The organism is Pseudochelatococcus sp., from assembly GCF_050946405.1.
GTDB lineage: Bacteria > Pseudomonadota > Alphaproteobacteria > Rhizobiales > Beijerinckiaceae > Pseudochelatococcus.
In genome coordinates, this window is sequence record NZ_JBMNUS010000016.1 from 1 (window position 1) to 47,029 (window position 47,029).

The 47,029-nt window shown below is 63.2% G+C and carries 42 protein-coding genes and 5 pseudogenes; 20 read left to right on the forward strand and 27 right to left on the reverse strand.

All coding sequences use genetic code 11. The features are described from left to right. Nucleotides 1-615 precede the first annotated feature (615 nt). Entirely contained in the window at nucleotides 616-1,497 is an 882-nt protein-coding gene (locus ACOYJQ_RS17680; RefSeq protein ID WP_433460344.1) for a LysR family transcriptional regulator, read from the forward strand. A gap of 129 nt (nucleotides 1,498-1,626) precedes the next feature. Here the strand turns inward: ACOYJQ_RS17680 and ACOYJQ_RS17685 are convergent, their stop codons facing one another. Next, nucleotides 1,627-1,986, reverse strand: coding sequence for an FCD domain-containing protein (locus ACOYJQ_RS17685; protein ID WP_433460345.1), 360 nt, complete (start codon nucleotides 1,984-1,986; stop codon nucleotides 1,627-1,629). Between the two features lie 9 nt (nucleotides 1,987-1,995). Between ACOYJQ_RS17685 and ACOYJQ_RS17690 the strand changes: the two are divergent. The 4 genes and pseudogenes from ACOYJQ_RS17690 to ACOYJQ_RS17705 form a co-directional block, all read left to right on the forward strand. Further along, nucleotides 1,996-2,166 (forward strand): annotated as a pseudogene (locus ACOYJQ_RS17690) (NAD(P)-dependent oxidoreductase); the annotation flags it as partial. Next, nucleotides 2,166-2,948, forward strand: a complete 783-nt coding sequence (otnI, locus tag ACOYJQ_RS17695) for a 2-oxo-tetronate isomerase (protein WP_433460346.1) — start codon at nucleotides 2,166-2,168, stop codon at nucleotides 2,946-2,948. The pseudogene ACOYJQ_RS17690 and the gene otnI, both read left to right, overlap by 1 nt. Further along, nucleotides 2,945-3,184 (forward strand): annotated as a pseudogene (locus ACOYJQ_RS17700) (four-carbon acid sugar kinase family protein); the annotation flags it as partial. The gene otnI and the pseudogene ACOYJQ_RS17700, both read left to right, overlap by 4 nt. A gap of 385 nt (nucleotides 3,185-3,569) precedes the next feature. Next, nucleotides 3,570-4,721, forward strand: coding sequence for a M24 family metallopeptidase (locus ACOYJQ_RS17705; protein WP_433460347.1), 1,152 nt, complete (start codon nucleotides 3,570-3,572; stop codon nucleotides 4,719-4,721). 49 nt (nucleotides 4,722-4,770) lie between these two features. Here ACOYJQ_RS17705 and ACOYJQ_RS17710 read toward each other — a convergent pair whose 3' ends face one another. The 21 genes from ACOYJQ_RS17710 to ACOYJQ_RS17810 all read right to left on the reverse strand — a co-directional run bounded on the left by ACOYJQ_RS17710 (nucleotide 4,771) and on the right by ACOYJQ_RS17810 (nucleotide 26,504). Next, nucleotides 4,771-5,631, reverse strand: coding sequence for a dipeptide ABC transporter ATP-binding protein (locus ACOYJQ_RS17710; RefSeq protein WP_433460348.1), 861 nt, complete (start codon nucleotides 5,629-5,631; stop codon nucleotides 4,771-4,773). Then, nucleotides 5,628-6,473: an ABC transporter ATP-binding protein gene (locus ACOYJQ_RS17715; protein WP_433460349.1), complete on the reverse strand. Its 846-nt coding sequence runs from the start codon at nucleotides 6,471-6,473 to the stop codon at nucleotides 5,628-5,630. Before ACOYJQ_RS17715 ends, ACOYJQ_RS17710 begins: the two co-directional genes overlap by 4 nt. A gap of 2 nt (nucleotides 6,474-6,475) precedes the next feature. Continuing rightward, entirely contained in the window at nucleotides 6,476-7,396 is a 921-nt protein-coding gene (locus ACOYJQ_RS17720) for an ABC transporter permease subunit (RefSeq protein ID WP_433460350.1), read from the reverse strand. A gap of 7 nt (nucleotides 7,397-7,403) precedes the next feature. Beyond that, nucleotides 7,404-8,411, reverse strand: coding sequence for an ABC transporter permease subunit (locus ACOYJQ_RS17725; RefSeq protein ID WP_433460351.1), 1,008 nt, complete (start codon nucleotides 8,409-8,411; stop codon nucleotides 7,404-7,406). Between the two features lie 179 nt (nucleotides 8,412-8,590). Continuing rightward, complete coding sequence (locus tag ACOYJQ_RS17730; RefSeq protein ID WP_433460352.1) at nucleotides 8,591-10,186, reverse strand: ABC transporter substrate-binding protein; 1,596 nt, start codon at nucleotides 10,184-10,186, stop codon at nucleotides 8,591-8,593. A 212-nt stretch (nucleotides 10,187-10,398) separates the two neighbouring features. After that, on the reverse strand, nucleotides 10,399-11,427 hold the full coding sequence (locus ACOYJQ_RS17735; RefSeq protein ID WP_433460353.1) for a trans-3-hydroxy-L-proline dehydratase: 1,029 nt from the start codon (nucleotides 11,425-11,427) through the stop codon (nucleotides 10,399-10,401). 24 nt (nucleotides 11,428-11,451) lie between these two features. After that, nucleotides 11,452-13,170, reverse strand: a complete 1,719-nt coding sequence (gene lhpI / locus ACOYJQ_RS17740; RefSeq protein WP_433460354.1) for a cis-3-hydroxy-L-proline dehydratase — start codon at nucleotides 13,168-13,170, stop codon at nucleotides 11,452-11,454. Nucleotides 13,171-13,199: 29 nt separating this feature from the next. Further along, a complete protein-coding gene (locus ACOYJQ_RS17745; protein WP_433460355.1) occupies nucleotides 13,200-14,201 on the reverse strand; it encodes a TRAP transporter substrate-binding protein in 1,002 nt (333 codons plus the stop codon). A 35-nt stretch (nucleotides 14,202-14,236) separates the two neighbouring features. Further along, nucleotides 14,237-15,505 (reverse strand): TRAP transporter large permease, encoded by a 1,269-nt coding sequence (locus tag ACOYJQ_RS17750; protein ID WP_433460356.1) that lies wholly within the window; start codon nucleotides 15,503-15,505, stop codon nucleotides 14,237-14,239. Then, on the reverse strand, nucleotides 15,505-16,125 hold the full coding sequence (locus ACOYJQ_RS17755; RefSeq protein ID WP_433460357.1) for a TRAP transporter small permease: 621 nt from the start codon (nucleotides 16,123-16,125) through the stop codon (nucleotides 15,505-15,507). The genes ACOYJQ_RS17750 and ACOYJQ_RS17755 overlap by 1 nt, the downstream gene beginning before the upstream one ends. 168 nt (nucleotides 16,126-16,293) lie before the next feature. Continuing rightward, nucleotides 16,294-17,295, reverse strand: a complete 1,002-nt coding sequence (locus tag ACOYJQ_RS17760; protein WP_433460358.1) for a 4-hydroxyproline epimerase — start codon at nucleotides 17,293-17,295, stop codon at nucleotides 16,294-16,296. Nucleotides 17,296-17,298: 3 nt separating this feature from the next. After that, nucleotides 17,299-18,540 (reverse strand): NAD(P)/FAD-dependent oxidoreductase, encoded by a 1,242-nt coding sequence (locus tag ACOYJQ_RS17765; protein WP_433460359.1) that lies wholly within the window; start codon nucleotides 18,538-18,540, stop codon nucleotides 17,299-17,301. Beyond that, nucleotides 18,540-19,262: an amino acid ABC transporter ATP-binding protein gene (locus ACOYJQ_RS17770; protein WP_433460360.1), complete on the reverse strand. Its 723-nt coding sequence runs from the start codon at nucleotides 19,260-19,262 to the stop codon at nucleotides 18,540-18,542. The genes ACOYJQ_RS17765 and ACOYJQ_RS17770 overlap by 1 nt, the downstream gene beginning before the upstream one ends. Next, entirely contained in the window at nucleotides 19,255-19,908 is a 654-nt protein-coding gene (locus ACOYJQ_RS17775) for an amino acid ABC transporter permease (RefSeq protein ID WP_433460361.1), read from the reverse strand. The genes ACOYJQ_RS17770 and ACOYJQ_RS17775 overlap by 8 nt, the downstream gene beginning before the upstream one ends. Before the next feature lie 12 nt (nucleotides 19,909-19,920). After that, nucleotides 19,921-20,586 carry an amino acid ABC transporter permease gene (locus ACOYJQ_RS17780; protein ID WP_433460363.1) on the reverse strand — a complete coding sequence of 222 codons (666 nt, stop codon included), beginning with the start codon at nucleotides 20,584-20,586 and terminating at the stop codon, nucleotides 19,921-19,923. Nucleotides 20,587-20,653: 67 nt separating this feature from the next. Then, nucleotides 20,654-21,463, reverse strand: a complete 810-nt coding sequence (locus tag ACOYJQ_RS17785) for a transporter substrate-binding domain-containing protein (protein WP_433460364.1) — start codon at nucleotides 21,461-21,463, stop codon at nucleotides 20,654-20,656. Nucleotides 21,464-21,800: 337 nt separating this feature from the next. After that, nucleotides 21,801-22,289, reverse strand: a complete 489-nt coding sequence (locus ACOYJQ_RS17790; protein ID WP_433460365.1) for a winged helix-turn-helix transcriptional regulator — start codon at nucleotides 22,287-22,289, stop codon at nucleotides 21,801-21,803. A 22-nt stretch (nucleotides 22,290-22,311) separates the two neighbouring features. Then, nucleotides 22,312-23,034, reverse strand: a complete 723-nt coding sequence (locus ACOYJQ_RS17795; RefSeq protein ID WP_433460366.1) for a haloacid dehalogenase type II — start codon at nucleotides 23,032-23,034, stop codon at nucleotides 22,312-22,314. Beyond that, nucleotides 23,031-24,398 (reverse strand): aminotransferase class III-fold pyridoxal phosphate-dependent enzyme, encoded by a 1,368-nt coding sequence (locus tag ACOYJQ_RS17800; RefSeq protein WP_433460368.1) that lies wholly within the window; start codon nucleotides 24,396-24,398, stop codon nucleotides 23,031-23,033. Before ACOYJQ_RS17800 ends, ACOYJQ_RS17795 begins: the two co-directional genes overlap by 4 nt. A 70-nt stretch (nucleotides 24,399-24,468) precedes the next feature. Then, nucleotides 24,469-24,963, reverse strand: a complete 495-nt coding sequence (locus tag ACOYJQ_RS17805) for a RidA family protein (protein WP_433460369.1) — start codon at nucleotides 24,961-24,963, stop codon at nucleotides 24,469-24,471. Nucleotides 24,964-25,505: 542 nt separating this feature from the next. Continuing rightward, nucleotides 25,506-26,504, reverse strand: a complete 999-nt coding sequence (locus tag ACOYJQ_RS17810) for a LysR family transcriptional regulator (RefSeq protein ID WP_433460371.1) — start codon at nucleotides 26,502-26,504, stop codon at nucleotides 25,506-25,508. A gap of 250 nt (nucleotides 26,505-26,754) precedes the next feature. On the opposite strand from ACOYJQ_RS17810, the gene ACOYJQ_RS17815 reads away from it, so the two are divergent. Continuing rightward, nucleotides 26,755-28,134: an aspartate aminotransferase family protein gene (locus tag ACOYJQ_RS17815; protein WP_433460372.1), complete on the forward strand. Its 1,380-nt coding sequence runs from the start codon at nucleotides 26,755-26,757 to the stop codon at nucleotides 28,132-28,134. A 141-nt stretch (nucleotides 28,135-28,275) separates the two neighbouring features. Here the strand turns inward: ACOYJQ_RS17815 and capA are convergent, their stop codons facing one another. Beyond that, a complete protein-coding gene (gene capA, locus ACOYJQ_RS17820; protein WP_433460373.1) occupies nucleotides 28,276-30,381 on the reverse strand; it encodes a caprolactamase subunit alpha in 2,106 nt (701 codons plus the stop codon). A gap of 121 nt (nucleotides 30,382-30,502) precedes the next feature. Continuing rightward, a complete protein-coding gene (gene capB / locus ACOYJQ_RS17825; protein ID WP_433460375.1) occupies nucleotides 30,503-32,254 on the reverse strand; it encodes a caprolactamase subunit beta in 1,752 nt (583 codons plus the stop codon). Nucleotides 32,255-32,517: 263 nt separating this feature from the next. Here capB and ACOYJQ_RS17830 point away from each other — a divergent pair, with 263 nt between their 5' ends. From ACOYJQ_RS17830 to ACOYJQ_RS17870, 9 genes are all read left to right on the forward strand, one after another. Further along, entirely contained in the window at nucleotides 32,518-33,492 is a 975-nt protein-coding gene (locus tag ACOYJQ_RS17830; RefSeq protein ID WP_433460377.1) for a helix-turn-helix domain-containing protein, read from the forward strand. 261 nt (nucleotides 33,493-33,753) lie between these two features. Beyond that, nucleotides 33,754-34,788, forward strand: coding sequence for an ABC transporter substrate-binding protein (locus ACOYJQ_RS17835; RefSeq protein WP_433460378.1), 1,035 nt, complete (start codon nucleotides 33,754-33,756; stop codon nucleotides 34,786-34,788). Between the two features lie 114 nt (nucleotides 34,789-34,902). Further along, a complete protein-coding gene (locus tag ACOYJQ_RS17840) occupies nucleotides 34,903-36,069 on the forward strand; it encodes an ABC transporter permease (RefSeq protein ID WP_433460379.1) in 1,167 nt (388 codons plus the stop codon). A gap of 2 nt (nucleotides 36,070-36,071) precedes the next feature. Further along, nucleotides 36,072-36,848, forward strand: a complete 777-nt coding sequence (locus ACOYJQ_RS17845; RefSeq protein WP_433460380.1) for an ABC transporter permease — start codon at nucleotides 36,072-36,074, stop codon at nucleotides 36,846-36,848. Between the two features lie 60 nt (nucleotides 36,849-36,908). Further along, nucleotides 36,909-37,973, forward strand: a complete 1,065-nt coding sequence (locus tag ACOYJQ_RS17850) for an ABC transporter ATP-binding protein (RefSeq protein ID WP_433460381.1) — start codon at nucleotides 36,909-36,911, stop codon at nucleotides 37,971-37,973. Between the two features lie 82 nt (nucleotides 37,974-38,055). Continuing rightward, entirely contained in the window at nucleotides 38,056-39,363 is a 1,308-nt protein-coding gene (locus ACOYJQ_RS17855) for an NAD(P)/FAD-dependent oxidoreductase (protein WP_433460382.1), read from the forward strand. Nucleotides 39,364-39,541: 178 nt separating this feature from the next. Beyond that, nucleotides 39,542-40,111 (forward strand): cupin domain-containing protein, encoded by a 570-nt coding sequence (locus ACOYJQ_RS17860; protein ID WP_433460383.1) that lies wholly within the window; start codon nucleotides 39,542-39,544, stop codon nucleotides 40,109-40,111. A gap of 96 nt (nucleotides 40,112-40,207) precedes the next feature. Then, nucleotides 40,208-41,512, forward strand: a complete 1,305-nt coding sequence (gene gabT / locus ACOYJQ_RS17865) for a 4-aminobutyrate--2-oxoglutarate transaminase (RefSeq protein WP_433460385.1) — start codon at nucleotides 40,208-40,210, stop codon at nucleotides 41,510-41,512. 101 nt (nucleotides 41,513-41,613) lie between these two features. After that, nucleotides 41,614-43,047, forward strand: a complete 1,434-nt coding sequence (locus ACOYJQ_RS17870; protein ID WP_433460386.1) for an aldehyde dehydrogenase family protein — start codon at nucleotides 41,614-41,616, stop codon at nucleotides 43,045-43,047. A gap of 90 nt (nucleotides 43,048-43,137) precedes the next feature. Here ACOYJQ_RS17870 and ACOYJQ_RS17875 read toward each other — a convergent pair. Then, nucleotides 43,138-43,634 (reverse strand): annotated as a pseudogene (locus ACOYJQ_RS17875) (IS5 family transposase); the annotation flags it as partial. 54 nt (nucleotides 43,635-43,688) lie between these two features. Between ACOYJQ_RS17875 and ACOYJQ_RS17880 the strand changes: the two are divergent. From ACOYJQ_RS17880 to tnpB, 5 genes and pseudogenes are all read left to right on the forward strand, one after another. After that, the gene (locus tag ACOYJQ_RS17880; RefSeq protein WP_433460394.1) at nucleotides 43,689-44,459 is read left to right on the forward strand and encodes a DNA cytosine methyltransferase; all 771 of its coding nucleotides are present in this window, start codon (nucleotides 43,689-43,691) and stop codon (nucleotides 44,457-44,459) included. Then, nucleotides 44,414-44,743, forward strand: a pseudogene (locus tag ACOYJQ_RS17885) (LysR substrate-binding domain-containing protein); the annotation flags it as partial. The gene ACOYJQ_RS17880 and the pseudogene ACOYJQ_RS17885, both read left to right, overlap by 46 nt. 125 nt (nucleotides 44,744-44,868) lie before the next feature. Then, nucleotides 44,869-45,135 carry a type II toxin-antitoxin system Phd/YefM family antitoxin gene (locus ACOYJQ_RS17890; protein WP_433460388.1) on the forward strand — a complete coding sequence of 89 codons (267 nt, stop codon included), beginning with the start codon at nucleotides 44,869-44,871 and terminating at the stop codon, nucleotides 45,133-45,135. Next, entirely contained in the window at nucleotides 45,135-45,557 is a 423-nt protein-coding gene (locus ACOYJQ_RS17895) for a type II toxin-antitoxin system VapC family toxin (RefSeq protein WP_433460390.1), read from the forward strand. Before ACOYJQ_RS17890 ends, ACOYJQ_RS17895 begins: the two co-directional genes overlap by 1 nt. Before the next feature lie 198 nt (nucleotides 45,558-45,755). Next, on the forward strand, nucleotides 45,756-46,004 hold the full coding sequence (tnpB, locus tag ACOYJQ_RS17900) for an IS66 family insertion sequence element accessory protein TnpB (RefSeq protein ID WP_433460391.1): 249 nt from the start codon (nucleotides 45,756-45,758) through the stop codon (nucleotides 46,002-46,004). Nucleotides 46,005-46,069: 65 nt separating this feature from the next. Here the strand turns inward: tnpB and ACOYJQ_RS17905 are convergent, their stop codons facing one another. Both ACOYJQ_RS17905 and ACOYJQ_RS17910 read right to left on the reverse strand, forming a co-directional pair. Continuing rightward, the gene (locus ACOYJQ_RS17905; RefSeq protein ID WP_433460392.1) at nucleotides 46,070-46,576 is read right to left on the reverse strand and encodes a DUF1254 domain-containing protein; all 507 of its coding nucleotides are present in this window, start codon (nucleotides 46,574-46,576) and stop codon (nucleotides 46,070-46,072) included. Between the two features lie 348 nt (nucleotides 46,577-46,924). Continuing rightward, nucleotides 46,925-47,029: pseudogene (locus tag ACOYJQ_RS17910) on the reverse strand (IS5/IS1182 family transposase); the annotation flags it as partial.

Below are 47,029 nucleotides of genomic sequence, written 5' to 3' on the forward strand. Positions count from 1 at the left end.
CGGAACGTGTCGACGCCGGCGAGGAACAGCTCCCTCAGCATCTCCGGCGAGGCGCTGGCCGGCCCCACGGTGGCGACGATCTTGGCGCGGCGTTGACGGTGCATGATGCGGGCGACCCCTGCTGGACCGGTTCAGAAGATGAAGCGGGTGGAGATGAAGTTCGACTGGTGGCCCTGCACGATGGCGTCGAGAAGTTTCTCGCTCGCCGGAGTATGCCCGCGTTGACCGCGCGCGCGCCCTTCGCCGCCGCATCCGCGACATAGGCCGCCATTTCCCGCACCTTGTCGGCGTATCGCGGGAGCAGATCGCCGACCGCACCTCCCGCACCGGCCCCTCCCCGGGGCTCCAGAACGCCGGTCGATCAGGATCACGCGCCGATCGACCGGCGAAGGCAAACGGTGCTCGGCCGGAACATCCCATGGAGACGGAAACGCTTCCGCTAATGTTTCTCTCGTCGTCGGCATCATTCATCTCCCGGAAAATTCATTTCCCGAAAACCGCCATGGCGGAGGGCCGGATTTGGGCAAGGCAGATTGATACGGCGCCATCCTAGCCGCAGAATGGAAACAGAAAAAACTCGCCCTTTGTAGTTTTACAAGATAGAAAATGTGTCTTATGGACATTCGTTTCCTCGAAAGCTTCGTGACCGTCGCCGACTGCGGCTCAATCGCCGAGGCCGCACGACGGCTGAACCTGACGCCGGCCGCACTGGCGCAGCGGCTGCGCAGCCTGGAACAGGATCTGGGGCAAGCCCTGGTAACGCGCGTGGGGCGAACCGTGCGCCCCACAGCCTCGGGACTTGCGGTCCTCGCCCACGCGCGCGGTTTGATCGAAGGAGCGCGCGATCTGAGGGCGATCGCCGCCAACGACGAACCGGCAGGACAATTGCGGTTGGGGGCCACGGCAACCTCGCTCACCGGGCTTTTGCCGGAAATCATCGCCCGCCTGAACGCGCGCTTTCCCAAGATCGAATATTTCGTCCGGCCGAGTTCCTCCGTCGAGCTGTATCACGGGGTTCTAGCCGGGGAACTGGACGCCGCCGTCATCGTGCAGCCGCAGTTTCCGGTGCCGAAATCGGCCGGCTGGCTGGTGCTGCGGGACGAGCCCCTGCTGTTGATCGCTCCCGAAGGGATGGCGCTCGACGATCCCCATGCGGTGATCGCGCAACATCCCTTCATCCGCTACGACCGCAACCAATGGGGTGGGCAGATCGTCGACCGTTATCTGCGCCAGCACGCGCTGAAAGTGCGCGAATGGCTGGAGCTTGATGCGCTGGAAGCCATCGCGGCGCTGGTCAGCCGCGGGCTCGGAGTGGCGATTTTGCCGGACTGGGCGCCGCCCTGGCCGGCAGGACTGCGGCTGGCCAAGAAACTCCTGCCGGCCGGCGAGAGAAGGCAGGTCGGCGTATTGTGGAGCCGATCCGGCCCCCGGGCTCCGGCGGTGCAGGCCTTTGTCGATATCTGCGCCGACTGCGCACGCGAAGATCGCACGCCGTGAAGGAGACATGCCGGCGCCGGGCAAATTCCGATGAATGCTGAATCCGGCGTTCGCTCGCATCGGGCATGCCTTGATGGTTTCCCCGCCCATCCGACTTCACCATAATCTTTGGATCGGCGTTCCGAAACGTCAGTTTGTCTTGCTCGCGCCATCGGACCGCCCACTTTCGATAAGCGAAAGATAACGCTGCACTGCCTTTGAAAACTTCGCCTGCCAGATCGCATGGGCTTCGGCAAGATTTCGATCTTTGATGGCCTGATAAAGCTTCATGACATAGTTTTGAGCGTCGGCCTTGCGGTCCGTATAAGCGACGCCCAGCAAGTTGTTGAAGCGCCGCACGTCACCCGTCAGCTCCGAAAAGTAACGAATAGTGCGTTGCAGACCGGTTGCATCGATGATGGCGTGCTGAAATTCAAGGTCATTGCTTACGCTTTCGGCCTGGTTGTCGAGATCCGCAAACCTTACGGCGTTCTTGGCCAGCTTTTCCAATCGGCCCCCGGCATCCTGCAAGACATGGCGCGCACCGAGCGCTTCCCCGTCCCGCTCGCCGCCGCTGCCTTGCAAATGTATCTGGCGACATCCGGGGCGGGCATGGGGCAGAATGACGACTCATCCGTCGCGCGCATCTACGCGACCCTTTCGGGCGCCAGTTTGCCGGGAGACAAGTAATGTTCCGCTTTGCAGCCAACCTCACGATGATGTTTACGGAATGGCCGTTTCTCGATCGTTTTGAAGCGGCCGCCGAAGCGGGGTTCGACGCTGTCGAATTCCTCTTCCCCTATGATTTTCCCGCCGCCTCCATTCAGGCGAGGCTTGCGCAATTCGGATTGTCGCAGGCGATCTTCAACCTGCCGCCTGGAAACTGGTCTGCCGGCGAGCGGGGAATTGCCGCCCTGCCGGGGCGTTTCGAAGAGTTCAGGGATAGCGTTGAAACAGCGCTCGATTATGCCGAGGCGACCGGCGTCAAAAGCCTGCACATGATGGCCGGCATTGCGGACCGGCAAGACCCGGAGGCCGCCTCGCAATACCGGAAAGCCGCCGCTTTCGCGGCCGAAAGGCTGGCCGCAAGGGGACTGACCCTGCTGCTCGAGCCGATCAACGGACGCAGCATGCCCGGCTATTTCCTCAACGACTTCGGCTATGCGGAAGGTCTCATCCGCGATCTTGCGGCCGATAACATCAAGCTTCAGTTCGACGTGTTTCACCACCAGATCCTGCACGGCGATGTCACCGAAAGCTTCCGGCGGCTTCTTCCGATGATAGGACATGTTCAGATCGCCGGAGTGCCGGAAAGGCACGAGCCCGACAGGGGCGAGATCGACTACGGCTATTTCCTGAGCGAGCTGGAAAAACGCGGCTATGAAGGCTTCGTCGGCTGCGAGTATCATCCTGCCGGCCATACGCGCGACGGGCTCGGATGGCTCGCGCGCTACCGGGGGCGCCCGGAATGACAATCCGCATCGCCGCCATCGCCGACGACTACACCGGCGCTTCCGACCTCGCCAATACCTGGCGCAAGAACGGATTGCGCACGGTGCAGACAATCGGCATTCCTTCCGCCGCCGATTTCGCTGAAGTGGACGCCGTGGTCGTCTCCCTGAAAATCCGGTCGGCGCCGGCCGAGGCAGCGGTTTCGGCCGCCCTCGCGGCCAACGCCTTCCTGCGCGACCATGGCGCGCCCCATGTATCGCATATGCCCGTGCTCCGGCCCAGTCCCGACCAGCTCATAGAGTCGGACGCGGGCATGGAAACGGCCGCCGGCTTCGCCGGAGAGCGTGCGTGAGGTTCAACAGCGGTATGGCGCCGCAACCGCCGGGCGGGCGATCGAAACCGCCCTGGCCGATGGCGCGACGTGACGATTCCACTTGAATGCATGCCGCTCCAAAATCGCAAAACGGCTTTCGAAACCGGAGGTTTTTCGCCCGCGTCGCCTCCGCGACGATAGCGGCGGAAGACGTTTCTCATGTATGATGCGGCAAAGCCTGGCGATCTTCTGCGTTTCAACGAAACGCGGAAAGCCTCCGACTTATTTCCAACCGACGCCCGAACGGACGAGAACAATGACGACCTCGATGACAGCGTCCCGCCCCCACGCCGTGCCGCCGATTGCGCCAGCAGAGTACGCCGGGCGCCTCGAACGGCTGCGGGCAATGATGTCGGCGGCAAGGATCGACGCCGTCCTGCTGGGCGCATCGGAAAGCCTGCGCTACTTCACCGGGCTCGTCTGGCATCCGAGCGAGCGGCTCATCGGCGCGCTCGTGCTGCCGGACCGTCTCGTCTACATCGTGCCCGGCTTCGAGCGCTCGCGCGTGGAGAGCCTGCCGCATGTCGACGGAGACATCGCAGTCTGGGAGGAGCACGAGGATGCGGCCGCTCTCGTCGCCCATCTCGCAGGACCGGCCGGCCGGGTGGGGCTCGACGACACATTGCCGCTCTTCGCCTTCTATTCCCTCGCCGCGGCGCTCGGGGCGGAGCGCGTCACGGATGCCGCGCCCCTGCTGCGGGGCCTGCGTCTGCGCAAGTCCCCGGCCGAGATCGCCATCATCCGCGACGCCATGGCGCTGACGCTTGAAGTGCACCGACGCACGCATGCCATCATGCGGCCGGGCATCCGGGCATCGGAGGTGACGCGCTTCATCGACGCGCAGCACCGCGAACTCGGCGCGTCCGGGGGCTCGTCGTTCTGCATCGTCTCCTTCGGCCGGGCGACCGCCCTGCCACACGGCGCCGACGGCGAGCAGACGCTTGCGGCTGGCGACGTCATCCTGGTCGATACCGGCTGCCGGCTCGACGGGTATCACTCCGACATCACCCGCACCTACACGCTTGACGAGCCGTCGCCGGAGGTGGCGCGGATCTGGGCCGCCGAGCGCGCGGCGCAACAGGCCGTGTTCGAGGCGGCGCGGATCGGCGCACCCGCCGGAGCGCTCGACGACGCCGCGCGGCGCATCATCGAGGCGGCGGGCCTCGGGCCGGACTACCGGCTTCCCGGCCTGCCCCATCGCGCCGGCCATGGCCTCGGCCTCGAAATCCACGAGCCGCCCTACATCGTGCGCGGCAACGCCACCTTGCTGGAAGCCGGGATGTGCTTTTCCGTCGAGCCGATGATCGTGGTCCCCGACGCCTTCGGCATCCGGCTGGAAGACCACGTTTACATGACCGATGAGGGGCCGCGCTGGTTCACCGAGCCGGCGAAGAGCCCGACGGAGCCCTTCGGCGCATGATATCGTCCGGCGCCCCGATCTCGCGACCGGGGGCGGACCTGCGAGCCGTTCAGGCCGGCTGCGCGGCCCGCGCCTTGCGCCGGCGCTCGACGCGCTCCCGGATCGAATCGACATCCGCGCGCGGCGTCGCGGCGAACAGCTTTTTCGTATAATCGTGCCGCGGGTTGCCGAACACCGCGTCGCGCGTGCCGGCCTCCACCACCTCGCCGTAATACATCACCATCACCTCGTCGGCGATGTAGCGCACGACGGAAAGATCGTGGCTGATGAAGACGTAGGTAAGGCCGAACTCGTCCTGAAGATCGGCGAGCAGGTTCAGCACCTGCGCCTGAACCGAGAGATCCAGCGCCGACACCGGCTCGTCGAGCACCAGCAGGCCGGGGCTCAGCATCAGGGCGCGGGCGATGGCGACGCGCTGACGCTGGCCGCCCGAGAACATATGCGGATAGCGGTTGAAGTGCTCCGGCCCCAGCCCGACCTTGCGCAGCATGTTCATGGCGCGCTCGCGCCTTTCGCTCCCGGAAAGGGCGGTGTTGAGCAGCAGCGGCTCCATCAGCGCATCGCCGATCCGCTGGCGCGGATTGAGCGATCCGTAAGGGTTCTGGAACACGATCTGCACCTTGCGCCGCATCTCGCGGGTCAGACCTTCCGCCGCGATATCGATGCGCGCGCCGTCGATATGGAGTTCGCCGGAAGTCGGCGCATCGATCAGCGACAGGATGCGCGCCAGCGTGGATTTGCCGCAACCGCTCTCGCCGACGATCGCGAGCGTCTTGCCTTTTTCCAGCCGGAAGCTGACATCCTTGACCGCACGCAGAACCCGTTGCGCCGCGAACAGACCGCTGTTGAGGGCGTAATCGCGGCAGATGCCGCGCGTTTCAAGGGCATAGGTCGTCACGGCGACGGTCATGGCGCGCCTCCCGCCGAATCCCGCAGGAAGCTGCCGACCGTGGGCAGCCGGTCGCCGATCGCATTCTCGGGCAACGCCGACAGCAGCGCGCGGGTGTAGGCGTGCTTCGGCGCTTCGAACAGCGACAGGACGTCCGATTCCTCCATCTTGCGGCCCTTGTACTGAACGATCACGCGGTCCGCGGTTTCCGCGACGACGCCCATGTCGTGGGTGATCATGATGAGCCCCATGCCGTGCTCGGCTTGCAGGCGCATCAGGAGGTCGAGAATCTGCTTCTGGATGGTGACGTCGAGCGCGGTGGTGGGCTCGTCGGCAATGAGCAGCTTCGGATTGCAGGCGATGGCCATCGCGATCATGATGCGCTGGCATTGCCCGCCCGAAAGCTGGTGCGGAAAGGCGGAGAGCCGCTTGTGCGCCTCGTTGAGACCGACGGCCTCCAGCAGTTCCGCCGCCCGCGCCCGGAGCGCGCGGCCGCGCAGGCCCCCGTGATACTTCAGCACTTCCTCGATCTGAAAGCCGACGGTGAAGCACGGATTGAGGCTCGCGATCGGCTCCTGAAAGATCATGGCGATGTCGCGGCCGATGATGCCGCGGCGCCGTTTCGGCCCGATCGTTTGCAGATCGATGCCGTCGAAGGTCATGCGGTCCGCCGTCACGGTCGCGGTCGGCGGCAGCAGCCCCATCACCGCCAGCATGCCGACCGACTTGCCGGAGCCGGATTCGCCGACGATGGCGAGCACCTCGCCGCTGTCGACATGCAGGTCGATGCCGTCGACCGCCCGGAACGGCCCCGTCGACGTATCGAACGAGACCGTGAGATTCCTGATTTCGAGCAGAGCCACGATCAGCTCCTCTTCAGTTTGGGATCGAGCGCATCGCGCAACCCGTCGCCGACCAGGTTGATGGCGAGCACCGTGATCAGGATGGCGAGGCCGGGAAAGGTGACGACCCACCAGGCCCGCAGGATGAACTCGCGCGCCTCAGCGAGCATCGTGCCCCATTCCGGCGTCGGCGGCTGCGCGCCCATGCCGAGAAAGCCGAGCGCCGCCGCATCGAGAATGGCGTTGGAGAAGGACAGCGTTGCCTGCACGATGAGCGGCGCCAGGCAGTTCGGCAGGATGGTGACGAACATCAGCCGCAATCTGCCCGCCCCCGCGAGCCGGGCCGCGGTGACGTATTCGCGGTTCTTCTCCGCCATCACCGCCGCGCGGGTGAGGCGCGCGAAATGCGGCTGGAGAATCAGCGCGATGGCGATCATGGCGTTCGTCAGGCCCGGCCCCAGCACGGCGACGAGCACGATCGCCAGCACCAGCGAGGGAAACGACAGGATGACGTCCATGATCCGCATGATCGTGGCATCGATGAAACCGCCGAAATAGCCGGCGATCATGCCGGTCGTCACGCCCACGACGAGCGCGATGCTCACCACCACCACGCCGACGAACAGCGAGAACTGCGATCCGTAGATCAGGCGCGAGAGGATGTCGCGCCCGACCGCATCCGTGCCGAGAAGAAAGCGCACGCTGCCGCCCTCCTGCCAGGCGGGCGGCACGAGCAGGGCGTCGCGGAACTGCGCGCTCGGTTCATAAGGGGCCAGGAACGGCGCCAGCAGCGCCATCAGCACCACGCCGGCACAGACCGCAAGGCCGATCACGGCGCCGCGGTTCTCACTGAAGTGGAACCAGAAGACGGCCAGCGCCCGCTGCGCCGGCGCGCCATCTGCGGCGGGAGCGGCGCCCTTGTCGAGGGAGGATGTGTCGTTCATGTCGACCTCAGCGATGGCGGATGCGGGGGTTGATGAGGCCGTAGAGCAGATCGACCGTGAGATTGACCGTCATGACCACCAGCGCGACAAGCAGCAGCCCGCCCTGCACCGCCGGATAGTCGCGGCGGAAGATGGAATCGATCAGCCACTTGCCGATCCCCGGCCAGGAGAAGATCGTCTCCGTCAGGATCGCGCCGGCGAGCAGCACCCCCACCTGCAAACCGATGGTCGTGACGACCGGGATGAGGCCGTTGCGCAACGCATGGATGCCGACCACGCGCAGCGGCGGCAGGCCCTTGGCCCGGGCCGTGCGCACGTAATCCTCGCCGAGCACCTCCAGCATCGCCGAGCGGGTCTGGCGGGCGATGACCGCAAGCGGGATCGTCGCCAGCACGACGGTGGGCAGGGTGAGATGCCGGACGGCGGAGGCGAACGCCCCCTTCTCTCCCGACAGCAGGCTGTCGATCAGCATGAAGCCTGTCACCGGCTCGAAGAAATAGAGAAGCGAGATGCGGCCGGATACCGGCGTCCATTGCAGGATGCCGGAAAAGACGATGATCAGCAGCAGGCCCCACCAGAAAATCGGCATGGAATAGCCGACGAGCGCCAGCCCCATCGACGTCTGGTCGAACCACGAGCCGCGCTTGACGGCCGCGATCACGCCCGCCGGAATGCCGATGACGACGGCGACGACCATCGCGCACAGGCTCAGTTCGACGGTCGCCGGAAACAGCGCCAGAAACTCCTGCGCCACGGGAACTTTCGTGATGATGGACTGGCCGAGATCGCCTTGCAGCAGATTGCCGACATATTCCAGATACTGCTCCCACAGCGGCCGGTCGAAGCCGAATTGCGCCATCAGTTGGGCGTGACGCTCGGGGCTGACGCCCCGTTCCCCCGCCATCAGCAGCACCGGATCGCCCGGCAGCACGCGCACGAAGCCGAAGGCGACGATCGTGATGCCGATGAGCGTGGGCACCAGGTAGAGCAGCCGTCCGAAGATGAAACGAAGCATGAAAACACCTCAGTGAGGCAGGCGCGAACCGTTATCCGCGTCCTCTCCGGCATCCCGGGCATCCGCGCGGGCTCCCCGGCGACAAGGGCCGTCCGAAGATGCGGAACGCCGGTGCGGCCAATGCACATCCCGCCCGACAGCGAACTCCGCCGGGCGGCAAAGCGTCGGTCAGCGAGGGGTCAGTCGGCGAGATCCACACCGTCGAAGCGGTGCGAGCCGAGCGGATCCATCTTGTAGCCGGTGACGTTTTTGGACAGCGGCTGGAAGACCGTGGAATGCGCCAGGGTCGCCCACGGCGCCTGATCCTTGAAGATCGCCTGCGCCTCCTCGTAGAGTTTGGTGCGTTCGGCCTGATCGGACAGGGTCCTCGCCTTCCGCACGATGTCGTCGAAGGGCTCGTGGCACCACTGCGCCCGGTTGTTGCTGCCGACGCCCGCGCAGCCCAGCAGCACGCCCATGAAGTTGTCGGGATCGCCGTTGTCGCCCGTCCAGCCGAGGATGACGGCGCCGTCGCGGTCCACCTCCGCCGCCTTCTTCAGGTATTCGCCCCATTCCATCGAGACGATTTCGACCTCGACGCCCACCTTGGCGAAATCGGCCTGTATCAGTTCGGCGGTGCGGCGCGCGTTCGGCATGTACGGCCGGCTGACCGGCATTGCCCAGACCTTCATCCCGAGACCCTTGACACCGGCCGCCTCAAGCGCCTTCTTCGCGGCTTCGGGGTCGTAACCGTCGTCCACGACGCTGTCGTTATAGCCCCACATCGTCGGCGGGATCGGGTTCTTCGCCACCTGCCCGGAGCCCTGGAACACGGCGTCGATGATCGCCTGCTTGTTGATGGCCTGGTTGAGCGCGCGGCGCACCTCGGGCTTGTCGAACGGCGCTATACGAGTGTTGTAGGCGAGATAGGCGATGTTCAGGCCCGCCTGCTCATCGACCTTCAGCTTGGGATCGGCCTGAAGCCCCGCGAGATCGGCCGGCGGCGGATAGGGCGCCGCGTGGCACTCACCGGCCTTCAGCTTCTGCACACGCACGGCCGGATCGTTGGTGATGGCGAAGATGAGCGTATCGATGGGCTGCTTGCCGCCCCAGTAATCCGGGTGGGCGGCATAGCGGATGACGGCGTCCTTCTGATAGGCGACGAAAGCGAAGGGCCCGGTCCCGATCGGCGCAAGGTTGATATTCGCCTTCTTGTCGTCGGCCTCGAGCTTGTCGGCATATTCCTTCGACAGGATAGAGGCATAGTCCATCGCCAGATTGGCGACGAACGGCGCCTCGGGGCGCGTCAGCACGAACTTCACCGTATGATCGTCGACCTTGACGATATCCTTGATGAGCTTGGGCATGTCCATGCTGTCGAAATAGTCCCAGGCGATGCCCGCCGTGTATTGATACCACGAACTGTTCTTGTCGCGCTGGCGATTGAAGGAAAAGAGCACGTCGTCGGCGTTGAATTCGCGGGTCGGCGTGAAGAAGGGCGTCTTGTGGAACCGCACGCCCTTGCGCAGGTGGAACGTGTATTCAAGGCCGTCGTCGGAAACCTCCCACTTCTCGGCAAGCGCCGGCACGAGCGTCGTTTCTCCCTTTTCGAACTCCACGAGGCGATTGTAGATCGTCTTCGATGAAGCGTCGTTCGTCGTGCCGGAGGTGTAGGGGGCGGGATCGAAGCCTTCCGGCGAACCTTCCGAACAATAGATCAGCGTCTTGGCGGACGCGGCGCCGGCAACCAGCATCGCCCCCGCGGCTACCGCCGCGAAAATCGTTTTACGTACCATTGCTTTTTCCCTCTGTTATGAGTTTTCATTGAGCGAAACTCATGTACCTTTTGAAATATACTAACACATAACGAGCTGAAAGACCTCCTCCTGCTTTCCGCCCGGGCGGAGCATGTCACGGTTATCGAGCAAGGCGGCCTGCCGTCGCTTCCTTTCCGCGAGCGAATGCTTGTCGACCGGATGGTCCGATCCGATCATAACACGGACCTCTCCTACCGCACGCCCCAGGTATCCGCGACGCGATAGCCCTCCGGCCAGGGATCGGACGGGTCCAGCAAATGCTGATGGATACCCGTAATCCAGGCGCGGCCGGATATTTCGGGCAGGATCGCGTCGTGGCCGCCGACGGTTGCCGTGCCGACGATGCGGCCGACGAATGTCGAGCCTATCACGGAAACGGTGGTCAGCCGGTCGGCAAGGCCCATCTCGCCGCGCGCGTGCAGCACCGCCATGCGGGCGGACAGGGCCGTGCCGGTGGGGGAGCGGTCGATCTTGCCGGGCTGGACGGTCACTGCCGATCCCGCCCGCAGGTCGTGTCCGTCGCGCTCCACGGGACCGGCGAAGAGGCAGAACGAGAAATGATTCCAGTCGGGATTTTCGGGATGCTCGAAGCGCAGCGCGCTGTTCGCCGCTTTCGTGATGCGCACGCCGAGGCGGGCGATGTCGTGGGCTTCGTCGGCAGCGAGGCGCAGACCCATGGCGGCGGCGTCCACGATGACGAAGCTGTCGCCGCCATAGGCGGTGTCGACAGTCAGCGTCCCCAGCCCCTCCACTTCCAGTCGCGCGTCGAGCTGGGCGGCAAAGCTCGGCAGGTTCCGGACGAAGATGCGCTCCGCCTTGCCGTGGCGGCACTCCGCCCGCACCTTCACCAGCCCGCCCGGCGCTTCGAGCGTGAGCCGGGTTTCCGGCTCCTGCATCGGCACGATTCCCGAATCGAGCAGGACGGTGGCGACGCAGATCGAGTTCGAGCCGGACATCGGCGGATTGTATTCCGGCTCCATGATGATGAAGCCCGCGTCCGCCTCCGGGTGCCTGGGCGGCACCAGAAGATTGACGTGCCGGAAAACGCCGCCGCGCGGTTCGTTGAGAACGAAATTGCGCAGCGCGTTGTCCTTCGCGAGCCATCGGCTCTGTTCCCACAGCGTATCGCCTGGAGGCGGGGCGACGCCGCCGACGATGACGTCGCCGACCTCGCCTTCGGCATGGGCGGAAATGACATGGATGGTTTTCGAGCTGCGCATGAGATCCTCACGAGGATGGATTGTTCACAAAAGCCATGCCGGCCGGCGCGCGGGCGCGCATCCCGTCAGCGCCGCGGCAACGCAGTCGGAGAGGCTCCCGAGGCGCACCGACCGCCCGGAAAGGCCGGGGCCGTAATGGGCGTACTTGCCGGAATTGGTCATTACCGCGCGGGTGCGCACGGGAAAGACCGGTTCGGCTATCGAACACCAGCACAGATCCGGCAGGACCTGCACGCCGCTGTCTTCGAGCCGGGAGAGCGTGCCTTCCCGCCGGGCGGCGGCGATGACGGCATGTCCCGCCGTGACGATCACGGCAACGTCGCGATGCCGGCGGCGGCCGCCGAGCGCTCCCGCCAGCGCCCGACATTCCTCCAGCGAGGCGTGCGGGCTGCCGATGGCGACGAGTTCGACTTTCTCGGGACCGCCGTTCAGCATGTCCCACGCCGCCGCCATGTCGGCGCGCGACACGGCGATCCGGTCGGCGGAGGACGCGATCGCCCTGCCGGCCTCGGGCGTGACGCCTTCCACATGCAGCATCGGCGCGGCGGAGGTGGTGCCGAAGGCCGCGCATAACGCCTTCAGATCGTCGCGCGACGGCCCGGCGGGTGCGAGACCGCGCAGGAGCGGAATGCGGTCGGGTGACATCTTGCCCGCGACATAGCCGGCGAGCGGCCAGAACGCGTCGTCGACCACGGGCGGCGCTTCGAAGTCGATGACGCGCCGCGCCCGGCGGTTGCCGTCGAGATAAACGCCCGCGAGCGGCGCGCGGCCGGTCAGGGCGATGCACAGGTCGAGGAAATCCGGGTGCTTGGCCGTCCGCGCGCCGAGCACGGAATTGGCGAAGACGACGGCGTTCGATTCCGCCCATGCGATCGCCTCCCCGGCATGCGGCGCACTGTCGAGCAGATAGGGAGCGCAGGTGAACGTCGGCCGGCATCCCATGCGGACATAGGCGTCCGCCAGCCGCGCCGCCGGCTCCCCGAACGACGGCGGCAGGCCCTGCGCGCGCCAGTTGGCCCGATCGACCGAAATCGCGTTCATCGTGGTGGGCACGCGCACCCGCGCACCCATGTCCGCCATCTTTTCGGCAAAGGTCAGATTGGCGGGGCTCGCATAGATGCAGCCGTCGATATGGCCCTGCGTCACGTCGACGAGACCGCGCGCGCCCTGCTGCGACGCCATGGCGCAGACGATCCGCATCGCCTGGCTCGCCGCGACGCCCTGAGCCCCCTCCAGCATCGCCCGGTCGGCGTCCGTCAGATCCAGCGCCGCCGCCTGCGGGCGCGACACCGGCATGACCAGCCCGCCGGCCTCGATGGCGTCGGGACGGATGCGCGCCGTCGTCGCCCTGGAGAGCGCGGCGAAAGATGCGGGAGCGAGCCGCAGCACCGGCAGCGGCCTGCCGAACATTTCCGCCGCGATCAGCGCACCCAGCGTCAGCACGTCCTCCGCCTCGCGGAAGACGAGCGCCGCCGGCGCGCGTCCGTTCAGGATCAGGTCGAGGAGCACGCCCGAGCCCGTGCATGAGCCGCGGCTCGTCGGCATCATCAGGATGCCGCCCGTCAGGCAGGTGCCGTGCAGCGGGTGATGAATGTCGATGACGCGCCCCGTCGCAGGGTCCACGCCGCCCCAGAAGCTCAGCGCCTCGGGCGACGCGACCACCGGCCCGCACGCCGCCCCCGCGAGGATGCCGACGGCTTCGGGAGCATCCGCCGCGCAGGGCATATCGGATTTCGTCAACATCTCACCTCGTCAGTTGCGCCGGGGCTGTTTCACACTTCCGCGCCGATCTTGCGCAGCTCGGCGATCACCGGCGCCTTCGGCAGCCAGATCTTGTCGAAGGCGGCGATGCTCGCCTCCGTGTCCGCCGTCGGCACCTCATGCATGGCGATGCCCGTCTCGCGGAATTTTTCGATCAGGTTGGGCTCGTTGCCGGCCAGGCTGTCGATCTGCTCGTCGAGAACGCTGGAAACGGCGCGGGTGATCAACTGCTTGTCGCTATCCGGCAGCGCGGTCCAGACGCGTCCCGAAACCACGGCGGCGGCCGGCATGAACAGCGCGTTCATGCGCAAAATGCTCCTGGAAACCTTGTCGAAGCGCTGGTTCCACGAGAACTCGATATCCGCCTCCAGCCCGTCGACCTGGCCGTTCGACATGGCGTCGAACACCTGCGGGGTCGGGATGGGCGTGGGGGCGGCGCCGAGGCTCTGGTAGAAATCGCGATAGACCGGCGTCGGGTTGATGCGCAGCTTCATGCCGTTGAGGCCGCCGACGGAATCGATGCCCTTGGCGGAGAAGACCGCGCGCATGCCGGTGATCGCCCATCCGAGGCCGATCGTGCCGGTTTCGGCCGGCAGCACCTCGAACAGCTTCAGCACCTGCGGATGGCGCACGAACTTCGCCACCGCCTGGGTGGAGCGCACGAGATAGGGCGCGTTGATCGCCGCGATATGGTTCGAGCGCGATCCCAGTTCCGCCGCCTGGATGATGCCCATGTCGAGCGCGCCCGACTGCAATTGCTGCATCATGACGGACTCGTTGCCGAGCTGGCCGGAGTGGAACACCGTCATCTTGATGCGCCCGTCCGTCTCCCTGGCAAGAACCTCGCCGAGCTTCAACGCGGAGTTGTTCCACGAATGCCCGACAGGCGTGATCAGGCCCAGACGAAACTCGCGGGACTGCGCGCGGACGATCGTGGGTGCGGCAATCGGCAGTACAGCACCGGCCACGAGAAGCTGGCGGCGGGAAAGCCCGGTCCCGTGAAATTTGGTCATTGCTTTATTCCCCTTTGTTGATTGATTTAGAATTTCTATTTGTCGATGAAGACCAGAGACAGACTTGGATAAATCGACAGAAGCACCAGCAGGACACAGGTGATGAGGAAGAACGGCATCGTCACCATGAACATCTTGCCGGGATTGGCGCCTGTGACCGCCGCCGCGACGAAGAAGCAGAGGCCGACCGGCGGCGACAGCAGCCCGAGAACCAGATTGATGACCACCACCACGCCGAAATGGTGCGGGTCGATACCGTAGACGTCGGTGGCGATCGGCAGCAGGATCGGCACGGTCATGATAAGGCCGGGAATGCCGTCGATCACCGTCCCGATGACGAGCAGGATGACGTTGACCAGCAGCATGAAGGTGACGGGGTTGTCCGCTACCGTCTGGATCCATGTCGCGACTTCCTGCGGCACGCGCCCGAAAATCAGGATCCATGACAGCACGCCCGCCGCCACCACCAGAAAGAGCACGATGGCCGAATAGAGTCCCGCGCGCATCATGATTCCGGGCACCTGGGAATAGGAGAGCTGCCCCGTCCAGTAGCGCCCGATCAGGATGGCGATCACGCCGCCGACCGCCGCCGCCTCGGTGGCGCTGGCAAGGCCGCTGAAGATCGAGCCGATGATGACGATCGGGATCGAAAGTGTCGGCAGCGCGCCAAAGACCGTGGCCACGCGCTGGCGCAGGGTTTGCGGCTCGCTTTTGGGATATTTGTGGATATGGCCGAGCACGGCGATCACGCCGCAGAAAAGCGCGGTCAGGATGAGGCCCGGCACGATGCCGGCCATCAGCATGTCGCTGACCGACAGTTGCGCCATCACGCTGTAGACCACGAACATCACCGAAGGCGGCATGATCGAGCCGAGCATGCCGCCATAGGCCGTCAAGCCGGCGGCGAAGTTCTTGTCGTATCCCTTGCGCTCCATCTCCGGAACCATGATCTGGGACATGATGGCCACCTGCGCCGTAGCCGATCCCAGAATGGAGGCCACGAACATATTGGCCAATGCATTGACGTAGGCAAGGCCGCCCCTGAGCGAACCGATGAACGACATCGCCATGTCGACGATGCGCTTGGTGATGCCGCCGACGTTCATGATCTCGCCGATCAGGATGAAAAGCGGGATCGCGATCAGCCCGTAGCTGTCGACGGCGTTGAACATCTGCAACGGATAACTCTGGAACAGAATCGAATTGCCCGACAGCAGCACGAAGACGATGGCGGCGATGCAAAGGCAGAGCCCGATCGGCACGCCGACCAGCATCACGAGCACGAAAGCGCCGGTGGTAATCATCAGTTCACCGCCTCTTCCGCATTGATGGTCAGATCGCGTTTGACCGCAGGAACCCGGCCCGTGTCCTCCATCAGGTTGGCAAGGCCGTGAATCGTGATCGAAACGGCGAAGACGGGCAGGATCATGTAGATCACCCACGTCGGCCAGTTCAGGGTCTGGGTGCGTTCCGTATAGACGAAGTTGAACGATCCGGCCGCATAGTCTCTGGCGCTGAAACCCGCCCCGGCGATTCCCAAGGGATCGAGCCAGACCCAGCACATGACCGCGACCGAAACGCCGAAGACGACGACGAGCGTCGTGGCGATGACCCGTGCAACGGCGGCAGCCCGTCGCGACAACCGCTCCGTCAGCATGGTGACGGCGAAGTCGAGCCTCAGCCGCGTCATGACGGAAGCGCCGATGAAGGTGAGCCAGACCATGCAATAGACGGCCAGTTCATCCACCCAGTAGATAGGATGACCGGAATAACGTGTCGCCACGTTGAGAAGTATCGCGCCACTCAGAAGAAACATCAGCAGAGCGACAGCCCCGCGTTCCATGGAAAGCAGTTTTTCAGATAACCAGATCATGCCGCGCCACAAGACAAGCGGCTGCGGCGCCGCGTTTTCAGCGTGCTGCATAACTTGTTCCCCACTTCCGATTGCTCGGATATTTATTGTCGACAAGTGTGTTGTATAAAATCTAGTGTGTCAACGTCAGCTTTGGATATTGGCGCCGGTCGGGGTGGAAACGCTCCCTCGCTTGCCGGTTTCTCCTTCGCATGCAGCCGGCCGGCGCGCCTGCGGCGATCACTTCACGACGAAACCGCGGGCGAAGGGATCGCGATCGTCGATGAAGATGGTGTTGTATCCGGTCATGCGCGCCCAGCCCGCGATGGAGGGAACGATCGCATCGCGCCCGGCGACGGATGTCGCCGCCTCCACTCTTCCCCTGAAGAGCGAGCCGATGATGCTCTCGTGCACGAAGGCGTCGCCCACCTTGAGCCTGCCCTTGGCGGCGAGCTGCGCCATCCGCGCCGAGGTGCCGGTGCCGCAGGGCGAGCGGTCGATCGCCTTTTCACCGTAGAACACGGCGTTGCGGGCATGCGCCTCCGGCTGCGTGGCGGCTCCCGTCCACTGAATATGGCTCAGGCCGCGGATCTCGGGATGTTCGGGATGCACGAATTCGTATTTCTCGTTCAGCGCCTCCCGCAGCTTCGGCGACCAACCGACGAGTTCCCCCGCCGTGTGATCGGCGATGTCGCGAAAATTCTTCTGTTGCTCGACGATGGCGTAGAAATTGCCGCCATAGGCCACGTCGACCACGATCTCGCCCAGCCCCTCCACGGTAGCCGTCAGACCTTCAGCGTAGAGAAAACCGGCAACGTTGGTGAGGCGCACTTCCTCGACGAAACGGCCTTCCTGCCGGTAGGTGATATCGACCTTGCCGGCGGGCGTGTCGATGGACAGCCGGCCCGGCTCGCGCGGCGTGATCAGGCCGTTCTCGATGCCCATGGTGATGGTGCCGATGGTGCCGTGGCCGCACATCGGCAGGCATCCCGATGTTTCGATGAACAGCACCGCCACGTCGCAGTCGGGCCGGGTCGGCGGGTAAAGGATCGAACCGGACATCATGTCGTGCCCGCGCGGCTCGAACATCAGCCCGGTGCGGATCCAGTCGAACTCGCGCAGGAAGTGGGCGCGCTTTTCCAGCATGTTCGCGCCCTCAAGGCGCGGACCGCCGCCCGAGACGAGGCGCACGGGATTGCCGCAGGTATGTCCGTCGATACAGGAAAAGGTATGCGTGGCCATGGTTCAGAACCTCTGGGATGAAAAGGGCGCGAGATCGATGGCCGGGTCGCGATCCGTCAGCAGGTCGGCGACCAGCCGCGCCGTTCCTGCGGACTGGGTAAGGCCGAGATGACCGTGACCGAAAGCGTGAATGACGCGTGCGGTCGTGCGGGCGCGGCCGATGACGGGCAGGCTGTCCGGCAGCGACGGACGGAACCCCATCCACTGCACGCCGCCGGTGGTTTTCAGCCCCGGCAGGAAGCGCTCCGCCTTGGTCAGCATGGCTTCGGAGCGGCGGAAGTTGGGCGGCAGGTCAAGCCCGCCCAGTTCCACGGCCCCGCCAACGCGAATGCCCGTCGACAGGCGGGAGACGACGAAACCGTGCCCCCCGAACGTCACCTGCGTGCGCAGGTCGAAGGCGTCCGGCGGCAGGGTCGTGTTGTAGCCGCGCTCGGTCTCCAGCGGGATCGTCTCGCCGATCGTGCGGGCGAGGCGGTGAGAAAAGGCGCCCGCCGCCAGCACGGCCCGCCCGGCGCGGCGGATGCCGCCGTCTGCCGTCAGCACCTCGACGCCGCCGTCGACGGGCCGCAGGCCGGACGCTTCGGCGATATCGATGGCCCCGCCGGCGGCGACGAAATACTCCGCCAGCGCAAGCGTATAGAGCTTCGGATCGGCGATGGAATACCAGCCCGGCGTGAAGGTGCCGTGCGTGAAACGCGGCGACAGGCCCGGCTGGATGTCCGCCATTTCCGCCGCCGTCAGGTGACGGAATGCGATACCGTGCGCCTCGCGCGCCTTCCATCCGGGCAGGGAGGCATTCAGTTCGGCCTCGCCCTCATAGACCTGCAAGTTCCCCGCCTTGCGAAGCATGGCCTGCGTGCCGGTTCTGGCGAGGAAGGGCTCCAGCTCCGCCTTCGACAGGTCCATCAGGGCCGTCTGCGCCGCCGTCGAATGGGCGACCCGATCCGGCGAGCAGGCGCGCCAGAAACGGAACATCCACGGCGCGATCCGCAGCGCATAGGCCGGCGGCACCGTCAGCGGCCCGAGCGGATCGAGCAGCCATTTCGGCGCTTGCCGCAGGATGCCGGGCGATGCAAGCGGCAGGATGTCGGTGAAGGCGAATGCCCCGGCATTGCCGGCCGAGGCGCCCGCCGCCGGCCCCTCGCGATCGAGAACCCGGACCGACAGCCCGCGTTCCTGCGCGGCGATCGCGGTGGAAAGCCCCACGACGCCCGCACCGACGACGATCACATCGAAAGTTGCCATCAGCGGACGCTCGACAGAAATTTTTTCGTCTCCGGGTTTTGCGGCGCGCCGAAAATCTGTTCCGGCTTGCCGATTTCCGCCATGACGCCTTTGTGGAAGAAGGCCACCCTGTCGGAGACGTCGCGCGCGAACGCCATCTCGTGGGTGACGCAGATCATCGTCATTCCTTCCTCGGCGAGCATTTTCAACGTATCGAGCACCTCGCCCACGAGCTGCGGATCGAGCGCCGACGTCACCTCGTCGAACAGCATGTAGGCGGGAGACATCGCCAGCGCGCGGGCGATCGCCATGCGCTGCTGCTGACCGCCAGAGAGCTTGCTTGGGTAAACCGAAAGCTTCTCGGCAAGTCCGACATGGGTCAACTGCCGCACCGCGATCTCCTCGGCATCGCGATTCGACAGCCCCAGCACCTTACGCGGAGCGAGCGTGACGTTCTCCAGCACGGTCAGGTGCGGGAAGGCGTTCCATTGCTGGAAAACGATGCCCACCTTGCGGCGCAGCTTGTTGAGATCGGTGGCCTTGGCGTGTACTTCCGTGCCATCGATCAGGATGCGGCCGCTGTTGATCGGCTCAAGCCCGTTGATGCAGGTCAGCAGCGTCGACTTGCCCGATCCCGAGCCGCCGATGATGGTGACGACCTCGCCCTTGCTGACGGTCAGGTCGATCCCCTTCAGAACCTCCAGCGAACCGAAGGACTTGCGGACATTTTCAATCTCAATCATTCGGGGACCACCGCCGTTCGAGATACCCGCCCAGCCGGGCGATCGGAAAGCTGATGATGAAGTAGATGGCTCCGCAAATCATCAGGATGAAGAGCGGCTCCTGAAGCCGGGTAACGAGGATTTGCGACGCGCGCAGCAGCTCGATCAGGCCGAGCCAGAGCACGAGCGTCGAGTCCTTCATCACGCCCAGCGTCAGGCCGATCCATGAGGGCAAGGCGACGCGGACCGCAAGCGGCGCCGCGATGTAGCGCGTATCCTGCCACCAGGTCATGCCGAGCGAGCGCGCGGCGCGCCGCGTGGTCGGGGGCACGGCCTCGATGCTGCCGCGCACGATTTCCGTACAATAGGCGGCCGTGTAGAGCGAAAGCACCACGCAGGAGGTGACGAACGGCCCCCAGCCGAGCCTGGCGATCGACTGGAATGCGTTGGCCAGGACAAGCTGGATCAGGAGCGGCACCGACCGGAACACATCCAGCACCAGCGCCAGCGGGATCGACCAGTAAGGTCCGAGTTCGAACCGGATGATGCCGAATACGACACCGAACAGCGTGCCGGCCGCCACGGCAATGGCGGTGACCTGCAACGTCATCCATGCGCCACGGGCGAGGAAGAGCAGGTCATTCCAAGTGAGAGCTGTCTCAAACATCACTCACCTCTCTCAATAGCGGAACAGGCGCCAGGCCACGAGCCGGGCCGACAGGGTAACCGCCTTGGCGATGACGTAATAGATCACGGCAGCCAGCGCGAAGAACTCGAAGGTACGGAAAGAGCGTGCGTTCAGTTCCTGGGTGACGCCGGCAAGATCGGTGTTCATGCCTACGGTGACACCAAGGGAGGTCATCAGGATGGCCCACACCATCTGGTTCGTCATCGGCAGAAAAGCGACGCGCAGCATCTGCGGCAGGACAATCAGCCTGAAGGACTGAAGCGCGGTCATGCCGAGCGACCGGCCGGCGCGCGTCTGGGTATCGGGAATGGCCTTGAGGGCGCCGCGGAAATTCTCCGCCAGATAGCCCGCGTTGTTGAAGGCAATGCCAGCGAGCAGCGCAGCATAAGGGCTCAGATGGATGCCGAAATTGCCCAGCCCGAAATGCGCCATATAGATCTGGAACAAGGCGGGCGTGTTGCGGGCAATCTCCACCCACGCAAGCGCGAAACCGACCAGAACACGGTTGCCCGACCTGCGAAATACTGTCAATGCAATGGCGCAGGCAATGCCTATGGCCATCGACAGGACGGAGATCTGCAAGGTTACCAGAGCGCCGTCCAGAAGCTGGGGTAAGGCATTGAGCGCCTGATTCCAGCGAAATGAATAGTTCAGCATTACCGCCTCACGGTGCGATCAGGTGAGGCGGCGGCGGATGTCACCCCCGCCGCCCACGGATTGCGGGTTAGCGGTAAACGCCGTTGACGGTCAGATCCGGCACGTCACCGCCGATCCACTTTTCGTAAAGCGCGGCGTAGCGCCCGGTGCGAACCTGCTGGTTCACGAACAGGTTCAGGTAGTTGAGCAGGCCGTATTCATCGCGCAGGGTAAAGAGCGCAACGTAGTCGATATCGAACGGCGCCGTGCCGACGACGGACATGCCGGGGAAGTTGCCGGACTTCACGTTGGCCTGCGCAACCGTCGAGGTCGAGACGGTCGCGTCGAGATGGCCCTGGCTCACCGCCAGGAACACGTCGGCCTGCGTCTGGTAGGGCCGGAAGGTGCCCGCGCCCCACGCCTTCACCTGCGCCTCCAGCGCGATCGCCTCATAGGTGCCCGCCGTGGCGCCCACCGTCTTGCCCTTCAGGTCCTCGAAGGACTTGATGCCCGACTTGTCGTTGGCCGTGACGGAATTATCAAAGGCAAAATAGGGAATGGTCATCCCCACGGTCTTGGCGCGCTCCAGCGTGTCGGACGTGGAGGCGACGCCCACGTCGACGCGGCCCGACATCAGCGCCGGAATACGCTCGGGAAACGGCGTCTCGACAATCTCCGCCTTGACGCCGAGAGCGGCCGCGAGATCGTTGCAGTAATCGACATCGAAGCCGATCGGGTTGTTGGATGCATCACGCGAGCCCATGGGCGGAAAATCAAGCACAACCGCGCAACGAAGAACGCCAGACGAAATGATATCATCCAGCTTGTCAGCATGCGCAGGGGCGGCCGATAGAGCTAGGCACGCGGCGACACAGATAGCGTATACGTTGGTGGTCATTGTGATCCCCCTTGATGTTCTATTATCATTGGTCTTCGCGGGGCCGGCTTTCGCACGGCATGCGGAGCAAACCAATCAAACGCCCGGCCATGATAGGTATTCCGACAGCTTTCGGATTCCGAAAGGGCCGCTCCCTCTGGCGTAACGTGCCGATTGCAGAATGGTCAGCGGCTGATTCTGCCAGGCGACAGGTTATTCTTTCCGTGGTTTCGCAATCTTACTTCCAACGGACAGGAAGCCAGCCGCGCCGGTTGCGGATCCGCGATATCGGTTCAATTGATGGATGAAACTCGCACGAGCAGTTTTCTGTGCGTTTAAAATCTGTAATATGTAAAATTCATTCATCAATTAAGTATTTTAATGGTATATTATCTCTCTGAATAATTGTTTTTATAACAATATAACTAAAATACTTCTCCATTCCTATATTTCGATCCAGTATACCCTCCATCATTTCCTGGTACTTGGCTACATTCGGTGCGAGGAATTTCAGGAGATAATCATAACCGCCGCTGACCAGGTGACATTCCTGAAGCGCATCATATTTCCGGATCTCGGCCTCGAACTTGACGAAGTCGTTCTGACGGTGTCCGTTCAGGGTGACCTCAGTGAATACTGTAATGTGTTCCACGAGCTTCGAGAGATTCAGTTTCGCATTGAAACTGATGATGAATCCGGCTTTCTCAAGCCGCTTGACGCGCGAGAGGCAGGGGCTTGGAGAAAGGCCCACCGCCTCCGCGAGTTCGACGTTGCTGATCCTGCAGTTGTTCTGCAACTGAGCGAGTATGTTGATATCGATCCGGTCGAGTTTCGGCGTAGCAACCATACTGCTCTCCGCAAAAAAGAGATCAGGCGCGCAGCGCCTCCTGGTGAGCCTTGACCAGGTCCGCCATGCTGTTGAAGCGGAAGTTGTATTTAGGCAGCTCGCCCGGGTGCATCGTCGCGCCGAAGCCTTCCTGGTCGTAGCGGCGATAAATCCAACAGGATGCGAGCCCATGCCGGTTCGCGGGGCCGTGATCATGGAACATGCTTTCGGCCGTGTGCAGGATCTCGTGCTTTTTGATGCCGAGGGTCTTCAGCTTGGCGAGCATGTACTCGAAGTTGCGGTCGGAAGGCTTGTATGAACCGCAGTCTTCCGCCGTGTAGATCGCATCGAACTCCACTCCAAGCTTCTTGTTGCTGGCGTCGAAGCTGACATTGTCGACGTTCGACAGAATGACCAACTTATAATACTTTTTCAAATACTGAAGCGCGCCCGCCGAATCGCTGAAGGCCGGCCAGTTTCCGACCGACTGGCCGTAGGCGAGGGCTTCCTCGAGCGAGACGGTGATCCCCCATTCCTCCGCGAGACGCTTGTAAACGATTGGCAGCAGCTCGCTGTAGTTCTTGGCAGGCGTCTGCAACTGCTGCGAGGACTCGTGCCGCGCATGCGCTTCGAGGATCTCGTTACGACTGAGTTCGCGGTCGAGCTTCGCCGTGAGCGGCTTCAGCCCCTCGATCATGCCTGATTCCCAGTCGATCAGGGTTCCGTAGCAATCGAATGTAAGCGCCTTGAAGTCGGTGAGTGTCATTGGTGCAACTCCCTGCGTTCCAAAAGAGAATCCAGTGTGGCCATCAGCTTGTCAACGAGTTGGTCGATGTTGCCCACCGTGATGCACAGTGGGGGCGCGAGTCCGATGGTTCCGTCCGCGAATGCGCGGATGATGAGGCCATTACGATAGGCCGTTTCAAATGCCCGCTCAGCGATTTTCAGGTCCGGCGCGGGCTTCTGCTTCGTCTTCTTGTCGACGACAAGTTCGATCCCCGCGAGCAGGCCGAGGGAGCGGACATGCCCCACCAGCGGGTGGTCGGCGAGCTCCGCCAGCCGCCGCGCCAGGTGTTCACCGGCGACGCGCCCGTTCTCCAGAAGCCCGTCCTCGTAGAGACGAATCACCTCCAAGGCGACCGCGGCGCTCACCGGATGGCCGGAATAGGTGAGCCCGTGGCCGAACGGCACGCCTTCGGGAACAGCATCGGCGAGCACCTGATAAATCTCGTCGGAGATGAGGGCGGCGCCCATCGGAATGTAGCCGGCGGTGAGACCCTTGGCGAGGGTCATCATGTCGGGTTCGATGCCTTCATGTTCACACGCGAACATGGGGCCGGTGCGGCCGAATCCGGTGATGACCTCGTCTACGATGAACAGGATGCCCAGTTCACGGCAGGCTTGCTGCATGGCGGGCAGGAAGCCTCTGGGTGGAACGATGACGCCACCCGACCCCTGGACAGGCTCGCAGATGAAGGCCGCCACGTTCTCGGCCCCCAGTTCGCGTACCTTATTCCGCAGCGCCGCCACCGATGCCGCAATAATACGGTCGGGCTCGGGCCCTTCCGGGTGGCGATAAGGATCGGGAGAGGGAATGTAATGTTGCCATTGCCGAGGCAGGTCGAAGCCGTCCTGGAACAGCCGCAGCGCCGTCAGGCCTGCGCCATTGGAACTCGAGCCGTGATAGCCGCGCTCCAGTGAGATGAACTGCTTCTTCTGGGGGCGTCCGAGGGCGTTATTGTAGTACCAGACCATGCGGATGACGGTGTCGACCGCATCGGACCCGCCGAGCGTGAAGAAGACGTGGTCGAGCGAGGGGGGAGCCAGCCTTGCCAGCTTGGCCGCCAGCCTGATGGCCGGCTCGCTTCCGAAATGGAAGTATCCCGTCGCGTAGGGGAGGCGGCGCATTTGTTCCGCTGCGGCCTCTACGATGCTTTCATGCCCGTATCCGGTATTGACGCACCAGAGGCCGGCGAAGCCGTCGAGCAGCACGCGCCCAGAGGCATCGGTAACCTCACATCCCTTGGCGGAATGCAGCACGGTGACGCCCCGGCGCTCGTGGGTCCGTAACGACACGACAGGATGAATCAAATGCGCGCGATCCTGATCGACCAGTGAGTTCGACAACATTGAAGTCTCCCAGTTCGTTTTCAGAGTACAAGCTACTGAGATTCTTCGGCAAGTTCGCAGCGAACTGGCGTTATGAATCCGCCAGATGTGCCGATGATGCCTTGCTGCCGGCATTTTCTGCCGCGGGGCAGGCGCCTGAAGAGCCCATGGCCGCCCGCGTCGCGGCGTTCTGATGGTCGAGTGCAACGCAGTCGGCTTCGATCTCAACCAGCCAATCGGGATCAATGAAGCGCGAGACTTCCATGAAGGTGCAGGCGGGACGTATGGACCCGAACACCTCACCGTGTGCTCGCGCGGCCTCTCGCCATTGCTCAATGTTGGTCAACATGATGCGAGTGCGAATGACTTGGGCCAGCGTGCCGCCTGCTTCTTCGATAGCGCGACGTGCGATCTCCAAGCATAGCTTGGTTTGTGCGTAAACATCGCCGGGATAGGCGGCCCGGCCGTCAGGGCCGATCGGGGCGGTTCCAGCGACGGCGAGAAAGGGACCAACCCTCACGGCGCGACTGAACCCGATCTCTGGTTCAAGCGGCGATCCTGAACTGACAAGTTTTCGCTGTTCCATGCAAACGCCCCCAAGACCTTTAGCTATTCTCTAATCGACTATCGGAACGGGTGGCGATAGCGGCAGTCGTTGCGCAGTTTCTGGCTGGAACACGGTTGCTGGATTACTAGGCTTCAATGGCCTAAATGGCCGTTGATAAGCCGTTTCAGTCGAGGAAGGTCACAGCAGTGCGGTAGCGTACCGATAATCAGTTATAACTCGAATTGATATTTATTACCATGGGCCGAGAATATTAATATGACGACCGCAGAACAAGAAAATGCTCATGGGTGACCTTGGCAGACTGCGAGATCATAACCAAAGTCAAGGGGATAAACATTCCGGGGATGGGGGGAACCAGCTATGATAAAAGCAGACGCAATTGCAGCTTTCGCCGCTCGTGGTCGGCAACCTTTCAGATGTGTGCTTTTCTCGATCTCCGCATGGCACAAGCCATATCCCGGTAAGCTGAGATCATCGTAATATTCCACTGCTTTGACAGTGGCGCCTGAATTTTTCTCCCGTTCTGGCAGATGGAAATGTTTTCGCATAACACACTTTTGCTATGACTTTACCGCTCTGGAGGATGGTATTTCCGCTCGGCGGACATCTGACGTGCGAATCGCAACCGTCGTACTCGCCGATAATTCATCGATCAGTATGCCGCGAAAAATCGCGCCACCCAGCCCGAGCGGGCGGGCCTTGCGATGCACCAGATAGCAGATGTTATGCGTCCGGCTTCCCTCGATACGCAATTCGCGGATATCTCCCTTCTCAACCCAATGCTGCGCAAACGTGATCGGCACGATTCCGAGATAACGCGACGACAGCACGAGCAACATTCTCGACAGGATCGTCGGCGCGCGCGCCCTGATTTTCAGACCGCGCACGAACTCGGAATATATTTCCTCCTGGGTCACCTCGGCGGCGACGAAACCGTATTGCCGCAGCTCTTCCGGCGTCAGCGTCTCATCGTCACAATCGAAAAGCGGGTGCGCCTTGCCGCAGAAAATACCCATTTGCTCTTCGCAGACCGGCGCGATGGCCAGCGCATCGTTATGACGGTCCAGCGTGGTGAACCCCAGATCGGCCGTTCCCTCAAGCACCGAAGCGTAGATATGATCGGGCGAGGTCATGCGGACGTTCAGGTTCAGGTCCGGATAACGATCGCCGATGCGCCCGATCGCGCGCGTGAGCGGTTCCGTGAATTCAAAGAGAAAACTGTCGTCGGCAAGAAGAGTGACGGTATCCTCCAGCTTGTAAATCGCCGCGCCCACGAAATCGTTGAAGCGTCCGATATCCGCCAGAAGCTGGACCGCAGCGGAGTGCACCATCTGCCCCTGCTCCGTCAGGCTGAAACCCGATCGTCCCCGCTCGCACAGGCGCATGGCAAGGCGGTTCTCAAGCCGGCTGAGCCCCAGGCTGATGGCGGATTTGCCTTTACCGAGCCGCGCCTGAGCCGCCGTAATGCCCCCCGCGTCGACAATCTCGACGAACTCGCGCAAACCGGCAATGTCGGCTTCCGAAAGATTGCCGCGAAAAGGTCTGGGAATCAGTTTCATGCCGCACTCCGTAGCTTGGCTAATGGTTTTCATTTTACCAAACTTTGGTCAAGCAAACGAATATCGACGCAACCGGAGATATCGGGTAGCAAGACAGGCAGACGGTCAGGCTCGCAGCAATCGCTACGGGGACTCGCGAAAAAATCGTGCGTCAGGACGGGCGGCGGGACAGACGCCGCGTCAGGCGCAAAACGATTTCCCCTTTGCCCGACGATGCTTTGGCCGCATGCATAATCTGAGGTAAAAAGCCATGAGCGAACTGAAGAACTTCGATAAAACCCCTGAAGAGCGCGATATCGCGCATCATTTTCATGGCTATACCGACGCCCGACGCCACGAGGAAATCGGGCCGATGATTATCGAGAGCGGCCAGGGCATCTATGTCACCGACAACAGCGGCAGGCGCTTTATCGAAGGAATGGCGGGGCTGTGGAGCGTGGCCGTCGGCTTTCAGGAACAGCGGCTGATCGACGCCGCCATCGCGCAGATGCGGAAGCTGCCCTTCTATCATAATTTCGGCCATAAAAGCCACGACCCGGCGATCGATCTGGCGGAACAGCTCATCGAGCTGGCCCATGTGCCGATGTCGAAGGTGTTTTACACCAACTCGGGTTCGGAGGCGAACGACACCGTGCTGAAAATGGTGTGGTATCGCTCGAACGCGCTCGGCAAGCCGGAGAAGAAAAAGGTCATCGCCCGCAACCGCGCCTATCACGGCGTCACCATCGCTTCCGCGAGCCTGACAGGCCTGCCGAACAACCACCGCTCGTTCGATCTGCCGATCGACCGCGTGCTGCACACCCTCGCGCCGCATTACTGGAAGGAAGGCCGCGACGGCGAAACCGAAGAGCAGTTCGCCGCCCGCTGCGCCGAGGAGCTGGACGCGCTGATCCAGCGCGAGGGGCCGGAGACCGTGGCCGCCTTCTGGGCGGAGCCGGTCATGGGCGCCGGCGGGGTGGTCGTGCCGCCGGCCACCTACTTCGAGAAGATCCAGGCCGTTCTGGCGAAGCACGACGTCCTCTTCGTAGCCGACGAAGTGATCTGCGGCTTCGGCCGCACCGGCGAGATGTTCGGCGCGATCACCTACGACATCCGCCCGGACGTCATCGTGATGTCGAAGCAGATCACCTCCAGCTACGTGCCGTTTTCGGCCATCATGATGAACGATCGTTTCTATCAGCCGATAGCCGAGGAAAGCCACAAGATCAGCACTTTCGGCCACGGTTTCACGGCCGGCGGCCACCCGCTGGGCGCGGTCGTCGCGCTGGAGAACCTCGCCATCATCAAGGAACGCGATCTCGTGGCCAATGCCCGGGACGTGGGCGGACATTTCCTAAGCCGCCTGCGAACCCTGTCGGAAAGCCCGCTGGTCGGCGAGATTCGCGGTGTCGGCCTGATCTCCGCCGTGGAGCTGGTGGACGACAAGGCCACGAAGTCTGTCAAGGTCGCCGGCAGGCTCGGACGCCTGATGAACGAGGCCATGCAGCGCAACGGCCTGATATCGCGCGGAATGGGCGATGCCGTGGCCTTCTGCCCGCCCCTGATCATAACCCGCGCGCAGGCGGACGACATGTTCGAGATCGTGGCGCGGTCGCTGCGCGAGGTTGAAACCGAGCTGGGCGTCGCCTGAGGCGGAATGGCCGTATTACGCCAGAGGCAGCGAGCTTGACCCGTTGCCTCTGGCGGGGCCGATGCGGGTCGAAAACCGTTGTTATGGCAGAAGAAAGGGCGGGACCTTGCCGGTCCCGCCCTGCTTTTCGTCAGGCGCCGGTCAACGCGGCGAATGCCCCGCCTGCCGGCCATTGACGGCGGTCAGGATATAGACGCCGTTCGTATCGAGTTCGGCCATCCAGCCGGGCTCGATGACGACGGTGGTCGTCACTTCCTGAATGACGGCGGGACCGGTGATCACGTCGCCCGCCCCCATTTTCGCGCCGTCGTAAACTGGTGTTTCGTGCTTGCGGCCGGCGGGATCGAAAATCATCTCCCGCGTGCCCGTCAGTGCGGAATGCGCCCCGTTGCCCTTGCCGACGACCATGCGCGGCGGCTCCTCGACGAAGCCGGAAACGGCGCTTTCCACGTTCACCACCTCCACCGGAGTATGTGGCTCGGCGTAGGTGTACAACTCCTCGTGGCGGGCATGGAACGCGGCCTTGAGCCGCTCCAGCGCATCCTCGTCGATGGGGAAGGGATCGACGGTGACGGCGCATTCATGGACCTGCCCGACATAGCGCATGTCGAGACTGCGGCGGATGCTGATCTGGTCGGGCGCGAAGTTGTCGGCCGCGAGGTCCGCCCGGCCTTTCGCCTCCAGCTCCGAGAAGGTCGCATCAAGACGCCGGGCGGCTTCCGCTCCCTCCAGCCGGGCGGCAATCGGCGCCATGTAGTTGTATTTCACGTCCGAGATGATCTGTCCGAAGGCGCAAAGCCCGGAGGCCAGCTTGGAGACGAGCACCTTGCCGATGCCCATTTCGCGCGCCAGCGCCGTGATATGCGCTCCGGTCGCGCCCCCGGCGCAGTTCAGCACGAAATCGCGCGGGTCGTAGCCCCGTTCGACCGAGACGCGCCGGATCGCGTTCACCATGTTGTTGTTGACGATGGTGAACATGCCGTAGGCGGCTGTCTCGACGCTGATGCCCAACGGCTCCGCCAGATGGGCGCGGATCGCATTGCGGGCCTTTTCGACGCTGAGCGGCAGGCGGCCGCCCACGAGACCTTGGGACGACAGGTAGCCCAGCACGAGGTTGGCATCGGTGGTGGTCGGTTTTTCGCCGCCCTTGCCGTAGCACGCCGGTCCGGGTTCGGAGCCAGCCGACTGCGGCCCCATCTGCAACAACCCCATCGGATCGACCCAGCCGATCGAACCGCCGCCCGCTCCAAGCGTTTCCACCTGGATCATCGGCACGCCGATGCGATAGCGCAGGAAGTCGATGTTCTTCGACACATTGGCCTCGCCGCCGCGCGTCAGCGTGATGTCAAAGCTGGTGCCGCCCATGTCGACGGTGATGATGTCATCGAACGCATAGGGCGCGCCCAGATAAAGCGCCGCGCGCGGGGCGGAGGCCGGCCCCGAGTTGATCGCGTAGACCGGTTGTTCGGCAACGACCGCCCCGGTCGCCAGACCGCCGTTCGACTGGAAGTAACGCACGGGCTGCCGCGCGCCGAGCCCCTGGAAATAGCGATCGACGGCCGCGACGTAACGCCGGAGGATCGGCGCCAGATAGGCGTTCACGACAGCCGTCGAGGTGCGGGTATATTCGCGCACCTGCGGATAGAGCCGGCTGCCCACGGTCAGCGGCACGTCGGGCATCATCTCGCGCACGATTGCGGCCGCGCGCAATTCGTGATCGGGATGCAGCACGGACCAGACGAAGCTGATCGCCACCGATTCAACACCCTCGGCGATGAAGTACCGGCACGCCTCGCGCACCGCGTCTTCATCGAGGGGGGTACGGACCTCGCCCGTCGAGAGGACGCGCTCGGCGATGCCCTTGCGCAGGTGGCGCGGCACCAGCATAGTCGCCGCCGGATAGTCTGGATCGTAGCGATAACCGTCCTCCTTGTGGCCGAGGCGGATTTCGATGCTGTCCTCATGGCCCCGGGTGGCGATGAGGCCGGTTTTGGCGCCGGTGTGGGTAATCAGCGCGTTCAACCCCACCGTGGTGCCGTTGATGCACAGATCGGCATTCGAGACGAGCGTTTCCGGCGTGATGCCGGTTTCCTCCGCGATCACGGCCAGACCGTTGCGGATGGCCACCGTCGGATCGTTGGGCGTCGACAGCGCCTTGAAGATGCGCAGCTCTCCGTCGCGGTCGGCCAGGATGAAATCGGTGAAGGTGCCGCCCGCGTCGATGCCGAGGCGATATTGATGTTTCATCGTTTTGTTCCCTCCAGATTAATTCCCCGTTTCATCGAAACGCGGCAATAATCCAGGCTATTGATTTTGAGCGAATTCTGATCGATCAAATGATTCCATCTGATCGGAAAGCGCTCCAGCTTCAGGCGGCCGCGCGCAGTTCCGTGGTCGCGGCTTCGTCGACGGCAAGGCCACCGCGATCCGTGATGACGACGCCGTAATCCAGCCGCGCGCCCTCCACACTGACGAGACCGTTGCGGACATCCTCCAGCACCTTCGCGGCGGGGCGCTCGAAGGGATTGCCGTAACCGCCGCCGCCGGGGTTGCGGTTTGCCGCGCGCTCGCCCGGCCGGATCGTTTCGATGACGTTCTCGGTGATGATCTGCGTCTCGCCGTTGCGGGTGACTTCCAGCCGGCCGACCTTGGGCGCGACCATCGCCGATTTCGCCCCTGCCGCGCCGAGCGCCGGAATGCGGCGGCCTTCCCCGAAAGTGATCAGCGTCATCTGGCTGTCGAGCGGTTCGACCTCCCAGCAGGTGCCGGACCCACCCCGGAACCTGCCGGCCCCGCCGGAATCCTCCATCAGCGAATAGCGGTGGATGATGATCGGATAGCTGTGCTCCAGCATTTCGATATCGCCGGATGTCAGGGCGCCGAAACAGCATTCCGGCCCGCAGGCGTGCCAGCCGTCCTGACTGGCCGTGGCCCCGGCCCCCGAGATGATCGAGGCCAGCACCATGGTGACGTATTCCTCGTCGTGGCGCTTGTCCCAGCCGGCGATATTGCAGCCGTTCGCATGGCCCCAGCTTGCCGACACCCGCGCCGGCGCGGCCTGCTCGAAGGCGACACGAACGGCGTCCGTCAGCGTTTCCATGGGCGTGGTGGTGCAATTCATATGCGGCGCGGGTGAAGTCGCGTTGCACAGCGTGCCGCTTGGTCCCATGTCGGTGGAGACGCAGCGATAGAGTCCCTCGTTGTAGGGCGGCGGCAGTTGCGCGAACATCATCAGGCCGAGATAGACGCCCGAATGGCTGTTTCCCTCATAGCTGTTGATGAAATAGGGCACCTGCGGCGGCGAGCTGATCGCGATATGGCAGTTGTCGCCGGTGATGGTGACGGTCGCAGTGATATCCATGTCTCCGAAACCGTGGCCGGCGTCCTCCAGCACGGCGGTGCCGGTATAGGTGCCGTCCGGAATGGTGGCGATGAGCTTGCGCATATGCGCTTCGGCCATGTCGAGAAGCTCGGCGATGCACGCCTGCACGACGGCCTTGCCGTACTTGTCCATCAGCCGGACCAGCGCCCGCGCGCCCACCTGGCAAGCGCCGATCAGGGCGTTGAAGTCGCCCTCCTGGTCGCGGCGGGCGCGCATGTTGGTCAGGAGCAGGTTCATCACGTCATGGCGCGGCTTGCCCCTGTCCCACAGCTTGACTGGTGGAATACGCAGGCCCTCGGCGAAGATTTCCGTGGCATTGGGATTGTAACCGGCGGGAACCGGGCCGCCGATATCGGTCAGATGGCCCTTGCACACGGTCCAGAACACCAGCTCGCCTTCATAGAACACCGGATAATACATGCAGGTGTCGATGATGTGCGATCCGCCATAGGCGGGATCGTTATGCAGGATCAGATCGCCCTCGTGAATGTCTCCCTCGAAAAAGGCCGCGACGGACTTCATGGCGGGAATCAAGCTGCCGAGATGGATGGGAATATCCTGCCCTTGCAGGATCATCTCGGGCGTATGATTGAACAATGCTGTCGAGTAATCATGCGCCAGATTGAAAACGGAACTGCGCGCTGTCTGCTCCAGCGCCAGCGTCATCTCGCGCTGCGTGGTATCCAGTACCCCCCGCACCACCGACAAGGTGATCGGATCTACTTTGCGTGTTGTCATGGCGTTTCCCCGTCCGCAGCCGATACGGCGCGCACGACAGGGCAGCCGGGAAGCGGTCCCGGTTCATGATATCCTCCCTGCGACGTGCCGCTTATGCGGCATCTCTTCGGCTTGCCCATGATGCAGAAGCAGATGCGGGACGGTCTTGACGCTGGGCGCGCAAAAGTTTGTCAATCAGCGCAGTCCGGCGTGAACGATATTTGTTTTGCCTCGATGCCGACTGAATGTTACATATGAAACTAGTCAATGCGTGGAGGTGCTCCTTGAGACTGGAGAGCTACAGCACCGTCGCCACCGCTCCCCCGGAACGCGCGGCACACTGGTCGACGATCATCGCCGATACCTATTTCCCGCTGCACCTCACCTATCGCGACCCCGAAACTTTTCAAGGCCAGCTTGAACGACGCACTGCGGGGCCGGTGGCGCTGTCGCGGCTGCGCACCGAGCCGGGACAGTACGAACGGCGGAGCGGCGATATCCGGCAGGGCGAGACCGAGGATTATCTCGTGACCATTCCGCGCATGGCTCCGGTGCTGTTCCACCAGCTTGGCCGTGACGTGAACTGCGATCCGGGAGGATTTATACTGGAGCGCGGGGACGAACCCTATCGCTTTTCCTACAAGACCCGCAACGATCTTCTGGTCATGAAGGTGACGCGCCGCGCCCTCACCGAACGGCTGCGCCAACCGGACCGCTTCTGCGCCATGGTTTTCAACGGCAGGGAGGGGCTGGGCGGCCTGTTCGTCGAGACGGTCCGGCGCGTTCATGCGATGTCAAGGGATGCAGCGTCCCCGGATTCGGGTGCCTCGCCCGTTCTCGGCCGGCAACTGGTCGAACTGCTGGCGCTGACGCTCGACCGGCAGGCCGAAAGTGACGGCGGCGCCTCGACACTGGTCCGCGCCACCCATCTGGAGCGGGCGCAATCGGTCATCAAGGGCAAGCTCACCGATCCCGGATTGTCGCCGGGAACGGTGGCCGAGACATGCGGTATCTCGAAACGCTATCTTCATGACCTGTTCAACGAGGCCGGAACGTCCGTCGCGCAATACATCCGTGAATGCCGCCTGCACGCCGCCCGCGGCATGTTGCAGTTGCCCGGCAACGCATCGCTGGCCATGATCGCCTATCAACTGGGATTCGGCGACCAGTCCCAGTTCTCGCGCCAGTTCCGGACGCTGTTCGGCCAGACACCGAGCAGCTATCGCAAGAGTTGCCGCGACGAACGCGACAGCTCCTGAAACGGCGCCGCCGCCAACACCGTAGCCACCCTCCCGCAACCGCGCGCGGCTGCGGCATGTCGCCGGGCGCTCACCCAGATATCGAATCATAACCAATCGCTATCGAATTACATAGCAAATCTCAAAAATGTAGGAAAATTGTTGACGCCCCCCGCGTGCGGCCATATGATGCATAGTGCCATTTGTAACAAATAAAAACAATATATATCACAAGGAGATGCCGCTTACAGGAGCGGCGTTTGCCCGTACGGGGAGGATAACATGAAGCATGCATCGGCATTTCTCGTGGCGGCCGGTATTCTGACCGCTGCGACGTCCGCCGCCCAGGCGCGCGATTTCACGATCGCGGGCTGGGGCGGGGTGTACCAGGACGCCCAGAAAGAGGCCTATTTCAAGCCTTTCGCAACGGATAAAGGCCTCAAGCTGACCGAAACCACCTATCTCGGCGGGCTCGCCGAGCTGAAGGCAATGGCCGACTCCGGCAAGGCCACCTGGGATCTTGTGATTGTGGAAGGCGCCGACCTGCAGATCGGCTGCGACGAAGGGCTGTTCGAGCAGATCGACTGGAGCGCGATTCCCACCAAGGGCCAGCTCAATCCTAACGCCGTCCAGGATTGCGGTGCCGGCAACGTCGTCATCGGCAACGGCCTTGCCTACAACGCCGACGCGTTTTCCACCCCTCCGGCCGACTGGCGCGACTTCTTCGACACGGAGAAGTTTCCCGGCAAGCGGGGCGTCCGCAACTCCCCACGCATGAACCTCGAATACGCCCTGCTGGCCGACGGCGTTCCGCCCGATCAGGTCTATAAGGTGCTGGCGACCCCCGAGGGCGTTGACAGGGCGTTCGCACAGTTCGATCGCATTCGCAACGAGCTTCAGTTCTGGGAGGCGGGTTCCCAGCCGGTGGAATGGCTTTCGGCCGGCAATGTCGCGCTGAGCACCGCCTACAATGGCCGCATCATCTCCGCGCAGGCGGAGGGCAAGCCGCTCCAGTTCGTCTGGAAGCACCACGTCTACAACATCGATTCCTGGGCGATTCCCGCCAACTCTCCGTACAAGGACGAGGCGCTGGCCTTCATCGGCTTCGTCAGCAACGCGGAGCCGCAGGCGAAGTTTTCGAGCCTGATCCCCTACGGGCCGACCAACAACGAAGCGGCGGGCCTCATTCCGGCTGACATCCTCGTGAATATTCCCGCCGGAAATAACACGGAAGAGGCGCTGTTCCTGTCGGATGCCTTCTGGATCGACCACGGCGACGAACTCACCGAGCGCTGGAACAACTGGTCGACCCGGTAATCATCGCCTTCCAACTGTCCGCCTGACAAGTCCTGTTTGCCATCCAGCGAGCCCCACCGGTTGCCGCATGCGACAGCCGGCGGGGCTCGCGCCGACCCGGAATGGTACGGATTCATGCAAAATGCCCATGGTACCCGTTTAACGGCCCTACTGGTACTGATCGTGCCGGTGGTCGTCTACGCTCTGGTTTATCTTACCCCCCTGTTCTCGGTCATGTCGCTGAGCGTCGACAACAGCGCGTTGAGCAAGCCGTTCGCGCACCTGTCCCGCGCGATCGACAGCGAGGAGCAGGACGAGCGCGCCGCCGCTCTGCTGGCCGATCTGACCGCCATGGACCCGCGCACCCGGGCGGAGGCGGCGCGCATGCTCAATCAGGAACTGAGCGGCTTCCGGTCGCTGCTGATGGACACCGGGCGCGTCGCCTCCACAATCCCGCCGACCATGGCCGGCCTGACCCAGCATGACGCCCGATGGGCAGATCCTGCCTACTGGGACGTGCTCGCAAACGCGGTGAGCTCCATAACCTGGCGGCATTTCCAGCGCGCCACCGGCATCAGGCCCGACGGCGACGGCAAGCTGACCATCGCCAAGGGCGATGACATCTACTTGCAGATCATGCTGCGCACGTTCGTCATCGGCTTTCAGGTGACGGCGCTGACATTGCTCATCGCCTACCCGCTCGCCTATGCGGTGGCCAACAGTTCGAGACAGGTCGCGGGCATCATCCTGACGCTCGTCCTGATGAGTTTCTGGACGTCGATCCTCGTCCGCACCACCGCGTGGCTGGTGCTGCTGCAAAGCAACGGCCTGATCAACAGCCTGCTCATGGCGCTCAACCTGATTACGGAGCCGCTGCAACTCATCTTCAACCGTTTCGGCACCGTCGTCGCCATGACCCATGTGGTGCTTCCCTTCGCGATCCTGCCGATGATCAACGTCATGAAGACCATTCCGCGCTCCCAGGTGGATGCATCGCGCAGCCTCGGAGCCGGCCCGATCGAAACCTTCATCCGCGTCTATTTCCCGCAGACGCTGCGGGGTGTGTTCGTGGGCGGCGGCACGGTCTTCATTCTCTCGCTCGGCTTCTACGTGACGCCGGCGCTCACCGGCGGTCCCGGCGACCAGATGTTGTCGTATTACATCGTTGACTTCATCAGGAAGGGCCTCAACTGGGGAATGGCATCGGTTCTGTCCGTCATTCTTCTGTTCAGCGTGATCCTGCTGGTGCTGATCGGCGCCGGAATCAGGCAGCTCACCAACCGGCGCAAGGCGGAGGCTTGATCATGGCGCGCATCATCTTCCTGATCAGCGTGACGACCAGCCTGATCTTTCTCGCGGTTCCCCTGATGCTGGTGCTGCCGCTGGCGTTCAATGACAGCTCCTTCCTCAGCTATCCGATGGAAGGGCTCACGATGCGGTGGTTCGAGACCGTGTTCACCGAGGCCCCCTGGGTGGCGGCGTTCTTCAACAGCGTCAAGGTCGCAACCGGCGCGATGGTGGTTTCGGTGCTGGTCGGCGGTCTGGCGGCCGTGGGCACGGTTCTGTCGGGGCGCATCGGGCAACTGGTGTTCTGGGCCTTGTTCGTGTCGCCGCTCGTGATTCCGAGCGTCGTGGTCGGAGTCGCTCTTGCCTACGCGTTCGCGCGGGTCGGCATCAGCGGCGGTTATGTGGCGCTGGTGCTGGCTCACACCATCCTGGGGGCGCCGCTGGTGTTCCTGTCGGTCATGACCTCGCTGAAGGGGCTCAATCCGGAACTCGAAAAGGCGGCGGCCTCGCTCGGCGCCTCGACTTTCTATCGCTTTCGCACGGTCACGCTGCCGCTGACGGCGCCCGGCTTCCTCACCGGCGCGCTGTTCGCTTTCGTCACCTCGTTCGATGAAGTGGTCGTGGCCCTGTTCCTCGCGTCTCCGCAATCGACGACGCTGCCCATCGCCCTGTTCTCCGGCCTGCGCGACCGCTTGCAGCCGACGATCATCGTTGTGGCGCTGCTGCTGTCGCTGTTCTCGCTGCTGTTCTACTTCATCCTCGCGCGGCTCCAGCGCCAGTCGACGCCGACGTGAGCGGGCGCGCGTCTGGATCAGGTCGAATACCCGCAAGGATTACTTCCAAGGATTACTGCGATGTCGTCAATCGAGATAGCAAACATCAACAAGTTTTACGGCACGACCCAGGCCTTGTTCGACGTCTCGCTCTCCATCAACAAGGGGGAGTTCGTGACGCTCCTCGGTCCGTCGGGATCCGGCAAGACCACCTTGCTTAAAATCCTGTCCGGGTTCGAGCCGGTATCGAGCGGCACGATCACGATGGACGGGCGCAACATCACCTCCGTGCGGCCCGAGAAGCGCAACTTCGGCCTGGTTTTCCAGGGCTATGCCCTGTTCCCGCACATGAGCGTGCATGACAACATCGCCTATCCGCTGAAAGTCCGGCGCTTCAGGCGCGACGAGATCGAGACCCGCGTCAACGCGATGCTCGATCTCGTCCAGCTCGGCCGTTTCGCCAACCGAAAGCCGTCGGAGATGTCCGGCGGCCAGCAGCAGCGCGTCGCGCTGGCGCGCGCACTGGTCTTCAAACCCGACCTGCTGCTGCTCGACGAGCCGATGTCGGCGCTGGACAAGAAGCTGCGGGTCGATTTGCAGGAGGAGTTGCGCGACATCCATCGCACGCTGGGCACGACGTTCATCAACGTCACGCATGACCAGGAGGAGGCCATGCACATGTCCGACCGCATCGCGGTGATGAACCACGGCCGCATCGAGCAATACGACAGCGCCTTCAATCTCTACCGGCACCCGACGTCGCGGTTCGTGGCCGACTTCATCGGCAAGTCGAATCTGTTCCCGGGGGAGGTTCTCCGCGACGGGGCAGAGCATGTATTCCGGTCCGACAGCATGTCCGTGCGCGTGGCCGAGGCTCCGGCCCGCACCGGAAAGGCGACGCTGCTCATCCGCCCGGAGGACGCGACGCTGGAGCCCGCGCCGCCCGGAGACGGGCGCCTGCATCTGGCGGCCAACGTGCTGCACTCGACCTATTCCGGCGATCGGGCGCTTTACACGGTCACGCTGGGTGACGGCGCGCCGTTCATCGCCTATGGGCGCGCCCGCTCGGGCATCTACGAAGACGGCGAGTCCGTCTACGTCACCTTCAAGGCGGAAGATTGCATGGTCTTGCCCGACGCCGCATGAGGCCCGCCAGATGTCGCGCATCCCGCGACGATGCAGGCCGCGCCGCTCCGAGTGCACACGGCAACAGATTTCCGGAGGGATGATGAAGACGACCCCATACTGGTGGGAAGAGGCAGAGCCGCAACACGGCGAACGACGGCCCGACCGCGACGCCTGCGACACGCTCGTGGTGGGCGCGGGCTATACCGGCCTTTCAGCGGCCATCACGCTGGCTGAGGCCGGTGTCGACAACGTCGTCGTGGTCGACGCCCGGCGTGTCGGCGAGGGTGCGAGTTCGCGCAACGGCGGACAGCTCGGCAACGCGCCCAAGTTCGATCTGGCCTATGCGACCCGCCTTTTCGGGCCGGAGCGCGGCGGCGAGATCATGGAAGACTATGCGCAATCCATGCCCTTCCTTCTTGAGCGCGCCCGCACGCTGACCGATCCGTTCGATCTGACCATGAATGGAACCGTCATCAGCGCGCATACGCGGGCGGACCTCGACCGGCTGCGGCAAGAGCGGGATGCCCTTCCCGCCGAACAGCGGGGTAACGCCGAACTCATTCCCGAACAGGCCATCGGCACCGTGCTGAAGACGCGCATCTATCGCGGCGCGCTGCTGCGGCACGACCAGGGTTCGATTCATCCGGCCAAGTATGTGGCGGCACTGGCGAACCGCGCCCGGGCGCTCGGCGTCCAGATCGTTACCGGCCTCCGTTATCTCGGTGCAACGCAGGGCGCCGACGGATACACAGCCATCCTGCGCGAGGACGCGGGCACGGAGACGTTCAGCCTTCACGCGGGCCGGATACTCCTCGCCGTCAATGGCTATGCCGGGCCGGAACTGCCGTGGCTGCGGCAGCGCACCATCCCGATCCAGAGCTACATGATCGCCACGGAGCCGCGGCCCTTCGCTGAAATGGAGGAACTCATTCCCGGCAATCGCGCGGTCATCGACACGAAACATATCCTGTATTACTTCCGCCGCTCGCCGGACGGCACCCGCATCCTGTTCGGTGGCCGTGCCCGCTTTCGCACCTCGACCGAAGCGGAATCCGCGGTCGGCCTGCGCGCTTTCATGGAGCATACCTTCCCGTCCCTGAAAGGCATCGGCATAACCCATTCGTGGTCCGGCAACGTCTGCTTCGCGCGGGACTTCGTCAGCCACATCGGGCGGACGGGCGACGGCATCTATTACTCATCCTGCTGCAACGGCAACGGTATTTCCATGTCGACCTACCTGGGCCATCGCGCGGCGCAGGCGATGCTGGATCTTCCCGGTCACGACCGCGGCGTGGTCAACACGCACTTTCCCCGCATTCCCCTTTACAACGGCCACCCGTGGTTCCTGCCGATTGTGGGAAGCTGGTACCGTTTTCAGGATAAATACACACGCTGGCGCGATCGCTGACGACTGTGCAGCAGCGTCCCGGTCTCGCCGCGTCCCGGAGGCGACAACTTGCTCCTCCGCAATATCGGCGCTAGCAAGGTTCAGAGGCTGTTCGCTTCATTTTGTGAGCGATGAGCCTCGATGACAACGAGACCGGGGCAAACCGGAATCCGGGTGACCCAGGGGAAGCGGGAACGACATGAGTGATGAAAACTTCGATGTAGGCGCACGCCTCAAGGCTTTAAGGACAGCGGCCAAACTGTCCCAGCGGCAGTTGGCGGAGCGCGCGCAGGTCCCTCATGCACAGATCTCGATCATCGAGCAGAACAAGTCCAGCCCGTCGATCTCCACGCTGCGAAAAATTCTCGGCGGCCTCAATGTCAGCATGTCAGACTTCTTCGACGCCGATCGCACGGCCCTTCCCGGCCCCTTCTTCGGATCGGAGGAACTGGTCGATCTCACCTCGCGCATCAAGGCCAAGGGGTATCTCTCGCTGCGACAGGTCGGCGATGCCAAGGGTCATAACCTTCAGATCCTGCACGAAGTTTACGGTCCCGGCGCCGACACGGGCGAGGTTCTTCTCCAGCATCTCTCGGCTGAAGGCGGCATCGTGGTGCAGGGCGAGCTTGAGATAACCGTCGGTGAGGACGTTCGCGTGCTGCGCGCGGGAGATGCCTATCTCTTCGACAGCCGCCAGCCGCACCGTTTCCGAAACACCTCATCCAGCGTGACCATCGTGATTTCCGCCTGCACGCCGCCCTATCTCTGATCGCTCATAATATAGAACGTATTGCGCAAAATATAGAGCTATGTTATACAGTCGATCAGGATAAGCCGAAAAGGAACATTCCAGGGAGGAATTTCAATGACTATTGCCCAAACCCTGAAAGCACGGCAGGCGGAAGCAGTGGCGGCGGGTGTCGCCACCAAGGGAATTTTCGCCAGACACGCCGAGAACGCCGAACTCTGGGACGTCGACGGCCGGCGCTTCATCGATTTCGCCGCCGGCATCGCCGTCAACAACACGGGCCACCGCCACCCGCGCATCATGGCCGCCATCGCGGAGCAGGCGGATCTTTTCACCCATACGTGCTTCCATGTGGCCCCTTATGAGAGCTACATCCGCTTGGCGGAGCGCCTCAACGCGCTCGTCGACACCGGCGAGGACAACCGCACGATGCTGGTGACGACCGGCGCCGAGGCTGTCGAGAACGCCATCAAGATCGCCCGCGCTTCCACCGGCCGATCGGGCGTCATCGCCTTTTCGGGCGCCTTCCACGGGCGCACGATGCTCGGCATGGCGCTGACCGGCAAGGTCTCGCCCTACAAGAAGAATTTCGGACCGTTTCCGGCCGAGATCTACCACGTTCCCTTTCCCGCCGCGTTCTCCGGCGTCACGGTCGAGACCACGCTTGCGGCCCTTGACACCCTGCTGGCATCGGATGTCGACCCTGAGCGCGTGGCGGCCTTCATCATTGAGCCCGTGCAGGGCGAAGGCGGGTTCAATCCCGCGCCGGACGAACTGCTGCGGGAGTTGCGCCTGCGCGCGGACAAGTATGGCATCGTGCTGATTGCCGACGAGGTGCAGGGCGGCATGGCCCGCACGGGGGCGATGCTCTCGATCGAGCATTCCGGCGTCAAGCCGGACCTCGTGACTCTTGCCAAGGGACTTGCGGGCGGCTTCCCGCTGTCGGCGGTGGTCGGAAAAGCGAGCATCATGAACGCCGCCCATCCCGGCGGTCTCGGCGGCACCTATGCGGGCCACCCTTTTGCGGTCGCTGCCGCCAATGCGGTTCTCGATGTGATCGCGGACGAAGACCTTTGCGGGCGCGCCGCCTGGATCGGCGAGAAGATCGAGAACCGTCTCAGGACGATCGCGGCCCGTCAGGGCATGGAGCGCATCGGGGATGTCCGCGCCCGCGGCGCCATGATCGCCGTCGAACTCGTGGAGGACCGTGAGGGCAAGACCGCCGCTGCCGGGTTGACGTCACAGGTGGTTGCGGAAGCCGAGCAGCGCGGCCTCATCCTGTTGTCGTGTGGCACGCGCTACAACGTCATTCGCCTGCTTCCGCCGCTGACCACTCCGGAGGACGTTCTGAACGAAGGGCTGGATATCCTCGAAGCGTCCCTGGAAGCGGCATTCTCGAAAGTTGCGCCGGCCGGCGCCTGACGCATTGCGGCGCTTTCGCACTGCGTTGTCTTCACGCAAATCAATCTCCATTGACCCAAGAATACGTCGGCCTGGATGACAAGTCCTGTCGGAGGAAACCAATGACCTTGCACAAGAACCTGATTGACGGCGAATGGACCGGAACCGACGGCAACGACAATATCAACCCCTCGAACACCAATGAGATCGTGGGACGATACGCCCGCGGATCGGCGGCTGACCTGGAACAGGCTATCGCCGCAGCCAGCGCCGCGTTTCCCGCCTGGTCCCGATCCGGCATTCTCGAACGGCGTGACATCCTGAAGCGAGCGGCCGAGGAAATTTTTACGCGCCGGGAAGAACTTGGCGCGCTGCTGGCCCGCGAGGAAGGCAAGACATTGCCGGAAGCCATCGGCGAGACGGTTCGCGCCGGGCAGATCTTCGAGTTCTTCGCCGGTGAATGCCTGCGCCTGAGAGGTGAGACGCTGCCATCCGTGCGGCCGGGCATCGGTGTGGAGATCACGCGGGAGCCTCTCGGCGTCATCGGCATCATCACGCCGTGGAACTTCCCCATTGCAATTCCGGCCTGGAAGATCGCGCCCGCCCTTGCCTGGGGTAACACCGTGGTGTTCAAGCCGGCCGAGCTGGTGCCGGGCAGCGCGTGGGCGCTCGTGGATATCCTCCATCGCGCCGGTCTGCCGGCGGGGGTGCTCAATCTCGTCATGGGTCAGGGCTCGGTCGTCGGCCAGGCGATGCTGGATAATCCCGGTCTCAGCGGCATCACCTTCACTGGCTCGACGACGACCGGCAAGCGCGTGGCGCTGGCGTCGATCGAGCATAACCGCAAGTTCCAGCTCGAAATGGGCGGCAAGAACCCCATGGTCGTGCTGGATGACGCCGATCTCCCTGTCGCGGTGGATGCCGCCGCCAACTCAAGCTTCTTCTCGACAGGCCAGCGCTGTACCGCGTCGTCCCGCCTGATCGCTACCGAAGCGATCCACGACCGCTTCGTGGCGGCACTGATCGAGAAACTGAAGAGCCTGCGCATCGACGATGCGTTGAAGCCCGATACGCACATCGGGCCTGTCGTCGATGACAGGCAGTTGCAGACCGACGTTGATTACATCGAAGCGGGCCGTCAGGAGGGCGCAAGACTGGCTTTCGGCGGCGAGATCCTGCAACGTGAGACGCCCGGTTTCTATTTGCAGCCGGCATTGTTCACCGAAGTCACCAACGACATGCGCATCGCGCGCGAGGAGATTTTCGGTCCGGTGGCGGCGGTCATCCGCGTCCGGGATTATGACGAGGCGCTGGCGGTGGCCAACGACACCGGCTACGGGCTTTCAGCCGGTATCGCGACCACGAGTCTGAAGTATGCCACGCATTTCAAGCGGAATGTCGAGGCCGGCATGGTGATGGTCAATCTCCCGACGGCCGGCGTGGATTTCCATGTGCCCTTCGGCGGACGCAAGGGCTCTTCTCATGGTTCTCGCGAACAGGGAACATATGCTGCCGAGTTCTTCACCACGATCAAGACGGCCTACACAAAGCCCTGAAACGCCTGCCCCCCGTGAAATGCTTGGTGCCGCGAGCCAAGACGATTCCCTACCAGCAAAACCCTGCGCTGGCCGAAGGTCGCGCCTGCATCTGAATTGCTTCAGTTTGTTGAAGAAGCGCTCGATACGGTTGCGCTCCCTGTAGAGATCGATGTCGTAGGGTCGCTGTATCTTGGGGTTGCACTTTGGTGGGATGACAGCCTCTGCACCTGCCTTGATGATCTTGTCAGCGAGATGATCGGCGTCGTATCCTTTGTCAGCGATAGTGGCGTCGGCCTCGATGCTGTCAATCAAGTCGTGGGCGAAGGCGATGTCGTTGCACTGGCCGGGCGAACCGATCAGGCGGACCGGGAGGCCAAGGGCTTCGGTGGCAGCGTGGATCTTGTTGCTCAAGCCGCCGCGGGACCGACCCAGGCCTTGGGCATCCGCCCTCCTTTGATTTTACGTGCTCCGGCAGCTTGCTGATGCGCGCGAACGATCGTGCTGTCGATCATCAGCCATTCCAGATCGGCTTCGCGCGCCAGCACCGCCAACATATCATCCAGTACACCCATCTCGATCCAGCGGTAATAGCGCCGCTTCCGCGCCTATTCACGCGAACAACACCGCGCCTGGCTGCGTCGCCGCGAGGTGACGCCATGATGCGCGCGCTCGACCTGTTCAGCGCGGCGGCCGGAGGCTGGTCGCTCGGCCTGCACCGCGCCGGCTTCCTCACCATCGCCGCCTGCGAAATCGTCGAATGGCGGCGCATCCTTTACGCAGAGAACAATACCCATGTCCGTATCTACGACGACATCCGTGGGCTCACGGCAGCTCGACTTGTTTCCGACCTTGGCATCCTTCCCGACATCATCGTCGGCAGCCCGCCGTGTCAGGACATCTCCAGCGCCAACACCAGCGGCAAAGGGATCGAGGGCGAACGGTCGGGCCTCTACCTCGAAGCCGTCCGCCTTGTCGGAGATTGCCGCCCTCGCTGGTTCGCTTTTGAGAACAGCGCTAATCTCAGAATTCGCGGCGCTGACCGGCTGCTCGGCGAGCTGGATGCGCTCGGCTACGCCTGCGAGCCGTGCATGGCGGGTGCTTCGGACGTCGGCGCCAACCATGTCCGCAAGCGGTCATGGCTCATCGGATACGACCCCGAACAACTTGCCGACACCCGTATCACAATCCCAGCAGGGTGGCATCCGTCTGGAGGGTGGATCGGGCGCGCGCCGGGCGATGAAGGAATCGGGCCTCTACGAACTGTTCCGCAATCACCCGCTGCCGACGTCCATGGCTTCGGACGGGATGAAGGATGGCGCGGGCGGGGGAGCGGGATCGACGTATCCGCTGCGCATGATTCTGGCGACGCCGAGGAAATCGGATGCGGATCGGCTTCGGCTATGTTCGTACGGTCGATGGCTGGCCCTTGAAGAAAGACGGCGAAACCGTCGTGGTCCCGACGACCGGGCGTATTCAGGCCAGCGACGGGGAAGCGTTGCGCAGACTTGCGCTGGGCGGCAGCGGGCTGGCGCGCCTTGCGGCCTTCACGGTTCGCGACGACATCGCCACCGGCCGGCTTGTGCCGGTGATGGAAGATATGAACCCTGGAGACCGGGAAGCCTTCCACGCCATCCATATTGGTCAGGGCGGTCCCTTGCCCTCTCGCGTTCGGGCGCTGCTCGACTTTCTCTCCGAGCATGGGCGGGTTTCATGATGCCGGATGCATCTTTACGGTTCCGGGGCAGGTGGGTCATTGTTTGATGGATGATGAGGCCACGTAGCTACATAATGTTGCCATTCCCTCGCATACGTGGTAACGTGGCCACGTTGGAGGATGACATGACGATCACCACAGTCAGCAGCAGGGATTTCAATTCCGATGTCGGCGGCGCCAAGAAGGCGGCGGCGCACGGGCCTGTCTTCATCACCGATCGTGGCAAGCCCGCTCACGTTCTCCTCTCCATCGAGGAGTACAAGCGGCTGCGCGGTGTCCGCAAGATGAGCTTGCTGGAATCGCTCACGCCAAGCCGTGGCGCCGACGAGATGGATGACGAATTCGAGTTCCCCAGGCTCGGCACCATCACCCGGTTGCCGGACTTGGGTTGATGCACCTGCTCGATACAAATGTGATCTCGGTTTTCCGCCGGATCGACAAGGCGCCCGCGCAGATTATCGAATGGGCTGCATCGGTGGATGCCGAGGACTTCTATTTGTCGGTGATAACCATCCTTGAGATAGAGCAGGGCATTCTTCTCAAGGCTCGCCATGATGAACATCAGGCTGCGCTTTACCGGGATTGGCTCACCAATGACATCTTGCCGCGCTATGAGGACAGGATATTAGCGGTCGATCTGCCGGTTGCTCGCCGCTGCGCCCAGCTTCATGTGCCCGACCCAAAATCCGAGCGTGATGCCCTGATAGCCGCCACCGCGCTCGTGCATGGAATGACGCTCGTGACGCGCAATGAAGCGGACTTCAAGGCGACCGGCGTTCCGCTGATCAACCCATGGCTCTACGGTGGGCGCTGACCTCCCCGAAAGTAGTTGATGCGAGGCATCATCACGCGGCCGCCCGTATCAACTGAGCGTGTGGCAGCATGTCATTCAAAGAGCGGATAATCTCCATGACCTTCGCGGGCAGATCGCCATTCCAGGCCAAGGCTGGTCCCGGATTGGAGCCTGCAATCATCTTCGTTTGCTTGTGACGCAAGTGAAGATTTGATCGCCTTGGACCCTTTCTGCGGAGCGGTGTTCGTGTTCCGGTCGAAACGAGCGGACCGGATCAAGCTGCTGGTCTGGGATCAAACCGGCATGGTTCTGGTTCACAAGCGGCTGGAGGGCGGCAAGTTCGTCTGGCCGCAGGTGCAGAACGGGGTGATGAGAATGTCGCCGGCGCAAATGGCGGCGTTGTTCGAGAGCCTGGATTGGCGACTGGTCCGGCCGGAGCGCGTGCGGCGTCCGCAGGCGGCGGGCTGATCGCCGGGATGTGGAAAGTCCTTGTTTTTACTGGTCCTGGCGGGTGTTCCGTGATTCACTCCATCTCATGGACGCCGCCACTCTTGCTCATGAAAATGCCCTTTGGGCGCGTCTGAAACCCTGCCTCGCGGCGAGCAGCGGGTGTGCAAACGGAAGGAGGCTTCGCGGGGAACCGGCTGCACGGAACGCGCAGCGTGAAGGAAGGCGCCGGGCTGGTACGGATAGACCTTCATGTTGCGTTTGATATTCTCGACAGCCGGCTTTGGATCGTTGCCCACCAGGTTCGCGCGCGAGGCATAGAGAGCGAAATTCGTCTTCGAACGGGCGATGAAGTAGCCGCCCTCGGGCAGCGGCCCCTCATAGTCCAGACCAACGATCAGGTACTTTCCACCGAGCCCGCGGTCCGGCCCCGGCGCACCGATGTTGATGATCCAGGAAAACCACATGTCGTTGATCGTGCCGATGCCACCCGACGGCTGCTCGATCACCATGGGGCCTTTGCTCAGGTCGAGTCCCGACATGTAGTAGACCGTGTCCGCATTGGCAGTCAGGAACAACGAACGCGAGTCCATCAGATCCGAGAAGATAACGACATCGCCTGGTCTGGCGCCAATCTCTTCGAAGCCCTTGACAAGGGCGAGCGCGGACGCACTGCGGAAGCTGTTGTTGTAGACGTCGAGCGCGCGGGTGAAATCCAGGTATCGTAGATTTTCCGCGCAGTTGCCTCGGTCGGCACGCCGTCCCGGAAATCGAGCCGACCCGCCCGCGTTTCAATTGTGTCTGGCGCCGAGAGTGATTTGACGGTTTCGGTAGCGACGTCAGACAAGGCAGGACCCGCCGCGATAAAGAAAGCGCAGCTGCTGATCAAAGTTCCTCGAATCATTGATTGCTCCTTTCATAGGGTCAGGACTCATTGATGAGAGCCAGAAGATGACGGTAGCGGCGAGGGCTACGGCGGAGAAGAAGGCCTTTGGGCAACGATCATAGCGTGTCGCGACGCGCCTCCAGTCTTTGAGGCGGCCGAA

Coding starts and splice junctions, on each gene's coding strand:
- ACOYJQ_RS17720 (WP_433460350.1), bottom strand. CDS start 7,396: ATGAACGACACATCCTCCCTCGACAAGGGCGCCGCTCCCGCCGCAGAT.
- ACOYJQ_RS17765 (WP_433460359.1), bottom strand. CDS start 18,540: ATGGCAACTTTCGATGTGATCGTCGTCGGTGCGGGCGTCGTGGGGCTT.
- ACOYJQ_RS17835 (WP_433460378.1), top strand. CDS start 33,754: ATGAAGCATGCATCGGCATTTCTCGTGGCGGCCGGTATTCTGACCGCT.
- ACOYJQ_RS17725 (WP_433460351.1), bottom strand. CDS start 8,411: ATGCTTCGTTTCATCTTCGGACGGCTGCTCTACCTGGTGCCCACGCTC.
- ACOYJQ_RS17760 (WP_433460358.1), bottom strand. CDS start 17,295: ATGGCCACGCATACCTTTTCCTGTATCGACGGACATACCTGCGGCAAT.
- ACOYJQ_RS17710 (WP_433460348.1), bottom strand. CDS start 5,631: ATGACCGTCGCCGTGACGACCTATGCCCTTGAAACGCGCGGCATCTGC.
- ACOYJQ_RS17755 (WP_433460357.1), bottom strand. CDS start 16,125: ATGCAGCACGCTGAAAACGCGGCGCCGCAGCCGCTTGTCTTGTGGCGC.
- ACOYJQ_RS17750 (WP_433460356.1), bottom strand. CDS start 15,505: ATGATTACCACCGGCGCTTTCGTGCTCGTGATGCTGGTCGGCGTGCCG.
- ACOYJQ_RS17880 (WP_433460394.1), top strand. CDS start 43,689: ATGCGCGCGCTCGACCTGTTCAGCGCGGCGGCCGGAGGCTGGTCGCTC.
- ACOYJQ_RS17785 (WP_433460364.1), bottom strand. CDS start 21,463: ATGACCACCAACGTATACGCTATCTGTGTCGCCGCGTGCCTAGCTCTA.
- ACOYJQ_RS17905 (WP_433460392.1), bottom strand. CDS start 46,576: ATGGACTCGCGTTCGTTGTTCCTGACTGCCAATGCGGACACGGTCTAC.
- ACOYJQ_RS17705 (WP_433460347.1), top strand. CDS start 3,570: ATGACAGCGTCCCGCCCCCACGCCGTGCCGCCGATTGCGCCAGCAGAG.
- ACOYJQ_RS17790 (WP_433460365.1), bottom strand. CDS start 22,289: ATGGTTGCTACGCCGAAACTCGACCGGATCGATATCAACATACTCGCT.
- lhpI (WP_433460354.1), bottom strand. CDS start 13,170: ATGTTGACGAAATCCGATATGCCCTGCGCGGCGGATGCTCCCGAAGCC.
- ACOYJQ_RS17800 (WP_433460368.1), bottom strand. CDS start 24,398: ATGTTGTCGAACTCACTGGTCGATCAGGATCGCGCGCATTTGATTCAT.
- ACOYJQ_RS17850 (WP_433460381.1), top strand. CDS start 36,909: ATGTCGTCAATCGAGATAGCAAACATCAACAAGTTTTACGGCACGACC.
- ACOYJQ_RS17810 (WP_433460371.1), bottom strand. CDS start 26,504: ATGAAACTGATTCCCAGACCTTTTCGCGGCAATCTTTCGGAAGCCGAC.
- ACOYJQ_RS17840 (WP_433460379.1), top strand. CDS start 34,903: ATGCAAAATGCCCATGGTACCCGTTTAACGGCCCTACTGGTACTGATC.
- ACOYJQ_RS17815 (WP_433460372.1), top strand. CDS start 26,755: ATGAGCGAACTGAAGAACTTCGATAAAACCCCTGAAGAGCGCGATATC.
- gabT (WP_433460385.1), top strand. CDS start 40,208: ATGACTATTGCCCAAACCCTGAAAGCACGGCAGGCGGAAGCAGTGGCG.
- ACOYJQ_RS17745 (WP_433460355.1), bottom strand. CDS start 14,201: ATGACCAAATTTCACGGGACCGGGCTTTCCCGCCGCCAGCTTCTCGTG.
- ACOYJQ_RS17860 (WP_433460383.1), top strand. CDS start 39,542: ATGAGTGATGAAAACTTCGATGTAGGCGCACGCCTCAAGGCTTTAAGG.
- ACOYJQ_RS17775 (WP_433460361.1), bottom strand. CDS start 19,908: ATGTTTGAGACAGCTCTCACTTGGAATGACCTGCTCTTCCTCGCCCGT.
- ACOYJQ_RS17870 (WP_433460386.1), top strand. CDS start 41,614: ATGACCTTGCACAAGAACCTGATTGACGGCGAATGGACCGGAACCGAC.
- ACOYJQ_RS17730 (WP_433460352.1), bottom strand. CDS start 10,186: ATGGTACGTAAAACGATTTTCGCGGCGGTAGCCGCGGGGGCGATGCTG.
- capA (WP_433460373.1), bottom strand. CDS start 30,381: ATGAAACATCAATATCGCCTCGGCATCGACGCGGGCGGCACCTTCACC.
- ACOYJQ_RS17845 (WP_433460380.1), top strand. CDS start 36,072: ATGGCGCGCATCATCTTCCTGATCAGCGTGACGACCAGCCTGATCTTT.
- ACOYJQ_RS17780 (WP_433460363.1), bottom strand. CDS start 20,586: ATGCTGAACTATTCATTTCGCTGGAATCAGGCGCTCAATGCCTTACCC.
- ACOYJQ_RS17855 (WP_433460382.1), top strand. CDS start 38,056: ATGAAGACGACCCCATACTGGTGGGAAGAGGCAGAGCCGCAACACGGC.
- ACOYJQ_RS17895 (WP_433460390.1), top strand. CDS start 45,135: ATGCACCTGCTCGATACAAATGTGATCTCGGTTTTCCGCCGGATCGAC.
- ACOYJQ_RS17680 (WP_433460344.1), top strand. CDS start 616: ATGGACATTCGTTTCCTCGAAAGCTTCGTGACCGTCGCCGACTGCGGC.
- capB (WP_433460375.1), bottom strand. CDS start 32,254: ATGACAACACGCAAAGTAGATCCGATCACCTTGTCGGTGGTGCGGGGG.
- ACOYJQ_RS17805 (WP_433460369.1), bottom strand. CDS start 24,963: ATGGAACAGCGAAAACTTGTCAGTTCAGGATCGCCGCTTGAACCAGAG.
- ACOYJQ_RS17735 (WP_433460353.1), bottom strand. CDS start 11,427: ATGCGCAGCTCGAAAACCATCCATGTCATTTCCGCCCATGCCGAAGGC.
- ACOYJQ_RS17795 (WP_433460366.1), bottom strand. CDS start 23,034: ATGACACTCACCGACTTCAAGGCGCTTACATTCGATTGCTACGGAACC.
- ACOYJQ_RS17770 (WP_433460360.1), bottom strand. CDS start 19,262: ATGATTGAGATTGAAAATGTCCGCAAGTCCTTCGGTTCGCTGGAGGTT.
- ACOYJQ_RS17890 (WP_433460388.1), top strand. CDS start 44,869: ATGACGATCACCACAGTCAGCAGCAGGGATTTCAATTCCGATGTCGGC.
- otnI (WP_433460346.1), top strand. CDS start 2,166: ATGTTCCGCTTTGCAGCCAACCTCACGATGATGTTTACGGAATGGCCG.